The sequence below is a fragment of the Aeropyrum camini SY1 = JCM 12091 genome, from assembly GCF_000591035.1.
Classification (GTDB): domain Archaea; phylum Thermoproteota; class Thermoprotei_A; order Sulfolobales; family Acidilobaceae; genus Aeropyrum; species Aeropyrum camini.
The window spans coordinates 799,319-856,989 of the sequence record NC_022521.1 but is presented as its reverse complement, the minus strand read 5'-3'; the positions used below and the strand labels follow the sequence as shown (position 1 = coordinate 856,989).

At 56.3% G+C, this 57,671-nt stretch carries 48 protein-coding genes and 2 tRNA genes (2 of these 50 running past the window's edge); 23 read left to right on the top strand and 27 right to left on the bottom strand.

Features of this window, described 5'->3' with window-relative positions:
• The 7 genes from nuoH to nuoN form a co-directional block, all read left to right on the top strand.
• Window positions 1-646: the 3' portion of an NADH-quinone oxidoreductase subunit NuoH gene (nuoH, locus tag ACAM_RS04515; protein WP_022541636.1), read on the top strand. It extends 389 nt beyond the left edge of the window; the window shows 646 of its 1,035 coding nt (coding positions 390-1,035); the start codon falls outside the window, past its left edge; the stop codon is at window positions 644-646.
• 127 nt (window positions 647-773) lie between these two features.
• Window positions 774-1,334 carry an NADH-quinone oxidoreductase subunit NuoI gene (gene nuoI / locus ACAM_RS04510; RefSeq protein ID WP_062661834.1) on the top strand — a complete coding sequence of 187 codons (561 nt, stop codon included), beginning with the start codon at window positions 774-776 and terminating at the stop codon, window positions 1,332-1,334.
• Window positions 1,324-1,806: an NADH-quinone oxidoreductase subunit J family protein gene (locus ACAM_RS04505; protein ID WP_022541634.1), complete on the top strand. Its 483-nt coding sequence runs from the start codon at window positions 1,324-1,326 to the stop codon at window positions 1,804-1,806. Before nuoI ends, ACAM_RS04505 begins: the two co-directional genes overlap by 11 nt.
• A gap of 7 nt (window positions 1,807-1,813) precedes the next feature.
• Entirely contained in the window at window positions 1,814-2,122 is a 309-nt protein-coding gene (locus ACAM_RS04500) for an NADH-quinone oxidoreductase subunit NuoK (RefSeq protein ID WP_022541633.1), read from the top strand.
• Window positions 2,123-2,127: 5 nt separating this feature from the next.
• Window positions 2,128-3,669, top strand: a complete 1,542-nt coding sequence (locus ACAM_RS04495) for a complex I subunit 4 family protein (protein ID WP_022541632.1) — start codon at window positions 2,128-2,130, stop codon at window positions 3,667-3,669.
• Between the two features lie 18 nt (window positions 3,670-3,687).
• Complete coding sequence (locus ACAM_RS04490; RefSeq protein ID WP_198407775.1) at window positions 3,688-5,793, top strand: NADH-quinone oxidoreductase subunit 5 family protein; 2,106 nt, start codon at window positions 3,688-3,690, stop codon at window positions 5,791-5,793.
• Window positions 5,794-5,806: 13 nt separating this feature from the next.
• A complete protein-coding gene (nuoN, locus tag ACAM_RS04485; protein ID WP_022541630.1) occupies window positions 5,807-7,192 on the top strand; it encodes an NADH-quinone oxidoreductase subunit NuoN in 1,386 nt (461 codons plus the stop codon).
• Window positions 7,193-7,367: 175 nt separating this feature from the next.
• Here nuoN and ACAM_RS04480 read toward each other — a convergent pair whose 3' ends face one another.
• From ACAM_RS04480 to ACAM_RS04465, 4 genes are all read right to left on the bottom strand, one after another.
• Window positions 7,368-8,156, bottom strand: a complete 789-nt coding sequence (locus ACAM_RS04480; RefSeq protein WP_148706423.1) for a hypothetical protein — start codon at window positions 8,154-8,156, stop codon at window positions 7,368-7,370.
• 81 nt (window positions 8,157-8,237) lie between these two features.
• Entirely contained in the window at window positions 8,238-8,492 is a 255-nt protein-coding gene (locus ACAM_RS04475; RefSeq protein ID WP_022541628.1) for a hypothetical protein, read from the bottom strand.
• 177 nt (window positions 8,493-8,669) lie between these two features.
• Entirely contained in the window at window positions 8,670-9,710 is a 1,041-nt protein-coding gene (locus ACAM_RS04470; protein WP_022541627.1) for a hypothetical protein, read from the bottom strand.
• 5 nt (window positions 9,711-9,715) lie between these two features.
• Window positions 9,716-10,042 carry a hypothetical protein gene (locus ACAM_RS04465; RefSeq protein ID WP_062661840.1) on the bottom strand — a complete coding sequence of 109 codons (327 nt, stop codon included), beginning with the start codon at window positions 10,040-10,042 and terminating at the stop codon, window positions 9,716-9,718.
• Window positions 10,043-10,268: 226 nt separating this feature from the next.
• Between ACAM_RS04465 and ACAM_RS04460 the strand changes: the two genes are divergently transcribed.
• Window positions 10,269-11,531, top strand: a complete 1,263-nt coding sequence (locus tag ACAM_RS04460; RefSeq protein WP_022541625.1) for a 3-phosphoshikimate 1-carboxyvinyltransferase — start codon at window positions 10,269-10,271, stop codon at window positions 11,529-11,531.
• 12 nt (window positions 11,532-11,543) lie between these two features.
• Here ACAM_RS04460 and ACAM_RS04455 read toward each other — a convergent pair whose 3' ends face one another.
• The 5 genes from ACAM_RS04455 to ACAM_RS04435 all read right to left on the bottom strand — a co-directional run bounded on the left by ACAM_RS04455 (window position 11,544) and on the right by ACAM_RS04435 (window position 18,171).
• Window positions 11,544-12,521: an ABC transporter ATP-binding protein gene (locus ACAM_RS04455; RefSeq protein ID WP_148706523.1), complete on the bottom strand. Its 978-nt coding sequence runs from the start codon at window positions 12,519-12,521 to the stop codon at window positions 11,544-11,546.
• 74 nt (window positions 12,522-12,595) lie between these two features.
• Window positions 12,596-13,597, bottom strand: a complete 1,002-nt coding sequence (locus ACAM_RS04450; protein WP_022541623.1) for an ABC transporter ATP-binding protein — start codon at window positions 13,595-13,597, stop codon at window positions 12,596-12,598.
• Window positions 13,598-13,604: 7 nt separating this feature from the next.
• On the bottom strand, window positions 13,605-14,768 hold the full coding sequence (locus ACAM_RS04445) for an ABC transporter permease (protein ID WP_022541622.1): 1,164 nt from the start codon (window positions 14,766-14,768) through the stop codon (window positions 13,605-13,607).
• A 1-nt stretch (window position 14,769) separates the two neighbouring features.
• A complete protein-coding gene (locus ACAM_RS04440; protein ID WP_022541621.1) occupies window positions 14,770-15,768 on the bottom strand; it encodes an ABC transporter permease in 999 nt (332 codons plus the stop codon).
• 150 nt (window positions 15,769-15,918) lie between these two features.
• The gene (locus tag ACAM_RS04435; protein ID WP_022541620.1) at window positions 15,919-18,171 is read right to left on the bottom strand and encodes an ABC transporter substrate-binding protein; all 2,253 of its coding nucleotides are present in this window, start codon (window positions 18,169-18,171) and stop codon (window positions 15,919-15,921) included.
• 187 nt (window positions 18,172-18,358) lie between these two features.
• On the opposite strand from ACAM_RS04435, the gene ACAM_RS04430 reads away from it, so the two are divergent.
• Complete coding sequence (locus tag ACAM_RS04430) at window positions 18,359-19,246, top strand: DUF1028 domain-containing protein (protein WP_022541619.1); 888 nt, start codon at window positions 18,359-18,361, stop codon at window positions 19,244-19,246.
• On the top strand, window positions 19,224-19,793 hold the full coding sequence (locus ACAM_RS04425; protein ID WP_022541618.1) for a hypothetical protein: 570 nt from the start codon (window positions 19,224-19,226) through the stop codon (window positions 19,791-19,793). Before ACAM_RS04430 ends, ACAM_RS04425 begins: the two co-directional genes overlap by 23 nt.
• A 25-nt stretch (window positions 19,794-19,818) precedes the next feature.
• Here the strand turns inward: ACAM_RS04425 and ACAM_RS04420 are convergent, their stop codons facing one another.
• Entirely contained in the window at window positions 19,819-21,093 is a 1,275-nt protein-coding gene (locus ACAM_RS04420) for a Glu/Leu/Phe/Val family dehydrogenase (protein WP_062661842.1), read from the bottom strand.
• A 194-nt stretch (window positions 21,094-21,287) separates the two neighbouring features.
• On the opposite strand from ACAM_RS04420, the gene ACAM_RS04415 reads away from it, so the two are divergent.
• Window positions 21,288-21,947 carry an undecaprenyl diphosphate synthase family protein gene (locus tag ACAM_RS04415; protein ID WP_022541616.1) on the top strand — a complete coding sequence of 220 codons (660 nt, stop codon included), beginning with the start codon at window positions 21,288-21,290 and terminating at the stop codon, window positions 21,945-21,947.
• An 81-nt stretch (window positions 21,948-22,028) separates the two neighbouring features.
• Window positions 22,029-22,103 (top strand) — tRNA-Phe (locus ACAM_RS04410).
• Between the two features lie 119 nt (window positions 22,104-22,222).
• Here the strand turns inward: ACAM_RS04410 and ACAM_RS04405 are convergent.
• The 7 genes from ACAM_RS04405 to ACAM_RS04375 all read right to left on the bottom strand — a co-directional run bounded on the left by ACAM_RS04405 (window position 22,223) and on the right by ACAM_RS04375 (window position 31,639).
• Window positions 22,223-23,575, bottom strand: a complete 1,353-nt coding sequence (locus ACAM_RS04405) for a cytosine permease (protein ID WP_022541614.1) — start codon at window positions 23,573-23,575, stop codon at window positions 22,223-22,225.
• 101 nt (window positions 23,576-23,676) lie between these two features.
• Window positions 23,677-24,600 carry a hypothetical protein gene (locus ACAM_RS04400; protein WP_022541613.1) on the bottom strand — a complete coding sequence of 308 codons (924 nt, stop codon included), beginning with the start codon at window positions 24,598-24,600 and terminating at the stop codon, window positions 23,677-23,679.
• Window positions 24,581-25,519, bottom strand: coding sequence for an ABC transporter ATP-binding protein (locus ACAM_RS04395; protein WP_022541612.1), 939 nt, complete (start codon window positions 25,517-25,519; stop codon window positions 24,581-24,583). The genes ACAM_RS04400 and ACAM_RS04395 overlap by 20 nt, the downstream gene beginning before the upstream one ends.
• Before the next feature lie 41 nt (window positions 25,520-25,560).
• Window positions 25,561-29,202, bottom strand: coding sequence for a reverse gyrase (gene rgy / locus ACAM_RS04390; RefSeq protein ID WP_148706421.1), 3,642 nt, complete (start codon window positions 29,200-29,202; stop codon window positions 25,561-25,563).
• Between the two features lie 206 nt (window positions 29,203-29,408).
• Window positions 29,409-29,684 (bottom strand): hypothetical protein, encoded by a 276-nt coding sequence (locus ACAM_RS04385; RefSeq protein WP_022541610.1) that lies wholly within the window; start codon window positions 29,682-29,684, stop codon window positions 29,409-29,411.
• Window positions 29,656-31,122 carry a DUF4010 domain-containing protein gene (locus ACAM_RS04380; protein WP_022541609.1) on the bottom strand — a complete coding sequence of 489 codons (1,467 nt, stop codon included), beginning with the start codon at window positions 31,120-31,122 and terminating at the stop codon, window positions 29,656-29,658. Before ACAM_RS04380 ends, ACAM_RS04385 begins: the two co-directional genes overlap by 29 nt.
• Window positions 31,109-31,639: a hypothetical protein gene (locus ACAM_RS04375; RefSeq protein WP_022541608.1), complete on the bottom strand. Its 531-nt coding sequence runs from the start codon at window positions 31,637-31,639 to the stop codon at window positions 31,109-31,111. The genes ACAM_RS04380 and ACAM_RS04375 overlap by 14 nt, the downstream gene beginning before the upstream one ends.
• Before the next feature lie 280 nt (window positions 31,640-31,919).
• Between ACAM_RS04375 and ACAM_RS04370 the strand changes: the two genes are divergently transcribed.
• Window positions 31,920-32,008, top strand: a tRNA-Ser gene (locus ACAM_RS04370).
• Between the two features lie 155 nt (window positions 32,009-32,163).
• Here ACAM_RS04370 and ACAM_RS04365 read toward each other — a convergent pair.
• Window positions 32,164-34,365: a CDC48 family AAA ATPase gene (locus ACAM_RS04365; RefSeq protein WP_062662738.1), complete on the bottom strand. Its 2,202-nt coding sequence runs from the start codon at window positions 34,363-34,365 to the stop codon at window positions 32,164-32,166.
• A 289-nt stretch (window positions 34,366-34,654) separates the two neighbouring features.
• Here ACAM_RS04365 and ribH point away from each other — a divergent pair, with 289 nt between their 5' ends.
• The 3 genes from ribH to ACAM_RS04350 all read left to right on the top strand — a co-directional run bounded on the left by ribH (window position 34,655) and on the right by ACAM_RS04350 (window position 36,672).
• Window positions 34,655-35,098, top strand: coding sequence for a 6,7-dimethyl-8-ribityllumazine synthase (ribH, locus tag ACAM_RS04360; protein WP_022541606.1), 444 nt, complete (start codon window positions 34,655-34,657; stop codon window positions 35,096-35,098).
• A gap of 85 nt (window positions 35,099-35,183) precedes the next feature.
• Window positions 35,184-35,903, top strand: a complete 720-nt coding sequence (locus ACAM_RS04355; RefSeq protein WP_062662736.1) for a GTP cyclohydrolase IIa — start codon at window positions 35,184-35,186, stop codon at window positions 35,901-35,903.
• Window positions 35,904-35,943: 40 nt separating this feature from the next.
• Complete coding sequence (locus ACAM_RS04350; RefSeq protein WP_022541604.1) at window positions 35,944-36,672, top strand: hypothetical protein; 729 nt, start codon at window positions 35,944-35,946, stop codon at window positions 36,670-36,672.
• Between the two features lie 107 nt (window positions 36,673-36,779).
• Here the strand turns inward: ACAM_RS04350 and ACAM_RS04345 are convergent, their stop codons facing one another.
• On the bottom strand, window positions 36,780-37,460 hold the full coding sequence (locus ACAM_RS04345; protein WP_022541603.1) for a hypothetical protein: 681 nt from the start codon (window positions 37,458-37,460) through the stop codon (window positions 36,780-36,782).
• 223 nt (window positions 37,461-37,683) lie between these two features.
• On the opposite strand from ACAM_RS04345, the gene ACAM_RS04340 reads away from it, so the two are divergent.
• A complete protein-coding gene (locus tag ACAM_RS04340) occupies window positions 37,684-38,160 on the top strand; it encodes a hypothetical protein (protein ID WP_022541602.1) in 477 nt (158 codons plus the stop codon).
• Window positions 38,161-38,166: 6 nt separating this feature from the next.
• Here the strand turns inward: ACAM_RS04340 and ACAM_RS04335 are convergent, their stop codons facing one another.
• Window positions 38,167-38,946 (bottom strand): SDR family oxidoreductase, encoded by a 780-nt coding sequence (locus tag ACAM_RS04335; RefSeq protein WP_082398370.1) that lies wholly within the window; start codon window positions 38,944-38,946, stop codon window positions 38,167-38,169.
• 194 nt (window positions 38,947-39,140) lie between these two features.
• Here ACAM_RS04335 and ACAM_RS04330 point away from each other — a divergent pair, with 194 nt between their 5' ends.
• From ACAM_RS04330 to ACAM_RS04320, 3 genes are all read left to right on the top strand, one after another.
• Window positions 39,141-39,653, top strand: coding sequence for a PadR family transcriptional regulator (locus ACAM_RS04330; protein ID WP_022541599.1), 513 nt, complete (start codon window positions 39,141-39,143; stop codon window positions 39,651-39,653).
• Between the two features lie 88 nt (window positions 39,654-39,741).
• Complete coding sequence (locus tag ACAM_RS04325; protein ID WP_022541598.1) at window positions 39,742-40,449, top strand: Rossmann-fold NAD(P)-binding domain-containing protein; 708 nt, start codon at window positions 39,742-39,744, stop codon at window positions 40,447-40,449.
• A gap of 152 nt (window positions 40,450-40,601) precedes the next feature.
• Window positions 40,602-41,210: a hypothetical protein gene (locus tag ACAM_RS04320; RefSeq protein ID WP_022541597.1), complete on the top strand. Its 609-nt coding sequence runs from the start codon at window positions 40,602-40,604 to the stop codon at window positions 41,208-41,210.
• Between the two features lie 307 nt (window positions 41,211-41,517).
• On the opposite strand, the gene ACAM_RS04315 is transcribed toward ACAM_RS04320, so the two are convergent.
• Window positions 41,518-45,480, bottom strand: coding sequence for a DEAD/DEAH box helicase (locus ACAM_RS04315; protein ID WP_022541596.1), 3,963 nt, complete (start codon window positions 45,478-45,480; stop codon window positions 41,518-41,520).
• A gap of 411 nt (window positions 45,481-45,891) precedes the next feature.
• Between ACAM_RS04315 and moaC the strand changes: the two genes are divergently transcribed.
• Entirely contained in the window at window positions 45,892-46,332 is a 441-nt protein-coding gene (gene moaC, locus ACAM_RS04310) for a cyclic pyranopterin monophosphate synthase MoaC (RefSeq protein WP_022541595.1), read from the top strand.
• 47 nt (window positions 46,333-46,379) lie between these two features.
• On the opposite strand, the gene ACAM_RS04305 is transcribed toward moaC, so the two are convergent.
• Complete coding sequence (locus tag ACAM_RS04305; RefSeq protein WP_022541594.1) at window positions 46,380-46,652, bottom strand: hypothetical protein; 273 nt, start codon at window positions 46,650-46,652, stop codon at window positions 46,380-46,382.
• 221 nt (window positions 46,653-46,873) lie between these two features.
• On the opposite strand from ACAM_RS04305, the gene ACAM_RS04300 reads away from it, so the two are divergent.
• Window positions 46,874-48,847, top strand: coding sequence for an AMP-binding protein (locus ACAM_RS04300; RefSeq protein ID WP_022541593.1), 1,974 nt, complete (start codon window positions 46,874-46,876; stop codon window positions 48,845-48,847).
• Window positions 48,848-48,866: 19 nt separating this feature from the next.
• On the opposite strand, the gene ACAM_RS04295 is transcribed toward ACAM_RS04300, so the two are convergent.
• From ACAM_RS04295 to ACAM_RS04275, 5 genes are all read right to left on the bottom strand, one after another.
• Entirely contained in the window at window positions 48,867-49,751 is an 885-nt protein-coding gene (locus tag ACAM_RS04295) for a DMT family transporter (RefSeq protein ID WP_022541592.1), read from the bottom strand.
• A gap of 115 nt (window positions 49,752-49,866) precedes the next feature.
• Entirely contained in the window at window positions 49,867-50,790 is a 924-nt protein-coding gene (locus ACAM_RS04290; protein WP_022541591.1) for a carbon-nitrogen hydrolase family protein, read from the bottom strand.
• A 3-nt stretch (window positions 50,791-50,793) separates the two neighbouring features.
• Complete coding sequence (rgy, locus tag ACAM_RS04285; RefSeq protein ID WP_022541590.1) at window positions 50,794-54,906, bottom strand: reverse gyrase; 4,113 nt, start codon at window positions 54,904-54,906, stop codon at window positions 50,794-50,796.
• A 39-nt stretch (window positions 54,907-54,945) separates the two neighbouring features.
• On the bottom strand, window positions 54,946-55,617 hold the full coding sequence (locus ACAM_RS04280) for a hypothetical protein (RefSeq protein WP_022541589.1): 672 nt from the start codon (window positions 55,615-55,617) through the stop codon (window positions 54,946-54,948).
• Between the two features lie 11 nt (window positions 55,618-55,628).
• Entirely contained in the window at window positions 55,629-56,321 is a 693-nt protein-coding gene (locus ACAM_RS04275; protein ID WP_022541588.1) for a hypothetical protein, read from the bottom strand.
• 166 nt (window positions 56,322-56,487) lie between these two features.
• Here ACAM_RS04275 and ACAM_RS04270 point away from each other — a divergent pair, with 166 nt between their 5' ends.
• Window positions 56,488-57,671, top strand: partial view of a phytoene desaturase family protein gene (locus ACAM_RS04270; protein WP_022541587.1) — the 5' portion only. The gene runs 466 nt beyond the window's last position; the window shows 1,184 of its 1,650 coding nt (coding positions 1-1,184); it begins with the start codon at window positions 56,488-56,490; the stop codon falls past the right edge of the window.

Here is a 57,671-nt window from a genome sequence, read left to right as displayed (position 1 = left end):
AATATCAACACTGCCACCAATCTTCCTCATCGTAGCAGGCTGGGCGGCCAACAACCCCTTCACTATAGTGGGCGGCGTCAGAGAGGCCTTCATAATCCTGGCTTATGAGCTGATAGCCATACTCTCGCTCCTAGCATCCGCCGTAACTGTGGGCAGCTTCAACATAGTGGATATAGTGGAGGCTCAGGGCTTCGTCAAGTGGTTCATAATACTCAACCCCCTGGCGTTCATAGCAGCCCTCATAGCCATAGCCATGTCCACCTCGGCCTTCCCCTTCGAAATACCGGAGTCCGAGCCAGAGGTGGTTGCAGGCCCCTTCACAGAGTACTCGGGCATCCTCTATGCACTGAATATGGGAGGGGCGTACATGAGAAGGTTCGCCTTCAGCCTTATTGTATCCCTAGTACTCCTGGGAGGCTGGTATCCCATAGTTCCCGGCGAAGGGGTTGTGACCGGCTACCTACTGCCAAGCCTGGTTGTGGTGGCGAAGGCCACTCTCGTCACTCTAGCTATAAGCTTCCTCAGGGCTGTCTACGGGAGGTACAGGCTCGATCAAGCGCTAGACCTGGCGTGGAGGCTTGTCCTTCCGCTGTCTCTCGCGGCTATACTGCTGGCGTTAATAGAGGCTTACCTGGGCATAGTCTAGCTTGTAAAGCCTGGCACGGCATCACGTAAATACCTCCTTTTAATATACTCTCCTCGTGAACTCCTAGTTCATGGATTATATATTTGGATCTGTGGCAGCGCGAGATGGATGTTGTGGGGTGTCGATAATGCCTCCGAAGGCGGTGGCTAAGACTCTTCCCAGAAGGGGTGGGCTGTTCGCTGGAGTGGCGGATAATCTAGCGGCCCTAATGATAGGCCTAAAATATTTCGTTAATCCCAGGAGGTTCTCAATATACTATCCTAGGGAATATCCTGAGCTCCGGCAGGGTTACAGAGGTTTTATAATCCTTAACAAGGCTAAGTGTATAAGCTGCGCCGCCTGCGCAAGGATATGCCCCAGCGCCGCCATGAAGATGATAAGAGTACCGGTTCCACACCCTAAGGAGCCTGAAAAGACGGTTACAAAACAATTCCCTGTCATAAACTACCAGCGGTGTATCTTCTGCGGTTACTGTGTAGACATCTGCCCGACCGAGGCGCTCTACCATGTTAACTACCACGACATAGTGTACGACAACCTGGCCGAGATGTTCTGGGATCTAGAGACGTTCCAGAAAGAGCCGGAGTACAGGACGGCGCTTGAGGGGACGCCGATAAGGCTTGTGATACACGAGGAGTATGGGCTAGTTAAAATACCTGTGAGGGGTGCCGAAGAGAATGGCGGGTAGCCTCGAGGCAGCGGTACTCATTGGAGTAGCAGGTCTCGCAACCCTCTTCAGCATGTTTGTAGTTAGGTATAGGGACATGGTATACGCCAGCGCCTCACTAGCGCTCGTGGGGCTGGCCTCAGCCGCAATACTGGGCCTTCTAGGCTTCCCGCTGGTGGCAGTCTTCCTCGTTATAGTGTACGTTGGCGCCGCGGTAATGTTCATCATAGTTAGTGTGAGCATGCTCGGCGGTGGAGGAAGGGAGGAGTGGGATGACTGGAGAGGATTGGCTGCAGCGGCCGCAGCCTTCTCCACAGTCATACTCTTAGGATTCGTAGGCGGCCTCTGGCAGCTCTATACGGCCCCGCAGCCTGTGAGGCTAGACAGCATAGCTCTAATACTAACCAGAGATCTCTACCCGGTGATAATAGTGCTGGCCGCCGGCCTGGCAGCCACTATCCTCGAGGGTATAGCTATAGCCAGGAGGAGGTGAGGGGAAAGTGGCAGACGCAGCCCTGTCGCAGGTAGTGGTATTGCTGTCCGCCGTTCTAGCGGCTATAGGCGCCTACGGTCTAGCCGGCTCCAAGAATCTAGTGAGGCAGCTGATATCCGCCGAAGTCATATTCAACGCCATACTGCTCCTGATTATAGTCGTCCTCAGCGGGAGCAGCCTTGCAGCAAACATCCTTGGTATAATGCTTGTTATAGTCGTCTCTGGCGAGATAATAGTTGTCGTCGCCCTTGTAGCCGCCCTCTACAGGAGGCTAGGCACCCTCGAAACCATGCCCCTTGAGGAGGAGGGGGTGTAGGCAGTATGGAGCTAGGATTCCCACTACTCTGGCTAAGCCTGATCCTGCCTATACTCGCATCTCTAACCGTAGTGGCTCTCCCACCGAGGACTGTATACTGGCTTCTCGCGGCGGCCCTGGCAATCCCCGGTGTTGTATCAACCTATTACGCCTTCCAGGGCGTACTTTCTGAAGGCGTTGTAGACCCTCTGAGCATAGACCTATCCAGGGTAGGAATCGGGGTTGTGGCGCTCGCCGTCGACGGGTTCTCCTATCCTTTCGTCCTAGGCGTGTCCATTGTAACAGCCCTTGTCGCCGTCTATAGCTACAAGTACATGGCAGTGAGGATAGGGGAGATGGAGCGTGAGGGAGGGAGAGCCCCTGGCCATGCAGCCTACCTAACCCTATACAGCATATTCTCCTCGGCGATGCTCGGCATAGCCTACTCGCTGAACTTCCTACTGTTCATAATCTTCCTGGAGCTTAGCCTCCTATCCTCCTTCCTTCTCATAGCCTTCTACGGCTATGGAGATAGGAGGAGGATAGCGCTCCTATACTTCGTTTGGACCCACATAGCCGGGGCTCTAGCGCTGCTAGGCGGCCTCTACTACGTTATAAAGACTGGCACTTTCGACGTCGCCACGGTCGAGGGCGGTAGGATAGTCTACTTTGCGAGCCCCGTGGACAGGAGCGTATACGCAGCGATTGCCGGCGTGAGCCTCCTCCTCGGGATGCTCGTGAAAATGGCGGTCTTCGGCGTCCACATGTGGCTGCCATACGCCCACGCAGAGGCGCCTACACCCATCTCAGCACTCCTATCACCAAACCTGATAGGCCTCGGAGGCTACGGGATAGCCAGGTTTGCAGCTGCATTCTACCCGTGGCTGCTTGAGGACCTCAGACCGCTGCTGCTCGGGCTTGCCTTCGTCACCATAGTCTACGGTGGTCTAGTGGCTCTTTCACAGCTAGACTTCAAGAGGTTCCTGGCCTACTCGAGCATAAGCCAGATGGGCTACATGCTTCTAGCCCTGGCGACGCTGCACCCCCTAGGCTTCGCGGCCGCAAGCCTAATCTTCCTCGGCCACGCCGTTGGCAAGGCTGTCCTCTTCATGACAGCCGGCGTTTTCATAGCCGAGGTACACGGGCTGAGGAATATTGCCAGGATGGGAGGGCTGGCCAGACTCTATCCACTCACGGCGGCGGCAGCCCTGATAGGCTTCCTGCACCTAGCCGGCATCCCCCCCGCCTTCGGCTTCTGGGGTGAACTCTACCTCACACTCTCCGTGATAAACTATCCAGGCTACAGCGATGCTCTGAGCCTCGGCCTCCTGACAATCATTCTTATAACCGCCTTCACTGTAACAGCCGCCTACTCGTTCATAACTATGAGAAGGATATTCTTTGGCAAACCCCGCTCCGAGATATCAGCGAGGGAGGAGGTAGATGGGTTCAAATCGACGGTAGCCCTCCTTGCGGTCCTCGGAGTAGCCCTATTCCTAGTAGCAGGCCCTATGGTCACCGACCTAGCCGCATCTAGCCTCGCAATGGTTGAGGCCTTCCTCTCGTAGACCCCGGGGGTGGTTATGGTGGCTGTGGAGAGCAGCGTGATAAATCTCCCCCTAATGCCCTGGAGCCTCGTATGGATGGCTCCCTATCTCGCAGCGGTAGTGATAGCGGTTGGATGGCTTCTAGGAGTTAGGAGGGAGTCTTTCTATGGCTGGGTGAGCGTCGCTGGAATACTTGTGTCAGCCCTGTTCTCAACGTATCTCGCGAAGCTTGTTCTAGTCGACGGGAAAACGGTGCACGTGGGGGCAGATAGTGTTTGGATACCCCACCTTGGAGTAGGCTGGGGCAGCTACTTCGACGGCCTCTCTGCAATCATGAGCCTCGTAGTCTCATGGATAAGCCTCCTGATCGCCGTCTACTCTATAAAATACATGGAGGGTGACTGGGGTTATGGCCGCTACTTCTTCATGATATCGTTCTTCGTAGGAAGTATGATGCTCCTAGTTGTCGCCGACAACCTCGTCCTAATGTTCGTAGGCTGGGAGGGGACGGGCATAGCGAGCTACGCCCTGATAGGCCACTGGTACACCGACGAGGAGGATTACTGGGTCGGCAGGCCGGGTAGGAGGGTGCTAGGTACGCCTATGTTCTTCGAGCCGAGCCATAGCGCGGTGAGAGCTATACTATTCACGAGAGTAGGGGACATAGGTTTTCTGATAGGGATTGCAGCCCTCTACATTACCGCGGGAACATTGAGCATACCGGAGCTAGCCTCCACGGCACACGTATGGCTGGCTGAGTTCGCAGGCCAGGGAGTGCTGCCCCTGCTCCTACTAGTATTCACCCTAGGTGCCCTAGCCAAGAGCGCCCAGATCCCCTTCCACGAGTGGCTTGTAACAGCGATGACAGGCCCGACCCCTGTCTCAGCACTTATACACGCTGCCACTATGGTTAAGGCGGGAGTGTATTTCGTGCTGAGATTCACCCCAATAATCGTGACTGGCGCTCTCGCGGTGGGGGCGCCCGAGGTCCTCGGCGGAGTGAACTCTTATTTCACCCTTCTAGCCTGGATAGCCGTTCTAACAGCGCTGCTCCTATCCCTCATGGCTTTAGTGAGCGACGAGCTGAAACTCATACTAGCCTTCTCAACAGCAAGCCAGCTCGGCTATATGATACTAGCGGCGGCGGCCGGAGGCATAGTAGCCTCAGCCCTCGCAGGCGGGAGCGCCGCCGAGCTGGCTGGCGAGGGAGTAGCAGCCGGCCTAGGCCACCTGGTCAGCCACGCAGTCTTCAAAGCCGCCCTCTTCCTCGCAGCAGGATGGGTTATACACGCTGCCCACAGCAGGTTCATAGACCACATGGGAGGGTTCGCCAGGTATATGAGGCTGACAGCCCTGGCGTTCTGGCTCTCCGGCTTAAGCCTAGCCGGGGTGCCGCCGTTGAGCGGGTTCTTCACAAAGGAGGAGGTAGTAGCGGTCGCATATAAGGCCGAGCCGTTTATCGGAGGGCTAGCTGCGCTAACCGCCCTGCTCACAGCCGCATACACAGCCCGTATGATAATCAGGGTCTTCCACCTTCCACCCTACGAGAAGGGGGTGGAGGAGCACCTCCACGAGGCGCCGCCGCTAATGCTTGTACCATACACTATACTAGCCTTTGCAAGCCTGGTGCTCGGGCTATGGTTCACAGGGTTCTTCGACACACTATCGAAGGCGGTGACCCTGAGCCTGGCCGTGGAGGAGGCGCTCGTGAAATTCAAGGTAACAAGCCTCACCTACAGTGTCGTAGCTGGAGTTCTAGCCTCCATAGCTCTCGTGGCCGGGCTCTACATGGTGCTGAGGGTCGACTTCAGGAGAATTATAAGAGAATACTCCATCGCCTCAGCGATACATGGGTTCCTGTATGATAGGATGTACTTCAACGCTATAGTGTATATAGTCGTCCTGGGGGGTGGCGGGGCCCTAGTCGCCGCTCTACAGGAGCTAGACCTCGGTATAGACCTGCTCTACCATTCCATACTCGTGGCCGCGGGAGGCGGCCTAGCGTTTCTGGCCCGGAAGATATACAGGGGCAGGACAGATTACATTATCGCACTTTACATAGTTTCCCTTGCCTTTGCCGCTCTGGCGGCTTACGCCGCGTTTGAGGACAAGATCGGCCCCCTGCTCAGGATTCTTGGAGGATAGGGAGGTGGGTTCTATGGTTAGTGCAGAGCTTGTCGGGAATGCTGTCGCAGGCCTCATATACGTCGAGCTAGCCCTGGCTGTTATCATACCAGCTATATACGTGGCGGCGCCGGGCCTTGCCAGGTATGTGCAGGCGCTGACGGGCGTTGCCGTTCTAGCGTTTTTGATAGCCTCGGCAGCTACAGTTTACTATGTCTTCTCGTACGGTAATCTCACTACAGCTAACAACATGATCGTGCATGACAAGCTGTCCTCTGTAATGCTGCTTGGAGCGGCTATTGCAGCTGCACTAGCATATATACAAGCTTACTACAAAGCAGAGGAGTGGCCAACACACCCAGGATACTACGGCCTCCTACCTCTAACCCTATTCGGAACCTTCTTCCTAATGGGAAGTCTAAGCCCCTTGTTAATACTGGCTTCATGGCTAGTGCTCTCAGTGGCCACGTACATCATAACAGGGTTGCCTGGCGATAGAAACAGCGTGGCAGCGGCCGTCAGATACATCTATGTAGGCACACTGGCCACACTTTTCATGGCCGCTTGGATAGCCGCATTCTACGCTGGCCTCCGGCCTCCGCTAGCTCTTGAGGCTCTGGCGATTGTCGCTATAATGGCTAGCATAGGGTTCAAGCTTGGCGCCTTCCCCTTCCACTGGTGGGTTCCAAACGTATATGGCAGGGCTGACGGCAGGGCCATTGCTATAGTTGCGGGCGTCGCTAAGCTCGCCTTCCTAGGCCTCCTGGTAAGGCTAGTATACACGCTTTCAGGAGGCCTAACACCCTTTGAAGCAGACGCCCTTGCCCTCCTACTCGCCGCATCGGCAGTAGTCACAATGACTCTTGGAAACCTCTCCGCACTGAACACAGGAGACCTGAGGGCGATGCTTGCATACAGCAGTATCGCACAGACCGGATACCTCCTCGTTGGCATGGTGGCGGTTGCCAACCTAGTGAGCGCCGGAGTTAACCCGACAATAGCGCTGGCGGGGATAGGCCTCCAGGCTGTAGCCTACGCCGTAGCCAAGGCCCCCCTCTTCAGCCTAGCCGCGGAGACAGAGGGCAGGGTTAAGGGGATACTCAAGGGAGACTGGGCCTCTGCTGTGAGCGTAGCCATACTGCTGGCAAGCCTGTTGGGCGTCCCCCCGCTCATAGGCTTCTGGGGCAAGCTCTACATGTTTCTACCAGCCACAAGCTACAGCTCAATACTAGTACTTATAGCCCTCGTCAACAGCGGAGTCAGCTCCGTCTACTATATCAGGTTCCTCAGGGACGCGTTTGACGAGGCCGACGAGGCCCCCAGCATAACAGAGGAGAGTAGGTATGTCTTAGTGCTCGCAGCCCTGGTCACACTCTTACTGGGCCTCGCAGCACCCCTAGTTGTAAACTCCTTCTTTTAACCTAATGTTCCAGCCCCAATCTAAGTTAAAGGTGTAGAAAGGGGCTTCACCTTCCCGGAAAACTTTCCCTAGGCTACCGATAGTTAACTCGCTAACAGAGTTACCAGCTCTGGCTATATACTTGGGGTGTGTCGATGGTATTACCCTAGGATTCCAGGGTCAGCTGGGAGCTGTGCTAACCAGCCTCCTCAAGCCCTTTCTCTAGAGCCTTCTCCATGGCTGGTCTGAACCTTTCAGCGCCTAAGGCTATGAGGGGTGCTGCGTGATCTGGGACACTCATAAATTGGTCTAAGAGTACCCTCCAGGTGTAGCCGCATCTGCTGCAGAATCCCAGTCCTATCCTTCTTGATTTGTCCGTGAATATGCCCACCTCAAGCGGTACCGTGGCGCCGCAGCGCGGGCACACGGGTATTCCTCTTGAGACAAGCCATGTGTAGAAGCACATGTGGCACACCATGTAGAATCCTTCGTCCCTTCTAACCATCGTCTCGCTCTCAACCCCACATACGGGGCACCTATGGCTTATGCCAGACCACATGTATCCCTTTCTCTTGAGCTCTTCGGAGAGCCCCCTTAAAATGCCTTGGACTACCAGGAGCACTCCACCACTCCTGTAAGGATCTACATCGCTGCCTTCAGCCACGCTGACCAGGTCCTCGGGCTTGCATCCGGAGGGGTCTAAGCCTAAGAGGATCTGTGCCCTCTTACAGTACTCGCTTATCCTATCGCTGCCAAGTAGATCCTCCGCCTTCTCTATTACACATCTCGCGTCACACTCTTCTACATCTATCTTACCCCTAAGGTCCTCGATAATTTCAGACTGAAGCCTCTCAACCTCTCTCACCTTCTCTAGATCGGGTAGTTCGAGCCTGTGCAGACTCTTATAGGCCATTAGAGATCTTACCAGCTCGGAGACTCTCCGTCTAATCCTCTGGGATCTAGCACCATCTGCCATTGCCTTCACAGTCCCCACGAGTATATTTACTTGTCCAAGGATTTATGGAGAAGACTATAGCCCGAAGCAGAGAGGTCGGGTTAGAACGATCTAGCCGACCTCCTCTCCGGCCAGTTTTGCCTCGAGGAAGCGGTGGAGTTTGGCTCTACCGCTCCAGGTAATCTTGACTCTCCCCTTACACAGCCTTATAAGACCTGCTGCGGCCAGCGTTTGCAGACATTTTTCCACGTCTTCTCTGTCTACTCCAAAACCGGGCGCAGCATCTACTATAGTACCCAGCCTCTCACCATCAAGGGCTGAAGCGATCCTTAAAACGTGTATGCAGCCCTCCAGATCGCCGGGCACGCTGAACACCCTAATGAGATTGGGTGGGCTGTAGGGTGTAAGGATCGAGACCGGGTATTACCCTGGAAAACCACGTTTTCCGCCTTGAGACGTTTTCCGTCATGCCGATTTATGCCTAATGAATGCTTGGCTGGGTTTAAACGTTACAAATACCATCGTTGGGTTTAGAAGGAGGGATTAGTAGGTCTGTGAGATCCTCGCTAGCACCCTCTCCTTGTGTAGCTTCATGTGTATGGATGCTAGCACGTATGCCATGTCCTCGAAGGCGAGCCTAGCTACTTCCAGCCCTCCAGCTATAAAGCCCGCTTGGAAGGGATAGCCAGCTAGTGCAGCCCTAGCAGACCTCAGGGTCTCGGCTCTAGTAGTTTGTCTAAGGGTTTCAAGCATTGAACCCACGTCACCGCCCTCAAGCCTAACCCCTGGGATGACTTGAGAGAGTGAGACGGCAAGCCCGGCGGCGCTGTCCTCGCTCTCGTAAATCTGCCTCACGCCCCCGTCCCAGTTGAAGCCGCAGGTGCTTACACCTTTGTAGACCGTGTCAAGGCTTCTGGCGTCAACTCCGGAGTATTTCGCCTGTAAAACACCGGATATTAGCATGAACTTTATCCTCGGGCAGTATACCCTCCAGACTAGGCTGGACTCCCTTGGAAGACTACTCGTGGCCGCCTCCAGCATGCTGACAGCCAGGGGGCCTGGGGCGTAAAGTATGAGCCTCTTATCCGGCTCGGATAGTAGGCTGGCCAGCTTAATGTAAAGCTTCCTCAGTAGGGGGGATGGAGCGCTATTGACAATAGCCTCTACACTCTCAGGCTCCTCCCCCGATGAAACTATCTTGTTGAGCGTAGTACCCTCTACCGCCGAGGTTGGTAGCTTGGAGATGTTTTCCAGGTTTAGGTTTCCGGCTCGGAGGGAGTACAGTGTAGATATGACGTCTTTGGCATCCTCTATCATGAGGTTAAAGCCGACTGCATACTTTGCCTTTGCGGGAGAAAGTTTTACGGCTTTAACCACGATAGAAGCGAAATCCCTCCATAGGAGAGGCTCTAGGGCTGACATGCTCTTAGCCTCCTTAACACCGGGGAATGCTGGTGCTGACGCGGTGGAAAGAGCCTCTGCAAGGCTCTCCGACTCCATAAGCTCTCTATACTGCGAGGGGTCCGGAAGCATCGATAGAACAGCCCTAATGTAGGGGACGGCTTTTGCATAGTCCGAGGCCAACAGCTCTACCCCCCTAGCAGGCTCTCAAGCTCACTAAGAAAGGCCTCTACACCTTTGCCCCAGTTTCTCTCGGCACTCTCCCTCAGCTCTCGTTTGGCAGACTCTACCCTCGACTTAGTCTCCCTCTCGAGCTCCTCCTCAGCGCTGGAAAGCATCTTTTCAAGCTCGGCCAAAGCGGCCTCCAGCAGTTTGCCAATCTCTCTCTCCAGCCTCTTAGCCTCGCTGTCCGCGGTAGATGCTATATTACCTGATAAGTCAATGGAGGCTTCGTCAAGCTTTCTTGCAGTCGAGTCTATAACGTCCAGCGCCCTGGCCAGCTTCTCCACCGACAACAAACCCACACCCAACAAGGTAGAGTTAATCCCGAGAAGTCTTATTATATAGCCCGCATACTTCCCTGCATAACCTCCTTATGGATACCACAAAACAACGACACCCAATGGCGGGGGAGAAAACCCTATAAGGAGCATAAAAACGATTAACACTAGCTTAGGGCCGCATAGCTTGGCAGTAACCGGACGGTGGATTGAACAGTAGTTAGGAGGTGGTGCAGCTGTAATGGACTTGATTGTAAAGCCAAGTCATATCAATGGCGAGGTTAAGGCGCCATCATCCAAGAGCCACACTATAGCGGCGATATTCGCATCCCTACTCGCAGGCGGCCGCTCAAAAATCCTGGAACCCCTTTACTCGAGGGATGTTGATGCCGCGGTAAATGCGGTTAAGAGGTTTGGAGTATCTGTTCAAAGCGACCCTGGAGAACTTGTCGTATCCTCCCCGCCAAGACCTTGGTGGCCGAAAGTGGTGAACTGTAGGAGGTCGGCCACCGTACTTAGAAGCTCGATCGTGGCGGCCTCCCTAGCTCCCGGAATCTCTCTTATCTACGGTGATTCCCATACCAACTCCACGCCTGTTGACGAGCTGGCGAAGGCCCTGAGAAAGTTAGGAGCGGAGGTCCTAACCACTAATGGCAAGCCCCCTGTAGCCGTCAAAGGCCCCCTACCTCGAGGCTGCTGCGAGGGTGAGACTGTTGGGGCTAGCGACGGCGAGTCGCTCGCAGCGCTGCTCCTAGCCTCGCCACTGCTGGGATTCTCTATTAAGAAAGCTGGGACACAGTTATGGCACCATGTTGCAGTCACACTACACGTGCTCCGCGGATTTGGAGCGAAAATAGGTTATGAAGGTGATGTATACCACCCCGAGAAGCCCTATAGGCCTGGAACCTATAAGGTTCCAGGGGATTATGTAAGCGCTGCTCCACTTCTCCTGGCCGGCGCTATAGCAGGTAGGGTTAGAGTGCGCAGGCTAGACCCCAATGACCCCCAGGGAGAGAAAGTTTTCCTAGATATACTGGGTCAGGCCGGAGCAAAGCTAAACATTATAGGTGATGCCGTTGAGGTCACCGCCGACAGTGTTCTCGAGCCGTTTGAGACGGACGTATCTGAGACGCCAAGCCTAGCTCCTGTTCTGGCCGTTCTAGCAGCATATGCTAAAGGGAGGACAATAATAAGAGGTATTTCCCGGCTAAGGCTCAAGGAGGGGGGCAATCTGAAACCTCTCGCCTCAAACCTCAAGAGACTGAAAGTGAAGGCTAGACCCCAGTGCGGTGGAGACTGTCTCGAGGTGTATGGCGAGGGTTTCGTGGAGGGCGGTACGGCGAAAGGCTACGGCGACCCAAGGATAACCATGGCATTTGCAGTGGCGGGGCTGGCCTCCCGAAGGGGAGTGAAGGTCACAGGTGCATCCCGCTTCAAGGATTATTACCCCGGCTTCGTGGAGGACCTGAGGAGTGTAGGGGCTGAGATAGAGGTTGTAAAGTAAAATGGCGGGCGCTTAAAGCTCCCCAGGCCTCCAGCAAGCTACCCAATGGCCCTTTTCAACCTCTTCTAGAGGCGGCTCTTCGAGACATTTATCAACGGCTAGTGGGCAGCGTGTCCTGAACCTGCAGCCTGAAGGCGGGTTTATAGGGCTCGGCGGCTCGCCTCTTATCCTTATGCGGGACCTCCTCCTTGCCAACTCGGGATCTGGGACTGGTATGGATTCTAACAGGACCCTAGTGTAGGGGTGCAGCGGTTTTTCGAACACCTCCTCCGCCTCGCCGAACTCAACTATCTTTCCAAGATACATTACAGCTATATAGTCGCTCATGTATCTAACTACCCCGAGGTCGTGGCTTATGAACAGGTATGTCAGGCTGTACCTCTTTTGAAGATCTTTCAGAAGGTTTAGTATCTGTGCCTGCACGCTAACGTCTAACGCGCTCGTAGGCTCGTCCAAAACTATGAACTCGGGCCTTAGGGCTAGTACCCTGGCTATGGCTATCCTCTGCCTCTGCCCTCCGCTGAACTCGTGGGGATACCTGTAGAGGTGCGTCTCGTTCAGGCCCACCTGGTATAGGAGGCTGACTATATACTCCTGGAGGTCGCCAACCTTTATACCGTGTACTTTTATAGGCTCGGCTATAAGGTTGAATATGGTTTTCCTGGGGTTTAGGCTGCCGTAGGGATCCTGGAATATAATCTGAGCCCTCCTCCTGAACTCTTTAAGCCTCCTGCCCCTCAGACTCATAACGTCGGTGCCATCGAAGAATATCTTTCCTCCGGTAGGCTCCTCCAGCCTCAGTATTACACGGCCGAGGGTCGTCTTGCCGCTACCGCTCTCACCAACGAGCCCGAGCGTCTTGCCCCGGGGTATCCCCATTGTCACGTTGTCAACCGCTTTGACAAAGGCTCTGGTGAAGAAGAGGCTCTTCACCGGGAAGTACTTCTTCAACCCCACCGTCTCTACGAGCAACTTCCTCCCGAGGAACATCCTCTGGAGAACCTTCCTAGCATCATCAACTCCCATCTGCTCGCCCCTCACAGTCAACACCGGCTCACCCCAAGCTAGCCTTTCTCAAGCGCCCAACACGACGCCTTATGCCCGGGGCTATATTCCTTGAGCAAAGGCCTCTCCCTGCTACACCTATCGAAGGCTAGGGGGCAGCGGGGGTGGAACCTGCAGCCGGGGGGCGGTTTTATTAGGTTTGGCACGGTGCCCGGTATATGCTCTAGATTGTCTATCCTGGCCAGAGGGTTAGGAACAGCTTTTATCAAGGCCCTCGTGTAAGGGTGTAGGGGGTTTTTGAATAGCTCCTCTACCGGAGCCTCCTCAACAATGTTTCCAGCGTACATAACAGCGACCCTGTCGCAATACTCCGCCACAAGGCCTAGGTTATGGGTTATGAGAAGGAGGGTCAGACCATGTCTTTTCTTCAGTTCTGTTAGGAGGTCCATTATCTGAGCCTGGATTGTGACGTCAAGGGCTGTTGTGGGCTCGTCGGCTATCAGGAGCTTAGGCCTGTTTGATAGTGATATCCCTATGACGCCCCTCTGCTTCATCCCCCCGCTGAGCTCGTGCGGATAGCTTTTGACCCGCTTCTCCGGGTCAGGCATTAGCACGGTTTTCAACACTCCTACAGCCCGCCTTACCCCCTCCTTGAGACTCGTCACTCTCTCGTGGGCCAGCATCGTCTCCCCAACCTGATAGCCTATGGTATAGAGGGGGTCCAGAGCTGCTGAAGGATCCTGGAATATGTAGGCAATCTCCTCACCCCTTAGCCGTCGCAGCTCTTTCACGCTCAGTGACATGATGTCGACCCTCTTGCCGGGCTCTGGGTAGTAGTATATCTTGCCCTCAACTATCCGGCCGGGCGGGTATATAAGCCTTGTCAAGGCCCTGCTTGTAACAGATTTCCCGCATCCTGTCTCGCCGACGAGACAATATGTTTCGCCTCTGCAAATCCTAAATGAGACATCCTCTATGGCTTTGACTACACCCGCGTATGTGTAGAAGTAAACCTTCAGGTTTTCAACCTCAATTATGGGGTCGCAGTCACCACTGGACATTATATCCTCACCTCCCCTTAACCTTAAACTCTATTCTCCTCCTGGTCCTCGGGTCCATTATATCTCTAAGGGCGTCACCCAAGAGGTTGAACCCGAGCACGGTGAATAGTATTGCCAGTCCTGGGAAGAAAACTAGCCACCAAGCGTTAGGGTAGTATTGGGCGCCATCGTAGATTATCCTGCCCCAGTCAGCTATAGGCGGAACTGCGCCTAGACCGAGGAAGCTGAGGCCAGCCTCGACGAGTATAACAGCGCCGAAATCGAGGGTAAGGTAGACGAGGACAGGGCCTAGGATGTTTGGCAGTATGTGGCCTACGAGGATAGAGTGGGTTGGTATGCCTAGAGCACGCGCCGCCTCGACATAAGTATTCTCCCTAGCCGACAGCACCATCCCCCTAACCAGCCTCGCATAGACCGGCCACCACACTATCCACAGTGCTATAACAACAACCACAAGCCTCACCATCGGAAGCGCGTCCTCCGGGTTAAGTGCGAAGAGTCTCAAGAGCGTTCCAAGCAATAGCTCATTATTCATTATTATAGGGTCTAGCCTGCTTGGGAGTACTGCAGAGAGGGCTATCGCCAGTATCAGTCCCGGGAAGGCTAGGAACACGTCGACAACCCTCATAATGATCTCGTCGACAACCCCTCCCTTATAGCCTGAGAAGAGCCCGAGGAGAATCCCTATCCATGGGCCGATCGCCATGACAAGGATTACTACTATGAAGCTAGTCCTTGCTCCGTACAATATCCTGCTGAGGAGATCTCTCCCATACTCGTCGGCTCCAAGCCAGAGCTTATACGTACCCGGCTCTATGCCGAGCTGGGTGCATATAGAGTCTTCAGGCACCTCCACTACAGTCCCTGGCGGGGCTAGCCTTACGGCGTCGAAATCTGTTACACAGTATACTAGCTGGTCGTTGTATCCCAGTGGAGCGATAAATGGGCCTATAATGGCTATCATAATGAAGATAACAACTAGTGCAACCCCAAGCAGGCCTATCGGGCTCCTGTTGAGGGCATAGAGGGTGAGCTTAAGCTCGTCTAGCCTCGCCCTATTCCTCTCCCTCCACCCAGGCCTCAGCACGTTCATGAGGGCAGCTAGACTATCCACAATTGCATCTGCAACCCTGTCTAGAAGCTTTTTCTCGTATACCTCGTCCCCCGACATCCTAGTATCTCACCCGAGGGTCAATTATAGCGTAGGTAATGTCCACGAGTAGGTTTACTGTAAGGTAGATGATGCCTACGAATAGAACACCTCCCATTAGCGATAGGTAGTCGTAGTTGTTTATACTGTCGAGCAGGAACTTTCCAAGGCCCGGCAGCCCGAATATCGTCTCTGTTATAGGGGCTCCTGTCAGGAGGCCGCCGAAGATGAGTCCCAGAACCGTCACTATAGGGATCGAAGAGTTCCTCAGAATATGCCTGTACTTCCATGTGGATGGGAGCCCTCTCGCGTCCATGAACTCTACATAATCACCGCTCATCGCGTCGAGGAAGCTGTTCCTAACTAGCCTGGCTACGAACCCTATACTGGGGTATGCTAGTGTGAAGGCTGGTATCGTGTAGCGTCTGAGTACGTCTTCGAAGGTGGCCATGTCGAGCATTATGATAGAGTCTATAAGGGGTATCCCGGTTATGGAGTATGGCGGCTCGGGAGTCCCTGCCAGTGTTATAAGCCTGTACTTAGTGTAGAACACAAATATGAGCAGGTAGGCTAGCCAGAAGATGGGGACTGAGATGCCGACCAGCGCCATGATTCTAATTACAGCGTCTACTATAGTGTCTCTGGTCAATGCAGATATTATGCCGAGGGGTATTCCCAGGATAATTATGAAGACGAAGGCTAACAGTGTTAGCTGGATTGTAACCGGCAAACGATCCACTATCATATCCCACACGTAGTTGCTGGTGACCGGGCTTATCATGGTGTTCGTCAGTAGCTTGTACATGAAGAAGAAGTACTGCTCCCAGAACGGCCTGTCTAGCCTATACTCCTTTACAATCTGCTCTACAACCTCTGGGCTAGCCTTCTCCCCGCCAGCCCATAGCTTAGCAGGATTGCCCGGTACAACAGTGGCTATTAGAAACGTGACGAAAGTTACGCCTACTAGCGTGGGTATAAACGTTAGGATACGCCTCACAAGGAAGCGGGTAAGGTTAGACACTCCCACTCTCACCCTTCCTGGCTTGCGCCTTCTACTAACCACTCGATATATCCAGGAGCAAAAAGCATATACGCGATCCCGGGCTGGAAAGAGCGTCTATGCTGGTAAAAAACCTTTGTAGTCGCAGGGGCCCCGCCTCTTCTACCATATTCAGCCTGAGAAGAAGGTTCTCAGCTCGCTCAGGCTCTGGAACTGGTCAACCTGTAGTACTGTGAATTTAGTGCCACCGTAGAACAGGGGGCCTGCATAGTTATCAGGGTCTATATAGTCTGGAGCCCAGCCTACTATCCACACGTCGAAATCGCCCTTCTCGGTTCTGGAAAGTAGCGTGGGCCATTCTAGAGGCTCGACGACCACGTTGAAGCCTAGGTTGCCCCATATCGTCTTGAGCATGTTAGCCACTTTCTCCCTCTGCGAGTTGCCCTTATTATACCAGATCTTAATGGTGTAGTCTGAGGGGTTGATGCCGCTCTCCTTGATCAACTCCCTAGCCTTAACTATGTTGAACTCGTACTGTGTGACTATATCGTCGTTGTGGCCGAGGAAACCTGCGGGCAGCACTCCGTTGAGCCTCTCTATGTATCCGGCGTAAACGGAGGTCTTAATTTGGTCGAATGGTATGGCGTACATTAGGGCCTGCCTAACCTTGGTGTTGTTGAACGGTTCCTTCATGGCGTTGAGCACTATGAAGACTATAGTAGGGGATAGCCCCTTCTCCTCAACAATTATCTGGAAGTTCGTTCCCTCCATTGTGTAGCCTTTTATATCCTCGAGCCTGTCGAGGGGTATAGCGCCTGTGTCGGCCTGACCGCTCTTCATGGTCTCTATCCTGGACACCGCGTCATCGTTTATCAGGAAGATGACGACCTCATGCTGGGGCTTGTCCTGGCCGTAGAGGTCTTGCCATAGCTGCTTGTTCCAGTAGTACGGGTTATACTCGAGTATTATGTAGCTACCCTCCTTGTAGTCCTTCACATAGTATGGCCCGGTGGCTATAGGCTTCTGGTGGAGAAGTATGTGGCTCGGCTCGTTCTCACCGGAGCCTATGTATGCCTCCCAGGCCGCGGGGTTCTTGCCGAAGTCGGACGCCTGGAGGGCTTCCTCATACTTGCCCTGGAGCTCCTCGACATTGTCAAAAATGTACTTCATTGGTATTACGCTGGTGAATGGATCCGCGAAGATGCTCAGAATCGGGGCATATGGGTAGTAGAGCTTGATCTTTACGACGCCTGCAGTGTCTCCGCTGTAACCGAAAGCCTGGAGTAGCTCGTCCAGGCTCTTAACCTCGCCGTTGAAGCTTCCGTAGGATGCGTATATGCCTCCCTGGCTTAGGAGCTGGTTGAACTCGTTCTCGCTGAGGACCTGACTGTTGTTAACGTCGACAAACTCTGTTATCATCCAGCTGGGGTCTAGGCCGAGCCTCGCTATCCTCCATATAGTGAAGAGCACGTCCACAGCTGTTATATCATAAGTCTTGTTGTTCCAGTTGTCGAAAGCCTTTACCCCACCCCTTATCACGAAATACCACTCCGTAGAGTCTTCGTTGTGAGCCCACGCCACGGCCAGCTCCGGCATGAGCTCAGTGGTCTCGTCCTTCCAGAACGTCACGAGTGTCTGGCCTATGTTGTGCCATATATGCCAGCCGAAGGTCTCGTAGTCGGCAGCAGGGTCGAAGGTGTCTGGCCAGCCGAAGGTCACGTCTACCCAGGTGTTAGGCCCGTTGGAGTAGCCACCGAAGCCTAGGTCCACCACCGGGGCGTTCGGGTCCTCGCTGATGAGGTCGAATCTAATGTCTAGTGTGGGATGGTAGTACAGCCCCTGTACCCAGCTCCAGTAGACGAACACGACTTTATACTGGCCGAGCCATAGTATAGGGACCTCCTCGTTACTCAGCTTATACACCGCCTCGTATACAGCCTCTCTGATGAAGGGGTCCGCCGACTTCCTACCAACGATGATTAGGGCGTCAGCATACTCGTTCCTGTAGAAGGCTGGGTTTATGTCGACGAAGGAGACCGACTCCTCAACAGGCTTGGTATTCGCCTCGTCCACCTCAAACTTAACCGCTATAATAGGCTTCCCCTTAGGGTCGAAGTCGGGTACATACGCACCAACGGGCCCTACAACCACGAAGGCCTTGCTAGTCTCGATAACCATTGCTTGCGGGCCTGTAGGTGTTGTTTCAGATGGAGTTGTCTGGGCTGGCTGTGTTTGGGTAGCAGTCTGAGTGCCAGTCTCCGTGGGAGTGGTTGTGGCTGCTGGTGTCGTCGTTTCAACTGGGGTTTGGGTTGTCGTCGTTTCCTGAGCCCCTCCACCGCCGCCCATCAGGTATATCGCCGCTAGGATGACTATGACGACGACCACAGCCCCCGCTATCAGTAGCCTCCTATCCTCCAAAGCCAAGCGTGGAGCCACCCCACTCCGTTCTAGTAGAGGATAGATTGACCAGGAACTGTATTTAAAGATTATAATTTCCACAGGCCGTTGCCCAGTGGAGAGCATAAATACCTGTTAAGAGGCCTCCGTCTCCCCAATATAGGGCTTAAATCCCGGCCAGATACTTTTTGAACTGTGGAGGCGGTATTTCGGTATGACCTTTTCGATAGTAGCGGCTAACCCAGGCTCGGGTGAGATTGGAGTTGCAGTTGCTTCAAAGTTCATAGCCGCTGGCTCGCTGGTACCGTGGGTCCAGCTTGGGGTCGGGGCTGTGGCAACTCAGTCGTGGGCCAACGTTAAATTCGGCCCTGCTCTGCTCAGGCTGCTCGAACTCGGGTACACTCCCCGGAGGGCTGTCGAGATGGTTCTGACGGGCGACCCGAGGAGGGAGATGAGGCAGATAGGTATAGTGTCTGCTGGTGGCGAGGCCTATGCGTTCACAGGGAAGGAGTGCATAGAGTATGCGGGCCATATTATTGGTGATGGTTTCGCGGTCCAGGGCAACATACTAGCTGGGCCGGAGGTCCTGGAGTCGATGGCAAGGGCCTACGAGACCACCAGCGGAGAGCTTGTGGACAAGCTGTTGGCCGCTCTCGCAGCTGGTGACAGGGCTGGCGGAGATAGGAGAGGCCGGGAGAGCGCCGCCATCGTAGTCTACAAGCCCTGCGGAGGATATGGGGGGTGCGAGGAGGGCGTGGGCAAGTATGTTGACCTTAGGGTCGACCACCATCCAGACGCTGTCAATGAGCTTTTACGGCTGTTTAAGATATGGGAGATAACGATACTCGAGAGGGAGGATCCGAGCGACATTGTCAGCATAGAGGATGTCGCGGGTGAGCTTGAAAGAGCTCTCGCGGCCCTCGGGTTCTATAGAGGGCCCTTCAGGGGTAAACCATCACGTGAGCTTCTCGAGGCTCTCGAATCCTGGATGGCTATAAACAATTTCGAGAACAAGATAAGGAAGGACGGGTACATATGGGGAACGGTGTATAGATTCCTGCTCGAGGAGGCTAGGAGGGTTGGAGGGGATAAGGAGAGTTAGGCTAGCCATACCTTACCATGTTTTCGAAACCGAGAAGGGAGAGGGGGGAATAGGCTTTGACGCAAGTCTCTGGAGAGCTGTTGATATGAGCTTCAGAAGGAGCCTCTTAGCCGTCCCCATCTCCAAGCTGGGGTTGAAAGCAGAGGGCAACTGTGTACTCAAGCCAAAGATGTCTCCTGAGGAGGTCCTACAAGGGCTTAGGGAGATAGCTAGACAGAAGCCTAGCCCCTATAAGGTTTTCAAGGCTAGGCTAGCAGCCCTTATCACCCCCTTCTCCCGGGGCGAGCTAGATAGGGTGGGAAGGGAGTATGTTGAGGCTATTCAAGCAGCAAACCTTGCCTCAGCAATACTCGAAATGGGTGTCGGGCGCTACCGTGGAGTGTATTGGGGCAGTGTGGATCTGGAGCTTGAGGATAGGGAAAGGGGGGGAGGCTTGAGGCTTGTAGACGCTCCCTCACCCGGCTATAGAGGACTTGTGGAGAACGACATGGGCGTGAGGAGGTTTTTAATAGTGGCGGCTAGAGCCTGTGTCGGCACAATAGAGTAGTTGTTGATCCTCCCCCGGGTCCCGGCTAGATCCAGCCCCTGAGCTTCATCGCTTTTACAACCCTCTCCACGGCTATCATGTATGCGGCGTCCCTGAGGCTGTTCTCGTCTGGCTTCAGTTTCTTCTCCCAGTACGTTATAACGCTCTTAGTGTTATTCACCATTTTCTGCTCGAGCTTATTCAGAGCCTCCTCATCGGTGATCCACCCGCCCATCCTATTGTTTACCCACTCTATGTGACTCATTATGACGCCGCCGGCGTTTGCCAGAATGTCGGGGAGAACTATGATACCCTTCTTAACCAGTATTTTCTCGGCGGCTGTTGTTGTTGGGCCGTTTGCACCCTCGGATATTATCTTTGCCTTAATCCTGTCTGCATTCTCCTCCGTGATAACCTCCTCTATCGCGGCGGGGACTAGAATGTCCACGGGTAGCTCGAGTATCTCCATTGTTGAGATCTTCTTGCCACCTTGGTAGTTAGCCACGGTGCCTGTACTCCGTTTCACCTTCAACGCCTCCTCAGGGTCTATACCCTCGGGATCGTACACACCACCTCTGCTGTCGCTGACGGCAACTATCTTAGCCCCCATTTCTGCGAGAAACTTGGCTGCATAGTATCCGACATTTCCGTAGCCCTGGACAGCGACGGTTCTCCCCTCAAGACCGCCCAGGAACTTTTCCGCTGCAACACGGGTTGAGACGGCTACACCATAGCCTGTCGACACTATCCTGGCGTTGAGGCCTCCAAGCTCAACAGGCTTCCCGGTCACAACGCCGAAGAACTGGCCCCTCTTCACCTTGTTATACTCATCGAGAAACCAGGACATGACCTGGGGGTCTGTGTAGACGTCGGGTGCTGGTATATCCTGGTCCACGCCTACTATGTCGCTGATACTCTCGAAGTACTTTCTCGATAGAAGTTCAAGCTCGCGGGGAGACAGTATCTTCGGGTTAACCCTAACACCACCCTTACCGCCGCCGTATGGCAGTCCTGCCAGGCTGTTCTTCCACGTCATCCACATGCTGAGGGCTATTACCTCATTCATTGTAACGTTGGGGTGATACCTTACCCCTCCCTTGTAGGGGCCGAGAGCGCTGTTGTGCTGGCTCCTCCAGCCTAGAAACGTCTTTACAGTGCCGTCGTCCATTTTAATCGTGATCCTTACCTGAAGTACTCTGTCGGGGCTGGCCAGGACCTCGTAGACATGGTCATCATATCCCAGAAGGTCGATAGCCCTCCTAAGCTGTGCACGGGCCTCATCTAGAGGGTCTGTAGGGTGCAAGGCCAAGACCTCCACCATTTTATTTTAAAGTGTGGGAAGGATTTTAGCAGAATATTAGGCGAAGATACTAACAGGTCCCACAAAGATCCCTCCAACGCGTGGGTTTAGACCTATTTAAGCATATTTTGCAACCCTAAACGTTTTTACAGCAGCTTATCACAAAACAACCACAGGCCTCAACCCCACAGGCAGAAGGCAGAGGTTGCTGCATAATGAAGCTGCCCAAGGCTATAGGCATCATACCGGACGGCAACCGAAGGTGGGCACGGCTCCGCGGGGAAAACCTCTACATAGCATATTATACAGGATATAGAAATGTCAAAAGGATACTCGGCTACATAAGGGACTTCTACCCCAGCGTAAGGTCAGTCTACCTTTACGTGCTCAGCAGGGATAACTGTAGCAAGAGGAGCAGGGGAGAGCTCTCAATACTATACAGGATCATGAGGAGGTCGATAGAGAAGGATATAGAGGAAATCAAGATGAGTGGGGCGTCGCTCGTCATAGTAGGCGATCTCAACCATCCAAACCTGCCCGAAAACATAAGGGAAGGCCTAGCCCCCTACCACTTCGACTTCTACATGAAAAACGGTGGCCTGCCCGAGGGGCGTAGAGTTGTGGCCGGCCTATGCTACGACCCCTTCTGGGAGATAGAACATTACAGCCCCAAGCTCCTCCCCAGCAGGCTTCTCGACGAAATAGACCTAGTTATAAGAACGGGTGGTGAAAAAAGGCTGAGCAGCTTCTTCCCCCTCCTAACAAGATACGCCGAGCTATACTTCACTGACAAGCTCTGGCCAGACTTCACCAGGGAGGACCTCGACGAGGCTGTTAAGTGGTTCTCAACCCGGAGAAGACCTATGGGCCGGTGAGAAGGGAGGGGTCAAACGTGCTACAGGCCCGTTTAAGGTTAAAGCCTCCCACCCGGAATTTTAGAGCGGTGGGGCTAGGCAGCCGCCGTAGCTCAGCGGGAGAGCGCCCGGCTGAAGACCGGGTGGTCCGGGGTTCGAATCCCCGCGGCGGCACCACATGAAAAACCTGCCTCTCCAAAACAATCCTCCGCCTAACGATGGCTGTTGGGAAAAGTTGTTGTTTAAAAGCTAGGTTGATGTTGCTAGGGGGCATGCTAGCCATTGCTGGGCTAGCATCAAGCTTCGCTCCTGAACTTGATGTTGACTGGTATGAGCTTGAGGAGTATTGCCGCCACCACCATACTGATAGCCACCCCTACATACCATATTGGACCCTGGGGGAATGGCACGCCTAGGACGCTGTTCACCATCCCTAGTGGATACGCTATTATATAGGATAATATGAGGCCAGCCAAGAGGCCTACTGTGGTCGGAAGTATGACGGGCTTGTAGCTCGGGTTTGGAGGTCTGTTCAGGCCTCCTATCCAGTGTGCTGCTAGTAGGGCTCCTAGTATCGGTCCTAGTATCACGCCGTAGCTTGCTGCGAATGAGGTAACGTATCCTACTATCTCAGGGGCGTTGTCGAGGAGCCACCAGGGAGCGAGTATGAAGCCTGCTGCGGCTGAGATGAGGCTTGCCTTTCTCCAGCTCATGCCGGCTATGCTTTTGAGTATGTCTATCATGGGAGGCAGGTTGGCCGTTAGATCCGTTGTCCATGGCGCTAGGAAGGCGAAGGATAGCCCCAGCAGAACCGCTATTGCGCCTGGGGCATACTCGGTGATTATCTCCTGGGGCAGAGTCTTTCCTGTGAGCAGGACGAGCTCGTAGCTTAGGTAAGTGCCTAGAAGCTGGCCCCCTACCATGCCCAGCATGACACCTATCCAGAGTGCCCCCCAGCTCTTGGCCTCCCGCGAGAGGTCGCTAATGTTAACCGCTACAGTGGCCCACCAGTTGGTCTGTATAGCGAGGTAGATTAGGAAGCCGGAGCTTAGCAGGCCCACGCCCTGCGGTACTGAGGCGGGCTGGAATCCGGCGCTTTTCATCCAGAGCCAGAGCCAGGCGAAGTAGAGGAGCAGCAGGGGGCCTGCGAGGGTCGCCGCCTTACCTATACCCCTGACTCCTAGCCTGAGCACTAGGTACATGGAGCCCAGGTAGACTACTAGGGCTGCTGGTATGAGTACAGTCGCCTTATCAAGTAGTACGGCCCCTGAGAGGCCGAGGGCGAAGAGCAGTATCAGGTTTAGGGCTAGAGCTCCGTTGTAGGCTTCCACGCCGAACCACATAGCCCCCACAAGCCCTCTCATAACTACTGCAGCCTTGCCAGTGAGGTTTCCAAGGCTTCTGACGGCCTGTTCTGGGAAGTCTATCTTGTGCTTTATCCCCGCATGGCCGTTAAGCGCCATCGCCACCGCTACTATTAGGTTGCCTGCGAGGGCTGCTAGAAGGGCTTCCTGGAGTGAGAGGCCGAGGTTGAAGGCTATGGGGCCTAGGAAGAACAGTGGAAGGCAGGACGCCATGCTGAACATTATAAAAACGTACTCAAGGGCTCCTAGGCCCCCTTTTCTCGCGGGGGTATTGCCCAGACCCATAAACCCTGCCTACATGCTTCCGGTCTGTTAGAGTTTATAAGCTATACGGCCGTTGAACAGCCGGAAACAGCGCGGTCCCCCCGTTCCATGAGTCTTAGGGGTCATACCTCGATGCGCCTGATCATAGCCAGGTTAGCCGCTGCCAAGGCTAAAGTGCCCACTGCTAGCGAGGCGAGATATAGGGGGAGGACCTCGAGGGGTTTTAGCTCCAGAGTCACTGTTACTTGGCCGCTTGCGCCGACGGCGGGTAGTGGTATGGGGGTGAAGCTGTTGCCGAGGGTGATAGCGTAGTACACTATTGACGGGAGGTTGGTGCCTGCTAGGTAGGGTATGGTGCCTGACACGATTATCTCCTTCTCCAGGAAGTCGATCCACGCCTCGATATTGGTGAACCCTTCTATCAGGAGGATTATGGATAGGCCAAAGCTCACGGCCATACCTGTGACGAGATAGACTGCAGCGCCCAGTATCATGCCGGCTATAGAGCTTCTTGTGATAATACCCAGTATACTGGAGGTTAGTATGACCGGATAGAGGCCTATTCCCAGTATGACCCCTGTCAAGGGGGCGAGCCACCAGTCCCTTTGCCAGCCGCCCAGTATAACCGAGGATATCAGGACTGTCAAAGAGGCAACAGTGTAGAAGACCGTAGAGAAGAGGCCGGCGGCCGCCAACTTCGCTAACGGGTAGATCCTCCTAGACGGTCTTAGCATAAATAGCTGGAAAGAGCCGTCCCTAATGTCGGAGGCGAATAGGTCGCCCCCTATGACAACACCCAGGAGCCACGCCCAGCCTGCAACACCCACTGACGCTAGGAGACCTGTTAAGGCGCCTGTGCCTATGTCGAAGCCCATGAGAACCGCCCAAAGCCTCTCCCCGCCTATGTCTCTGGAAGCAACGAGTTTTGCCACCAGCGCTCCCAGCACTGGTAGGACGGCCATGGCGGCCATGAAGATCACAGCCCGGCGTTTCACTAGCCTCAGGACCTCATAGTATATGATGGCCTTAGCCTCCTCCCACGCCATCGCCTGCACCCACGAGCTTCAGATAAGCCTCCTCCAGGCTCGCTCTCTCCACCCTGTACTCCCTAATTTCAATTTTCTCGGAGAGGAGGAGGCTCAGTATTCTAGACGAATCTTCGACCCCCTCCACCGCAACCAGAACCTCGCCCCCCCGGTCGATAGTGTAGGCGTTAAAGCCCTCCCTCTTTAGAACTTCCACGGCCCTCCTAGGCTCACCAGCCGAGAGTATGACCCGTGGAGGACCTGAGAGCCATGCTCTAAACTCCTCGACAGTCCCGTAGAAAAGCGGGGCCGTTCGGAGGACGAGGATGTGAGTTGCGAGGTCCTCAAGCTCCCTGAGTATATGGCTTGACACTATCACCGTCGCACCCTCCCTAGCAGCCGCCCGCACAAGCTCCCTAACTCTAAACACCCATTCTGGGTCTAGACCGGTGTAGGGCTCGTCGAGAACCAGTAGCTCCCTCTCCCCTAGGAAGGCCTGGGCCACTAGCACCCTCTTCCTGGCTCCCTTGCTCAGCCTACCTATGGGAGTGCCGCACTCGGCTCCAAGGCCCACAAGCTCCAGAGCCTCTCCCGCTCTCACCCTGGCGTCGACACCGCTATAACCTTCAAGCCTAGCCAGGGTCTCCAGGAGCATACACGGTGTAGTCCAGAGCGGGGCTTCCGGGAGCTCAGGGACGTACCCTATCTTGGGCATTAGCCTCTCAAACTCTGGACTCCGCGGGTCAACCCCCTCTACCAGAATCTTACCGTCGGTCGGTTTCACCAGGCCCAGGATAGTTTTGAGTAGAGTCGTCTTCCCGGCCCCGTTAGGGCCTAGGACGCCTAGGACGCCTGAGGCGAACGAGAACTCTACATCCCTATAGGCATGGCGCCTGCCGAACCTTTTAGAAAGAGAGGCTGCGGATACTTCGAAGCCCAAGTGGAGGGGCACCAGGGATTCCGTGTGTCCCGGCTGTACTATTAAGCCTCACTCTGGCCCAACACCGTCTCGACCGGGGTGTGAAGGCTAACAGCTTCATCGACAATCCTCCACACGGTGGCGAGGACGGCCTCCGGCTTTTCAACACCCTTCTCCACCCTCTCCAAAGCCTCCTCAAGCGTTCTAGTCGTCTCAACAGAGACTAGATTCTTGAAGCCGTTAGCAAGGTAGCCGTATACTGTCACGCCAGTTTTAGTCGGTATCAGGTATCTCATCCTCTTGCTCTCTATTACATATCCGTGTCTCCTGTTCTGTTCTATAGCCTTAGCGTAGGTGCTAGGCCTCCCTATACCGCTTTCCCTCATCATCCTAACTATGTCGCCAGCCCTGTAGAGCCTCTTCAGGCTAGACCTAACTACTGACACCTCCTCGACCCTCAGCAACTCCCCCCTCGCTATGCTAGCCAGCCACTCCTCTACTAGGGGCGGGTTCACAATGGAATAGCCGCCTCTCGCCCTGGATACTCCAGCATGGCTAAACACTGTCTCCCCCGCCTGTAGCGTAGCCTCAACGATCTCAAGCCTCGCCGGCTTCATCTGGCTCGCTATAAACCTCCTAAATATCATATCGTACACCCTAAGGTGGAGGCGGGTGAGCCGGGTTGGCATCCTTATCGACCCTGATAGCACCGCCCTTTCGAGGTCCTGAGCGTCCAGAGGCCTCGTGGGCCTTATTGCCTCATGGGCGCCCCCCTCCCCCCAGCCACGGGGCTGGGCCTCCGACCCGAGCCCCTTTGATTCTAGATACTCGAGAGCCAGCCTAACCCCTGTAGGGCTAACACGCGTCGAGTCTGTCCTGTGGTATGTTATGAGCCCAGACTCGAACAGGTCCTGGGCTATCCTCATAGCTAGCCCTGCGCTTAGACCGAGCCTCCTGCTCGCATCATACAGGTACTCATCGGTAGTATATGGGGGCTGTGGGCTCCTCTCCTCTACTTTCCTAGCGACGTCAACCACCTTGAGCCACTCGGTCTTCCTTAGCATCTCAACCTCCCCCCGATCCCTGGTGAAATATTTGGTCTTACCATTGGGGGAGAGCTTGAAAACTACCAGGTAACCCCTCGTCTCCCGCCACTCGCTATACCTCTCTACTATCCACCCGAGAACCGGTGTCTGGACTCTGCCTGCGCCTAGCCACGGTTTAGAGAACTTTAGCTTGAGATGGGTGGATAGGTGGAAGCCTATCCACCGGTCCACTATTCTCCTAACCTTCTGGGCCTCTATCAGACTCTTATCAACGGTTTCGCCGCTCCTGAGTGCCTCTAGAACTGCTTTCGGCGTGACCTCGTGGAACCTACCTCTCCTGACGTTGGAGTTGTACGGCCTTACCGTGAGATATACGTCCCAAGCAATCTTCTCACCCTCCCTATCAGGGTCGGTCGCTATTACAACCTCGTCAACCTCGCTTGCAAGCTTCCTAAGTATCTCTAGAACCCCCTTAGAATCCACCTGCCTTGGGCTGCCGCAGCGCGGGCATACTGTCGACGATGATGTGTGCTGGGCTCCACAGTCTAGGCAACGCTTTATAGTGGAGTAGTAGGCCCTATAGCCCCCTCCATTCTCGTCCACCCCGTACTTGCTGCCCACAGGGTCGGTGGTGAGGTCTGTTAAGTGTCCCCTAGTGCTTGTTACCTGCAGGATATAGACTACTCCGCTCTCCGGGTCGCTTACACTAGCCTCATATATTACGCTACGGCCCATCCTCCTTTTACCCGGCCTACCCCAGAACCACGCTATTGTTCTCGCCTTGGTGGGGGACTCAACAACCAGAAGCGTAGTCTTCACCCTAACCTTCCTCCCACGCCCCCTCCTCGACTCCTCTATCTCCCTCTCAAGCTTCTCCATGTCAACCTGGTCTAGAGGCTGGAGTCGGGAGCTAGTGGTCCATTTGAGCCTTTCACCCAAGGCCTCAACATACTCCGGCGACTCCTCAACGACTATGCTCAGCCCCCTAGTCATAACTCCCTTGTATAGCCTGCTGACCCTTCCAGAGGCCTGGATGTAGGTGGGGGCGTCAGGTATCACGAGATAAGGCCCACTGGGATCCACAACAAGCCCTCCCACCCGGAGTAGCCCACCCCGGAGTCGAGCTTCTTCGGCCAGCCATTCCGCAAGTCTGGGTGCCGCCTCCCTGATTATCTCGGCGGCCTCTCCAGCAGGACCATGTGCCTCTAGCTTCCCCCTGGCTGCCAGGGAGACTATGCTCGTGTCTACTACTCTCTCAAGCAGCCGTGAGAGCCTCCTGAAAGCCTCCCCCGCCCATTCAACACCACTATCTTGTGCTAGGGACAGGAAAACTAGCATCCTCCTCGGCGAGTATAGGGCCTCCAGTAGCGGTGTTTTTGTCGAGGGCGCGCCGAGGAAGACAGCGTACCTCGACCTCTCTGGAATGTCGAGGCCCCTGACTATAACCCCGTACCTACTGGCCATGCCAACCAGGACCTGGGCCTCGCCTCTAGCAAAAGCCTCTACAGGCCGCCTCGCCCCTGTCAGAGCGAGAGCCACTGAAACACCCCTCTCACGTAGCCTCTCGGCTATCAGCTTGGCTGCGTCTTTCCCTAGCCTCTGGCTTACGAATACAATGACGCCGTCACCGAGATCCGATGCTATATCCACGGCTCTACCCACAATGTCTGCGTCGATAACATAGGCGTCAACAATGTTCCTGAGGTAATCGCTCCCTCCCCCTACCTCGAAGCCTAGGAGCTCCTTGAAGATAAGGTGCTTCAACCCTCTGGGCCTTCCCGTTGCACTCGCTATAACCAGCTGGCCGGGAGAGGTTTCTGAGAGGCTCAGCCTCAGCCGGGCCTCGAGACTGGCAATCTCCTGCTCCAGCTTCGACACTATGGAGTCTCCTGCTCCGCTACTCAGGGCCCGGTAAAGCTTCACTCTGGCCTTGACGAGACTGTAGGCAGCCTCCACAGCCTCCTCCGTAAAGCCAGTTAGGAGGAGTACACGCTCGACGTTCCTACTGTTCCTGAGGAGGCTATCCACATCATCAACTATTGCTAGATTGAACCTGTATTTTGGGTAGAGAAGGTCGAACCTGCGGGATAGGAAGCCGGTAGTTGCAACTAAGAGTCTGGCCTCACCCCTGCTAATCTCGTCTATGCTAGCCTGTTTGGCCTTAGCCGGCATTCTAGAGTAGTATGCAGTGGCTAGCCCTGGCTCTATCTCCTCGAGCCTAGCGTGAACCTGCCGTACAAGGTTTTCCGTCGGGACAAGGTATAGCACCCGCCCACCTTTCACGGCTGCAATATAGGCTGCATAGACTGTTAGGAGAGTGCTTTTACCTACCCCAGTAGGGGCGATTATAGCGAAACTGTCCCCTTTAACAAGCCTCTTAGCCCAGCTCCGCTGCGCCGACCAGAGTCGGCTCCCGCTCTTAGCCGCAAAATATGACTCAAACTCCCTAACCTCCCTGAGGCTCAAGTACTCCCACGAGTAAGCCCCCAGGCTACCGGCCCTCTTTAGGGCTCTATAGACGTTGGAGGGAGTGATTCTACGTGGAGGCCGGGGCAAGCACTTTGAGCACGGCAACCCCCTCTCCAACCTGTCCTCTTCAATAATACCGCCGCAATTGTAGCATAAGCCCATGTAAACAGCGTTCACTCCGCCCGGCATACCGACTACCCCACCCTCTTGCGGGGGTGCCACAGCTACAGCTAGCCTAACCCCCGGCCTAGACACCGATGAGACTAAAGGGGCGCTGGGATTGAGTGGTAGAAGGGTATGTAATACCGAGCCGAGAAGAATGGAGTTAACCTAGCCTAGATGAGTGAGGAGTGAATATTAGGAGCTTGTCTAGGGCCCTTCCACTACCACCTCTTCTAGGAGCGGTGGCTATCCTCTAGAGACACCTCAACGAGAATTTCTGTCTCACGGGCTGGCCCGGAGAAGTTTGGCCTTAAGTCTAAAACCTTAATCGTGAGAGCCCTCCCCATTTTCTCCTGAGCTATCCTCAGGGTCTCGAAGAGCGTGCAGACCTCATCCCCCACAGCCCTAAGCCTGACTCTCCCCCTTTCCTGACACTCCACTATCAGGGTTATAGCCAGGTCCTCGGGCCTGACTCCATCCCTAACCCTTATAACCCCTCTCTGAGGCACCTCCCGAACACCTCCACCATAGTTTGCGGGATGTAGGATTTTTGAGAGTATCAGATGCTACCCTCTCCAGTATAGCACCGGGGGTTAAGACGAGGGGTAGTAGCGTGTATATAGCCAGGAAGAATGCTGGTAGCAGGCTCATCAAGCCAGTCGCCTTCGCTATCTCTCTCACGGTCTCTGGAGGCGCTCCTACAGCCCGAGTGTATAATATCTTGTTGAACGTTGCTCCAAGCGTTATCCCCAGTATCCCCAGCGTGAAAGTGTCCACCCCTAACCTCGTCAACAGTCCTGCGAGGGATAGTAGAGTAGCGTTAGCGCTTATGAAGCCTCCTACTATGGATAGCACAAGCAGTGCTATGCTACCTGTGTAGCCCGACAGTAGCCTGGAAGCAGCGTCAAATAGCATAGTTAGGAGGAAGAACGCCACCGCACCTCTCACAGCCACACTCCACTGGAGAGGCGTGCTTGGGGTTACCCCCTTGTTCTCGACCTTCTCCAGAGCTATGGTTGAAGCCCAGGCTATTAGCGTGGCTATAGTCATAAGGGCTAGCAGGATAACCGCGGGCACGGCGGCCTCCTGCAGGTTGAGAACTATCTCCCCCCGGGGTATGCTCCCCCCCAGTAGGAGTGCTAAAAGGCCAAGAGCAGCTATTCTAAGCTGCATCACGCTTAAGGCTGTTATGACGGCCTGGAAGATAACCTCCGCCTCTATGTCGCGTCTCGAGGCTATGCTAGCAACTACAGCCTCACTGTTTACTATGCTACCAAGAATTATGCTGGTCACAAACCCCCTAACCCCCCATATTCTCGAGGCTATGTAGCTACCGAAGCTAACTGCCACTATAGCCGTGAAGAATACGTAGACCTGGAACACGTTGATGAAGGGTATGTAATCGCTCGCATAATAGGCTGCAGGACCCAGCACGAGAACGAGAGCGGCAACCTCCATTAAAGCTATTAGCTCAGAGTAGCTGACGGACCTGGTTATCCTGACTACCGGGTACTTCGAAGCGAGGAGCAGGCCTCCAATAACGCCGACAGCCACCCCCTCCAGTATGAGGCCAAAACCACTCATTAGGCCGGCCAAGAAGGTTATGAGTATGACTATGTAAGTCGTGAATCCTAGCGCTCTGAGCCTGATCATCCTTGTATAGGCGAAGAGGAGTGTGAGGAGGGTCACAGTTACAGTGCCCAGGCCTGCCTCGAAGGCTGCAAACAGCACACCATACTGGGAGGCTGTATATGAGGTTATGTAGCCGGTAGCGCTGCCGTAGAGTCCTATAAAGCCCATGCTTCTGAAGCCGGGAATACTGCCCGACTTCTCGCTCCTCCCAACAAGCTGGGCTCTCTCCCTCTCGATACCTATTAGAGCTCCTACTAGCAGGCCGGTTCCAATCCTGAGTATAAAATCCTCGTAGCCGATGCTAGTTTCCACCATACCCCATCAGCTCAAAAACCTCCTCCAGAGACAGCCTGAATAGGCCCTGTGGCGGCACAGAGCCCAGGGAGCCTCTATATGGCCTCCCTATCTTTAGATGGACACGGCTCCCCTTAACCTCGGCCTCGACTATTCTCCCCATGGCAATGCCGTAAACCACCAGAACACCGGATTCTCTATCCTTCCTGAAAATCCTGTAACTATCCATGATATCGGCTAAGGCGTCCTTCCAGCTCTCCGCCCTGCAGGAGGCCTTCAGCTCTAGTGAGACCGCCCTGGATGACATAGCTATCAGCCGTGCAAGCCTAGTTAGGCCCTTAAACCCTATTTTAAACACAACCCTCCTCTCAACCTCGTCGACATAATGCAGCAAAGCTCCCTCATCATCCAGAGCCTTTACGAGCCTCGAAAAAACGCTATCCGGCCTTACATAAATTGAGCCGACTACATACCAGGAGCACCCCTCTATGCCCCTCGCCCTGGAAACCCTGTAGGCTATGCTAGAATAGCCTCCCAATCCCGTTACACCCGAGAGCCCTGTTTGCGGTCAGCCGGGGATAACCTCAACACTCCCAACCTTTCAGACTACCTCGTTAACATCATCCCCCAAAGCACTATAGATAGGTTAGCGGGACACCGGGCAAGGGCCCTCGGCAACACAGGCCCTCCTCATAACTAATGCTCAGAGTGCGAGCTCCACTCACCGGGCCCAACATACTGTATAAACCTAGGAGAGATATAGAGGATTACACGCCACCCTATTAACCTTCGGGGAAATATGATTAAGGTTGGAGAGCGCCGGGGTGGCCGAGCGGCCCAAGGCGGCGGGCTTGAGACCCGTTGCCCCGCGAGGGGCGCGCGGGTTCGAATCCCGCCCCCGGCGCCATCAGAACAGCCCTCGTTCCCCCTTCCTTCCGCCCTGACGCAGCGAGAGCCCTAGGGGGGTGGTGTGTATTTTGGGAAAGACGCGTGGGCTCCAAGTAGGGTAGAGGGGTGGCTAGAACCCATAGTGGGGATGGCTACATGGATATGTTGGGTGAGTCACCCTAGGGTGAGTTTCTTTAGCTCTTTGGCGAGCCTCTCGTACCTCAGTATATCCTCCTTGGTTAGGCTCGGCGGCACTTTCTTTAGCGCCTCTAGGAAGTGCCTCATCTCCACCTTGCCTACTTCGAGCTTCTCCCTGAGCTTTGCCATAACCGCCTCTCTAACCACAGCCTCTATGTCGGCCCCCGTGTAGCCTTCGGTCATTTCTGCGAGTCTGTCTAGGTCAACGTCGTCCGCAAGTGGAACCTTCTTGGTATGTATCCTAAATATCTCCTTACGGGCCTCCTTGTCCGGGGGAGGCACGTATATTAGTCTGTCGAACCTTCCGGGCCTCAGCAGCGCAGGGTCTATGATGTCGGGCCTGTTGGTGGCGCCTATGACGACAACGTTGGTCAGCGGCTGTATCCCGTCCATCTCCGCCAGCATCTGGTTAACTATCCTGTCGGTGACCCCGCTCGTATCAAATCTAGCCCCCCTAGCGGGGGCTATGGCGTCTATCTCGTCGAAGAATACTACGGCGGGGGCTGCCTGCCTCGCCCTCTCGAATATCTTCCTGATGGCTCTCTCGCTCTCTCCCACCCACTTGCTCAGTATCTCCGGCCCCCTGACGGCTATGAAGTTCGCCCCGCTCTCAGTGGCAACAGCCTTAGCAAGCAAAGTCTTACCAGTACCCGGAGGGCCAAACAACAACACACCCCTAGGAGGCCTAATACCCATCTTCTCAAATATCTCGGGGTGTTTCAAGGGCCACTCCACAGCTTCTCTTAGAGCCTGCTTAGCGTCCTCAAGGCCACCTATATCGCTCCACCTAACCTCGGGAACCTCTACGTAGATCTCTCTTATGAGCGTCGGCCGTATCATCTTCATAGCTTCTATAAAGTCTTTCATAGTAACCTTCAGCTCCTTGAGGACACTAGCCGGTATCTCCTTAGCCTCGAAGTTAATCTTACCCTCCCGTATGAACCTCCTCAACGCAGCCATGGCAGCCTCCTTAGCAAGGGCTGCGAGGTCCGCGCCAGTGTAGCCGTGCGTCATCTCCGCCAGCTTATCCAAGTCCACATCCTCCGCCAGGGGCATGTTTCTAGTGTGCACCTTCAGTATCTCGGCCCTGGCCCTCTTGTCTGGAGGCCTGATCTCTATCTCCCTGTCGAACCTTCCGGGCCTCCTCAGCGCAGGGTCTATGGCGTCGGGCCTGTTGGTGGCGCCTATTACTATAACCCTGCCCCTCTCCTTCAGGCCGTCCATGAGGGTGAGGAGCTGGGCCACAACCCTCTTCTCCACCTCCCCAGTAACCTCCTCCCTCTTGGGGGCGATGGCGTCTATCTCGTCTATGAATATAATGCTGGGCGCGTTCTCCTCAGCCTCCTTGAAGATCTCCCTAAGCCTCTGCTCGCTCTCCCCATAATACTTGCTCATAATCTCCGGGCCGTTAATAGAGATGAAGTACGCTCCGATCTCGTTAGCCAAAGCCTTGGCGAGCAGAGTCTTACCAGTACCCGGAGGCCCATAAAGGAGAATACCCTTCGGAGGCTCGATGCCCAGGTGCTTGAATATCTCGGGGTGCTTCATAGGCAGCTCGACTATCTCCCTTATCCTTTCCTTAGCCTCTTCAAGGTCACCTATATCCTCCCAGGTGACCTTTGGAACGCCCCTTAGCCGCTCGATCTCCTCCCTAACGGGCTTCTCCCTAATCTCAACCTCAGTAGCCTCGGTAACATACACGAAGTGAGCGGGCTGTGTTGAAACCACTACCAGCGGGAGCCCCTCGAGAACCGGTACTATGATAGTCTCTCCCCTGCTAATCGGCTTCCTAAGTAGAAACTCCTTAACGTACTCCACGAAGTCCCTGCCAAACCTGATAGGCTCCGTGGGCGCTAGAACCACCTTCGAGGCCGGCTCCACCTTTTCAGCCTTCTCTACGGTAACAGTATCCCCGACGGTAACACCTAGAGCAGCCCTTAGGTAGCCGTCCATCCTTATAATGCCCCTGCCCTCGTCGTCGGGCCTGAGGGGCCATACCACCGCTACTACGCTTCTGTCACCCTTCGAAACCTTAACGAAATCGCCTACCTCGACCCCAAGCCTCGCCGCTGTTTGACGGTCTATACGGACAATCTTCCTCCCAACATCCCGAGGGTAAGCCTCGCTCACCCTCAGCTCAACACTAGATTTGACCAATTCATCCTCACCTCCAAACATCCACTATCTAAACCTAAAAGACCTGGAGGTTATATCGGTCAGGTCTAGACTAGGCCGGCCTGGATAACGTGATCGACCAGTGACATCAAGGTTAGTCTGAGGGATGCTGCCGAGTCTTAAAGGGCCGGAGTTTAAGGGGCCTCAGCCCCGCGCGGCGGCCGCACAAGCCCTCTAGGATAGAGCCTAGGGCTTCGGTCCTGCTACGCATCCTCACCGGCCCCGATATACCACGTATAGACGCTAAGCTATTTCCGGTTTAGTGTGCCAACGGGTTCTTGGGTTCAAAGCAGTGTCTTGCGGGGATAAGCTGCGGATCGCTATCGTGGTCTCGGAGTTTAACTATGACGTAACCCGTATTATGGAGGAGAAGGCGGTAGACCACGCACGGTTCCTAGGGGCTGAGGTGGCTGTTGTAGCCAGAGCGCCGGGAACGTTTGACACCCCCTTTATTGTTTCGAGGCTCCTAACCTCCCGTGAGGATATAGATGCAGTTGCGGTGCTCGGCGCCGTTATTAAGGGCGACACAAAACATGACGAGGTGGTAGCGCACCAGGCCGCTAGGAAGATTCTAGATCTAAGTATAGAGCACGGCAAACCGGTAACCCTGGGAATTATAGGCCCTGGTGCTAGTCGGCTAGAGGCTCTTGAGAGAGCGGAGGAATACGCTAGAAGAGCCGTCGAGTCCGCCGTAAAGCTCGCCAGAAGGTCTAAGGAACTGATGGGCGAATGCTAAACAGCGGCACAACCTGCTGATGCATGACACCTTCTGAGGATGGGGCAGCCACAGTATGGTCAGGCCGGAGGGGTGTAGGGGGGTTTTGGCGAGAGCTGTTAGGGTTGCGGTCGTCGAGCAGGTTGGATATAGAGAGTGGACTGAGGAGTTGGGCAGTGACCGGGAGTGGATAATACAGACCCTCCAGAGCGACATATATGCTGCAGCCCAGAAAGAGGCCGCTAAATACGGGGGCTTCGTCCTCCCGATCCGATACGATATAATGCTCCTAATCTCCTCGAACATGAGCGTGGGAGAGCACGCTAGGGTTCTAGATACAGTAGCCAGCCTATCTAAGGTGAGAGTTAGAATGGCAAGCTACTGCAGTGTCAGGCCGCTGGACGCAGTGGAGAAAGCTTGGTCAGCTCTCCACGATAAGGGGGATAGACTCATCTATGAACCATGTGAGGCCGAGGAATACGCCTCAATCGCCCATATAGACCTCAACAATGTGACAGCCATAACAAGGGCCGAGGGCCCGGTGAGGACTTACTATGAGGTTATGGATCTCATGGCGAAGATCTCTAAGGTAGCCGAGGAGATCGGGGCTGTAACACAGTATCTAGGAGGCGATAACATACTCGCCGTCATACCGCTCACAGGCTCAGTAGAGAGAACCGTGGAAAAACTCCTTGTGAGGAACGACTTGAAAGCAGGTATAGGCATAGCACCGACAGCCCGAGCCAGCCTAGCTCTGGCAGCAGAGGCTCTGCACGAGATTAGGGCAAAGGTAAACCCTGGCCCTATCGTGGTCAAAACGCAATAAAAACCTCTGGGAGAGCATCTATTAACCAGTGGGGCTAACGGTGGAGGAGTACTACATAAAGGTTAGGCTCACGAGGGAGGAGTACGAGAGGCTCCGCGACCAAGCACGGAGAAACGGCTTCACCAGCGTAGCAGAATACGTTAGATGGCTTCTCTCCAGGCACGTGGAGGGCGGTGAGGAGCCGGCCACAGGAGTCTCTCCCGAAGTACTTAGAAGCCTTATGGCCAGCCTAGAGAGGCGTATAATGGATCTTCTAAACCCTTACACAGGCAAAATTGACGAGATCAACCTCAAGCTGTCAAGGATAATCGAGATGATCGAGGCTATGGAGTCTGTGAAGCGCGAAGAGTTTGAGCGCGCCCTCCCAGAGTATAAGGAGGGGAGGCTGGCAGGGAGGGAACAGAGGCGGTACGAGAGGGGCGAGTACAGAGGCGGGGACGCTATTGATAGGCTCAGGAAGGAGGGGATACTGTTTCAGGATGAAGCCGGCTGGATAAGGTCGCCCCAGAGGTTCTTTGCCTCCCTCGAGAAGAGGGGAGCCGTCGTTCTCAACATAGAGGGTAGGTACGTTGCTGTTGACAAGGACTATTGGGAGAGGTTTAGAACCGTCCTGGAAGAACTCGACGTTTCGGACAGCATAGCGGCGGAAAAGATAGTTGAGGAGAAGCTCGGCGAGAGGGCTGCAAAGCTCTTTAGAGAGATGGTCAGGGCGGGTATAGCGGTCTTCGACGAGGATAAGGGCGCGTGGATACTCTATCTACCCCCCTAGCACCGGGAGCCTCCCAGCCAAAGCTATCAGAGTCTTAGCCAGCTTGAAGGCATCACTATAAAACTAGCCTCGCCCAGCATCTGCAGACCTCTTCACCCGAGTTCCTCCTAGGCTAGGTATTCCTCCTCATACACTATCCCCCTCGACAGTAGGTGTAGGAGCCTCTGAGACACCAGCACCCTCCCCCCAATCTTGGGATAGGCATAGGGGAGACTTACACTAGCTGTAACACCCTTTATCGGGCTTTCCAGCTCGATTTCAAGGCCTCTCGCAAACTCAATCTCCCCCAGACTGTAGCCTTCAGCCACAAGTATGGCCGTCTTAACGGCTCCATCAATGCTCAGCTGCTCAGGCCCGAGGTTCCTCCTCGCACAGGCCGTGTACACCTGGGATGAGAGGAGGTAGGTCCTCCCTCTGGGGGGATGATCCCCCATTATGCCGCCCACTATCATATAGGTAGCGTGGGCCGCCTCTTCGGGCTCCAGATTCCTACGAGACCATAGGTCGAGGAGAATACAACCTGGCTTGTTAAACCTAAACCCACGCTCCATAGAAACAGGCACACCCATGGCCCGAACAGCCGCGTATAGAACCGGGTTTGAGGCTCCTGCTACAACAAGCCTAAACCCCCTCTCGCCCGCGAAGAGGTATGATTCCCAGAGCTCCTCCAGAAGCCATCTAGAGGGTGCTTCCTCCAGAAGCTCTACCACAATAGTCGGACGGCCTATAGTTAGGGTTTCATGATTGGGGTTTTGGTAGAGCGGTCTACTAGAGGCCCTGCTCTTCATCCCCCCACCCGGTCTGGTCCGGTCCACTTGCTTCATCCCATACATTAGTAGAATTAAAGCCGTCTGAGGTGAAAGATCTTAAACCACTCTAACCGGGGCTGGAGGCCAGGGGAGAATCCATGTTAGAGTTTTCAAGTTTTGAATACTATATATTAAGGCGGGGTGTGCTTCTTATGTATATCCCTTCTCCATAGTGGGATTACAGTGGGATAGGTGAGGTGGTTTGCCGACTTCTGTGGAGAAGCAGATTTGGTATGAGGTTTTCGATGAAGCATCGAAAATATTCCGTAGCATCAGAATGGGGAGCGGCGAGGAGTGGGGCCGGATAAAGGTGAGTCTGGCGGCGAAAATAGCGCGTATCCTCGCAAAATACTTCCACACTATAGACTACATAGCCCTCTCTGACCTCTCCGGGGGAGAGTGTGATACGAGCGTTAACGGCAGCTTCGACATAGACCTGGTTATAAAGGTGCGCAGCCCCGCGGAGGCGTACGCCCTTTCAACGCTAGAAGAGATAATTGATAATGCCGTTAAGGAGGCCTTCTTCACCACTGTGAGCTACGAGGGTTACAGGAGGCTTCTCGAGCACTACCAGAGGGGGCTCAAGCATAACGTGGTGGAAATGCATATAAACGATGTATATGCCCTGAGACTGTCAAAAGGCATCGAGTGCCCGCCTATCGAGCTGTACAAGAGCTAGGCCTTGCTAGGGCCACGCAACCCTTCCCGAGGCTCCGTCAAACACGACTATAGCCCCATGCATATACTCGGGGCTCTTCACCAGTAGCCTTATAACCTCCTCGAACTCCTCCAGCCTCCCAGATCTGGCTAGAGGGCTAAGCATTTCAACCTCCCTTCTCCAGACGCTCTCCAGCTCCTCCCCCCTCACCTCAGCTATCCTCCCCACAGTCTTCAGCGCTCCAGGCGTCCTGAAGCTGCCGAGCAAGAGGAGTATAGGCCTTATCTTTTCAGGATAGAGTCTTGCCGCAGATTTCACGAGCCTCGAGAGACCTGCTCTAACAGAGTCCGATACTATCAGGGGGTCCATAGGCTCGGCTACTGTGAAGCTTGAAAGTAGGATTACAGTAGACTTAACAGGGTTGTAAGACGCTAACGCTTTGAATAGGCTGGATGTGGAGGCCAGGTAGAGTGCCGCCGCCTCTATCCAGTCCTCCCACTCTGCTTCCCGTAGAGTCAGGGGTTCCCGCGATATGTTGCCGTATGCCGTGACGGCAGCGTTCACACCCCCTAGTACCTCCACTGCGTGTTTGACAGCGGCCTCAACATGTCCCTTGACCCTCAGATCTCCCACCAGCGGCTCTACAACAACCCCGAAGCTGTCTTCCAAGACCCTGGCGCTAGCCTCAAGCGCTTCCCTCCCCCTAGCGACAATCACCAGGTTGCAGCCGAGGCTTGCGAGAGCCCGGGCTGCATGGAAACCAAGACCCCGGCTCCCACCTAGAACAAGCCCTCCACACCGCGCCAACGATCCTGCCCACTAAAACCCTTTCAGGTGTAAAGTGGAAATATTCTTAGGAGGCGGCTGTGATGATGGCTGGTATTGCCGAAGGCGGGTAGCCGTTGAGGATGGACACCAGTCTTTGAGCCGCCGCCTTCAAAGCCCTCGACTTTATAACCCCGGGCGATTGTATACTAAATTATATTTACGGGTTTGAAAATTTGGTTGGAGCTAGTGAGAGCAGCGGGAGCTCTAGGAGCAACATTATAAGAGAGAGTCTGAGGCAGCTCGTCCTCAGGGTCCTCGCTGAAAGGCCCTATCACGGCTACGAGATTATGAATAGGATAGAGGAGATAACCTACGGAGCCTGGAGGCCAGCACCGGGCACACTGTACCCGCTGCTGGACCAGCTAAAGAGGGAGGGTCTCATACGCGTGGAAAGGATGGATAAGGAGGGCGTTAAGGGGGGGAGAAGGATAGTCTATGCCCTCACCGAACAAGGTTGGAGAAGGCTGGCAAGTATAATGATAGAGAAGACTAGAAAGGTGGACTATCTAATCTACTATCTTATGGAGGGCTGCAAGATACTCAGGGAGCATGGTTTTGCAGAGGAGGCTAATAGTGTCTGTGGAGAGGCTAGGAGGGCTGTGGCGAAGTTTGAGAAGGCGCTGGAAGAGTCGTGCGGCATCCAAGAGCCCCTACTGGAGGTAGAGAGCAGGAGGACCTCTGGCTAACTAGAGGCCATGAATGGGGGTGTCTTCAACACTAAACCACCTTTTATACCTAACAGCATAGAACCCGCTAAGGGCGGGTGTCCAAGCCTTGGCCATAGAGTATGTGGAGGCGGCCGGGTTCCCACTTGCTACTGCAGCAGCCACCCTGGCTGCATCGTTTTACGCATACACCGCTTATAGGAACTCTGGCTCGACGGCCGCGCTAGCCCTATCCGCGGGCCTGTTCGCGGTGTTCATACAGGCTGTTCTAGAATCTGTGATTAACGTTATGGTGTTGAGGAGCCCGGCTTTCTACGGATCATCAACACACTATGCCCTCGACGCGGTTAGGGGTATTGCAATAGTTTTCTGGAGCGCGGCCATGGCGTCAGTGTTAATTGAGACTATAGGTGTTGAGAGTAGGTGGATAAGGCTAGGCCTCCCGGGAATAGTATTCGTGTCTGGGACCGTGTACACCCTGGCTGTCAACCTGTTGAGCGGTATTGAGCCGCCCAGCCATAGGCTACTTGTCAGCAGCATAGGCAGGGTGCTAGGCCAGCTAGTCCCCCTAGCACTTCTGGCGGGAGCATACTTCACCAGAGAGCTGGCACTGCCTACAGGGAGCCGGGCGGCCATGCTTATAGGCCTAGCGTTCATAATGCACGGATTCACACTCCCGCTGTACTCCGTCGCGAAGAGCCTGGGTATGGTTACCTTAGGCCTGTGGTACGCTGTGGGTGGGATAATGCCCGCCCTCCTGGCGGCATACGGCTTCAGGCTGCTGACAGAAGAGCAGAGGGAGGCGGTTGCAGGGTGAACGGGTTTTCAAGGCTAGAACGTGCCTACCGCGCACTTTGTTCAGGCCGTGGAGGCATCCTCACTATTAATAATGTTCTCCCTCTATCATTCATATTTTGAAATGTATCCAGCGCCTTGTAAATAATATTGGGGGAGCAAGGGTAAGGAGGTATGGCGCCGCGCGTAGTGTGCCCCTTGGGCGAGAGTAGGGGGCCGGTGGTGTATTGCAGGGTTGTGAAGCGTCCTGTAAATCCACTAGCATTTCCCTGCACTACAGCAAGGTATGTTAGCTGCAGGTTCTACAGGCAGGCGCAGGCCGAGGAGGCTGCGGCTAGTGCCGAGACCTCTCTCACCAGGACCCCCTCCGCTGGAACACCGCCGATACCAGCTAGTGGGAGGCCCGCCACGGAGGAGCGGAGAGAGCAGGCTGTGGAGGCCGAGACTCATGAATACGACATTGAGGAGGCCGAGAAGCTGCTGGACCCCCTTTTCCAGGCTGGCCTGGTACTGGACTATACGCCTCTAACATTCACAGCCTCAGGGGCAACACTAGAGGAGGTTGCAAAGGATCTCTACTCCGAGGTGGAGAAGGCCGTGGGAGAAGGCTGCTTCGTGGCAAAAACGATAGATACACCCTCCATATTCCTGAAGATTTGCAGAGGGAAATTAGTCGCGGCCGCCCAGGAGGATAGAGGGCCGCTCGAGGAAAGACACCTCTCAGAGCCTCTGCCCCGGAGGCGCTTGAGACTCATAGTCTACGGCCCCCTAAAGGGCGAGTAACGGTATGGAGCACGGTAGCCCCGGAGAAGCATCGAGCCCCCGCCGCCCACCCTACCCCAACACAGGAGTATTTCCCTACGGGAGTCGAGGTACGTAGCCTCTATTATGGGAACAAGCGTCTCAACCCTCAAAGCCTAAACACCGCTGGACTATGGCCTGAGGAGATTGGAGTGCAGCGGCCTCACCTCACCGTCATGTTTGGAGGCGCCCCGGAAAACTGCCGGAGCTATACATCCAGCCCTTGCCCAGGCCCGGTTTGCTACATAAGAGCTGGATCGTCTGGTTGTCTTCCTAATTAATAAAGTGTTTAGACAGGCATTTTCACGTGAGCTACGGTTACGTAGGGGTAGTCGGAACTCTCCACTGTAGAGGCGAACCTGTGGTAGTGGCTCTCCCGGTGTAGGACTGCGACTATGAATCCCAGGTCTGCAGCCTCGACCCCGCCCGCCTTCATCCTGTTGAGCGCCCTTCTCAACCCCACTATCCTGGGCTCTACTGGGAATAGTCTACTGTAGGCTCTGATGAAGGCTGCCCTAGCCTCTTCGCCAGCTACAGCCACCGTTATACCCATGGGGCCCAGAACATCCACAAGCCTCTCGAGCGTAGAGGCTAGTGGGCGGCATTTGGAGATGCTTGGGCATTTCATAGTTTTAGGGGCTTTCAACAGCCTCTCTGGGCTGTCGGGAAGCGGTTTGAGTAGGGGTGTGTTGAAGTACTCCCTAACACCCTCCCTGAAAGCCCGGCTGGCCCTCTCACCCCTCAGGCCTGAGATGCTCTCGAGAAGCCTTCTCAATCTCTCTACCTTAAGAGCTTCCAGCGAGGCGAGCCGGGCGTGGTAGATAAGAAGGTCAGTAGTCGGGATTGTTATACTCCTATGCCTCACCTCAGGGTTCATGTCAACTATCACAGCGGGCCCGGAGCGCTGGATTATAGCCCTCTTACACTCACCCCCTCCCCCGGGCCTGTTATAGTGTATCGCCAGCCCTCCCCCGGGCCCGCTACAAAGGGTTATGGAGAGGCTTGCAGGCTCGAGCAGCTCACCACGAGGCAGCTCCTCCTCGAACCCAACTATGCCCAACCTGGGTAGCACAATCCTTGGAGCGAGGCCGGAGTCCTCGAGGTCTCTCCATGAAACTCCCTTCCTCAACCTGTATATGTGAAGCCGCCTAGCTACACTATAGTCTAGGAGGCCTGAGGTCCTCAATATGTCCAGGAGCCTCACTGCTCTGGGGGGTGTAGCGGGCGGGGAGAGGAGCAGGGTGAAGCTCTCCTCCCGAGCGTGTAGCTCGACTAGGGCGTTGTAGAGTGCGAGCACAGTTGACAAACGGGGCAGCTGCTTCAGGCCCATAGCACGTCTAACCCGGAAGTCCTCAGGGGCGAACAGTATAACCGACCTCGCAGGCAGCCCATCCCTTCCCGCCCTACCTATCTCCTGCACCAGGTCCTCGACCGAGTCGCTGGGGAAAAGGTGTAGGGTCCACCTAAGGTTGCTTATGTCCACGCCCATCCCAAACGCCTTGGTAGCCACTATTACCTTCCTCCCGCGGCCCTCGGATGCCATCTCCTCAACGAGCTTCCTCCTCCTCTCGCCCATCTGCCCATGGTATAGGAGGACCTCGCAAACACCCCCCAAGGCCGGCTCCAGCCTGGAGGCGATTGTCTCCGCGTTAGCCCAATCCATCACCCTGCTTTTGACAAAGCCTGTGAAGACTGCTCCCACCCAGTTCTCCGACACCCCTGTAGCCCAGGCTGCGAGCTCTCTGACATGCTCTGCGGCTGCATCAAGCCTAGCCCTGCCCGGGGGGGAAACCCTGGCTTCCACCATTATGTTCGGCCTGATGGGGGCTATCCTATAGACCACTGTGGATTCGGGGCCCGGCTCCGTTTCAGCCGCACCATCCTCCTCAAGGTCTACAATCAAATATCCTTCCGCGCCCAGCATAGACGCGACGGACTCTATGATATCCAGGGTGGCTGTGGCAGTGAGAGCCAGTATCGGAGGCCAGCCCTGCTCCAGCCTAAGGTCAGCCAGGGTTTTAGCCATGTAGAGGTAGCTGTTCCTGAACGTCTCCCCCCATCTAGAGGCCGTGTGAGCCTCGTCAAGCACAGCCAGGGTGAGACCGCCGCCGCCTACAACCTCCCTTATCCCGGCGTCCTCAAACCTTTCCGGCGCTATGTAGAGGAGGTCTATGAGGCCGAGAGCAGCAGCCCTCACCACCTCACTCCTAGCCCTGGAGCTTAGGCTAGAGTCGATGTAGCAGGCGGCCAGCCCCCTCCTTAGAGCCCCCCTAGTCTGGTCTCTCATAAGAGCCTTAAGAGGCGTGACAACCAGTGTCAAAGCACCATAGCCCAGGTACGCCAGCCCCCTGGCGGGAGCCTGGAAGAGGAGGGACTTCCCGTAGCCGGTGGGAAGGACGGCTATCGTCACGGATGGGCTGAGCGAGGAGTACACCCTGGATATCCTCTCCAGTACAGCCTCCTGGCCAGGCCTCATGCTGGAGGCCCCGAGGAGTGTCACGGCAACACGGGTAAGAACCCTCTTCACAACACCGCTGTCAACAGGCTCACCACGGGCGGTGAGTGGCCTGTGGCCAGCGGCCCAGGAGATGCCGACGGCGCCGAGCCTGTGCAAGAGCTCAACTATCCTCCCCCACTGCCAGGATACCAGGCTCGCCTTCCCGGAGTAGAAGCGGCGTATGATGCGTGGGAGGACCTCGTCCCTCAGCAACACCTCTGGCAGAATAACCACAGTCCTCTCGGCAACAACGGCGAGCTCTGGACGGGCCTGGAGAAAACTCCAAGGCACAACCAGGAGACCCCCCTCGACGAACCAGCGGTGCAGCACTCCTCCCCGTAGGCCTGCAAGGAAGCCGCCCAGACTCTCTGCAACGAGGGATGCAAGGGTTTCCTCGGGAGTTACGACAAGCACCCTCCCCTCCTCACCCTCGAGGAGCCTCTCAAGGGTTGTGATCAGCCCCCTCGGCCCCCTACCTTGTGGGGGCTCGAGCCGTACTTCAGGAGCCTCAGCCCCTGAGGGGGCCTCCACGCCGAGCATAGCAGCAGACTCCTGGGGAGCCCAGCCCTTGACTCTAAGCCTGACCCGCACCCCCCTCCCCTGGCTGGCGGGCCTCTGGGATGCCTTCTCTATCCTCGCTCTAAGGTCCTCCGGCAGGTGGGAGTGTGCTTCAGCGGGTCTAGAGAGACAGCGGTCCAGCGGCTTTACACAGTCCAGCAGAACCTCGCCCCCCAGCCTGGCGAGGCGCAGCTCCCCCGCCTCCACCTGCTCACCCCTAGCGGGGTGGCGAGGGTTCGGCACAACCTCCGAGGATCTTAGGAGCTTAAGCATGCTCTCGGAGAGGCTCGGTGGGGCTGCCTCTAGAGCCCGCCAGACGCTTCCCCCCCGGGCCGCTATGCTCTTAACAGCCATGTACGCGGCGTACTCGAACCCCCTATAGCCTGGATCGTCGGGAGGATCAAGAAGGTAGGGCCTCCATGTCTTGTAGAGGAGGCGGGGGGCGTCTGTGGCCACCACATCGCCTGAGGGATGGGCTTGGCCAGCTCCTTCTGGGGAGGGTGTTAGGGATGACGCCGCCTCGGGGGCCAGCCTCACCTCGGGCGGCATTCTAGACCAGTCCACCCCCAGGCTTTCCAGGAGGGACACCGACTTCGATACTATATCCGCCACTGCATCGACGATGCTCCCGGCTGTAGAGGAGAAGTGGTAGATGCTAAGCCCGAGATCGCCTCCCGCCTCAGGCACGGCTATCGCGGAGAGTAGAGAAGCGTCCACAGCCCTGGGATACCGGGTGGAGCAGCCCCAGTGGACGAGTATAGAGGCTCCTAAACCCCATGCAGCCAGCCCGGCGGCATCGCTGTTCGACAAAACCCTAGCCCTACCCCCAGGCCCCATGGCCGCGGTGTCCACCATAAGCCCGCCATACCCGAATACCACCCTGCCCTCGCTGCATACAGCTACCGCAACACCCCCAGGCTCAACACCTTCTAGACTCCAAGGCTTTCTACCCGAGAAGAGGAGGACGGCTGCCGCCTCAAGCTCAAGATCACTTGGAACGCTGCACCCAGCCGCCTTCACCCTGGCGACAAGCTCATGGAGACCCCTATCAACAGCCTCGCGGAGCCACTCATCCCCCGGACACCCCTTCTCACTAATATACCTCCCCAGGAGCAGGGGGTTGTCGAGGACCTCCCCGAAGGAAAGCTCCTTCCTCAGCCCAAGACTATCAGCTATCCTCTCCCAAAACTTCTTCAACAAGCAACACCCGCCGGAGCGTCCAGCCCCACCCTAGATCCAGGTAGTGCAGACCCTCTAATTAGGGCTAAACCGCTTCTCTCCCAACCGCCCCAATTTGTTTAAACCGTAGTGTCTTCTATCGACGGCGAAAACATCCACACGCCCGCACAAGTTAGGTCCGGATATCCCGTGTGGACTCGTAGGCGGCGCTGGAGGCCAAAGGGCGCGGGCCTCCCATACTGCTCAGACCCCCTGGCTCTCGAAGCACGACCTACAACGCCCCCGAGGACGCTGCACCGAGGAGCGGTATAGCCTGCTACGTTCAACGCCACCCTCCCCAACGGCCATACCCGGGAGGCCCGGGGGCTTTGACGTTATACCCGCGCCCTGTTAGGTAGTGGTATGGATAGTTTCCGTGGGTGGCCTGCCTTGGGTAGTGCTGGAATGGTTGATATAACGGGTAAGGAGCCTGTGAGGAGGGAGGCAGTGGCCTCTGGCTTCATAAAGCTGAGGAGGGAAACGGTCGAGGCTATAAGGAGGGGTGTGGTGGCTAAGGGTGATGTTGTCTCCGTCGCATCTGTAGCTGCTGTGCTCGCGGCGAAGGAGACACCCCGCCTGATACCCCTAACCCACCCTATCCCTATTGAGAAGGTTGAGCCCGAGGTTAGGGTGAGGGATGATGGGGTGGAGGTTAGGGTGAGGGTGGCGACGACCGCTAAGACGGGGGTCGAGATGGAGGCTCTTGCCGGGGTTACAGCGGCCCTGCTGACTGTGTGGGATATGGTTAAATCGCTGGAGAAGGATGAGACGGGCAACTACCCTGATACAGTTATAACGGGCGTGAGGGTCGAGGTCAAAAGGAAGGGATAAAGAGAACTAATGTATAGTATGCCGAGGAGATCCGTTTTTGGACACCCTCAGTAGACCTCGAAGGCGGCGTCAAGAGGCTCGTCGGCTTCATCGCCCTCAACATGGATCAGGCCCTTCCTGTTGAATATGCGGAGGAGCTTCATAGCCTCTCCTCTGCTCCTCAGTTTAACTAGGATCACGTCAACACCATCCACTATCTTAGCGTCCCGCGGAAGGCGCATGCGGGAGAGGGTTTCCCTCGCTTCCGGTTTGAGGGGTATTACATAGTAGCCGTGGGGATCCCTGCGGGACAGGATGTCGCGGAGGAACCGCTCTGCCAAGGTGAATACCACCTCAGGAGGAGCCTCAGTCAGGCCCTGGTCCACGGATATTATTATAGCTGTCCACTGTTTTATAAACGTTTCTCGGAAACCCGTCTAGCACAAAACCCGGAGCAAGGCGGAAGCCGCCACGGCCTAGAGCCCACTGTCTTTTATACCAACAGCGCGCTCACCTTCTAATACTTTAAACCGTAAAGTTTTTACATGGAGGTGGCGAGGTTTTGCAGCAGAAGAAGATATGGCATCCCCCCCGGGAGATCGTGGAGCAGAGTAACGTGCATCTTTTCATGGAGAAGCTTGGAATCAAGAGCTATGGAGAGCTGGTTAGGAGGAGCACCGAGGACCTCAAGTGGTTCTGGGGAGGCCTTCCCGAGTGGCTCGGCGTAGAGTGGTTCCGAGAGCCTAAATCTGTTCTCGACCTGAGCAGGGGTGTCGAGTGGGCTCAATGGTATCGCGGAGGCCTGCTCAACGCTGCTTACAACGTGGTCGACAGGATTGTCAAGATGGGCTATGGCCATAGAGAGGCCTTCACATGGGTAGGCGAGGACGGTGAGGTCAGGAGGTACACCTACCTCCAGCTGAAGGACGAGGTAGACAGGATGGCCCGCCTCCTCTCCCAGGACTATGGGGTAAGTGTTGGAAGCGTAGTTGCAATCTACGCTCCCATGATGCCGGAGAGCATAGTGGCAATGCTCGCTGCAATGAAGATCGGGGCTGTGGCATCACCCATATTCTCCGGATTCGCCCCCCCAGCTGTCGCTGAGAGGCTTAAGCTTGGAGAGGCCAGAGTGCTCGTCACAGTCGACGGATACCTTAGGAGGGGGAGGAGGATAGCCCTGAAGGAGCAGGCTGACCAGGCTGTGAAGCTCGCGGGGGGCGGGGTAGAGCATGTTGTTGTGATCAGGAGGCTCGGCATAGACATCCCCTGGGTTGAGGGTAGGGATGAGTGGTACGATAGGGCTATAGCGGGCAAGGCGGGGCCTGTGGAGCCGGAGGAGCTGGACCCGGAGCATCCCGCACTCCTCCTGTTCACCAGCGGCACCACCGGAAAGCCCAAAGGGGCTGTGATAAGCCACGCAGGCTCCATACTCCAGCCGGGTAAGGAGCACTACTTCAACCTAGACATCCACCCAGCCTGGAGAGAAGGGGGGGATAGGCTGTGGTGGATAACCGATATAGGCTGGATGATGGGGCCGTGGCAGGTCCTAGGCTCCCAGCTGCTCGGGGCTAGCCACCTGATGGTTGAGGGTGCCATAGACTATCCTGACAAGTCCAGGGTTTGGAGGCTTATCCAGGAGCACGGGGTAACCCACTTCGGCTTCGCAGCAACAGTGGCCAGAATGCTCAGGGCTATAGCCAGCGACACTGTCGAGGAGTACGACCTATCCAGCGTCAGAGCCTTCGGCAACACCGGGGAGCCCATAGACCACGCCACATGGATGTGGGTTATGGAGAAGCTGGGCGGGTGGAGGAGGCCGCTGATAAACCTTAGCGGCGGCACCGAGGTGTTCGGCTGCATACTGCTACCAAGCACCGTAGTCCCCCTGAAGCCGACCACCCTCTGGGGCCCGGCTCTCGGTGTCGACGCCGATGTTTTCGACGACGAGGGGAGGCCCGTTAGAGGGGAGCCAGGGTATCTCGTTGTTAAGAAGCCCTTCCCCAGCATGACTAGAGGCCTCTGGAAGGACCCGGAGAGGTATATAAAAACCTACTGGTCCCGCTTCCCGGGAGTCTGGTACCACGGCGACTACGCCCTAGTCGACGAGGACGGGTTCTGGTACATACTCGGGAGGGCGGATGACGTGATAAAGGTGGCTGGTAAGAGGATAGGTAGCGCGGAGCTTGAGAGCGTTCTCACGCAGCTACCTGAGGTGGCTGAGGCGGCGTGCATAGGAGTACCCCACCCTATCAAGGGCGAGGTCATAGCGTGCTTCCTAGTCCCTAAGGGAGGGTTCGATGCTAAAGAGCTAGCCGCAAAGGCTAGAAAGGCCATTGTGGAGAGGTTCGGCAAGCCGTTCGCCCCGGAGCATGTTGTGATAGTAAGCGAGCTCCCGAAGACGAGGAGCGGGAAGATAACCAGGAGGGTGCTGAGGGACCTGGCCCGGGGTGTAGAGCCGAGGGAGTTGAGTGTGCTGGAGAACCCTGAGTCGGTTGAGAAGCTTAAGGAAGTAATACGCAGGATAGCGGGAGGCTAGCGAGGCCTGGCGAGGGGGGCTACCGCCTCCACACCACGGCGATAATCCCGGCTATTATCAGTGCGGCGCCAACGAGCTGGCGTATGGTGAGCGTCTCCCCCAGCAACAGCCAGCCGAGTATGGCGGCTGTCAACGGGACGAGTGGTATGAAGACGGCGCTCTTAGAAGCCCCGACCTTCTCAACACCCAGGTTCCATAGCGTGTAGCCTAGAGCCCCGGGGACCGCTGCAACATATAGTATCAGCGCAGCCTCCACAGGGCCCAATCTTAGGCCTCCCCCGGGGGCTAGTGCAGCATAGGCTGGTATCGTGAATATCGTGCCGAAGAGGGATGTCCAGAACATCACAACGTTCTGGTCATAACCCGCCAGCTTGACCCTGAGGATGATAGTGTATACCACCCAGGAGAGGGCCGCCCCGAACGCCAGCAGGAAGCCTAGGAGGCTGACGTTGGAGCCGGGGGATGGAGATAGCACGAGGTAGGTCCCGGCCACCGAGACTAGTGCCCCGGCCGTGGCGAGGAGGGTCGCCTTCTCCAGCCCCAGGACGACAGCAGCCATGTATGTAAGGGGTGTTGCGAGGGCGGTGACCAGGGCTGTGATGCTCGCGTCCATATGGCCTAGAGCGCTGTAGAAGAATATGTTAAACCCTGTTATCCCTAGGAGGCCTAGAACAGCGCTCCAACCCATCAGACTCCTATCGGGGTTAAACATCTTGTCGCGGGCAATGTAGAAGGCGGAGACGCCGATTAGCGGTGTTGCGAGGGCGAACCTGACTAGAGTGAGGGTTACACCGTCGATGTGCCCCCCGCCCACAAGATACCTCCCGGCGACAGCGTTGGTGCCCCACGAGATCGCCGCGAGGGCTGGTAGCAGCAGGCCGGCTACACCGCTGAATCTCGGCAACGAGGAGCCCTAGTAGGCATTGGGCCGCTCCGGAAATCTTATACCGTGGACGTATCCCAGTCTATAGTCTATCCCACCATCGTAGTACCGGAAAATATTGTTGTCAAGAGGGGGGTTAGAAGGCCTTGTTTCCCCCACGCCTGGAGTTGTTCCTGCAGAGGCTCTTCACCAGTATGTTCAGGTGTTCCGGCGGCTTCCTCGGGTTAGTGGCTTTCTCGTTCAAGTCGATGAATATGGGGGACTCGTCATCGGGGCCGAACATCTTGTCCTCTATGACGCCTTCATCTGGCTCCACCGGTATGGTGCTCATGTATGCCAGCGTCTCTACACCGCTGTCTATTATGCTGCCGACCAGTATTATGGGGACGCCCGTCTCCCGGCTCCTCACCTCGAGGAATGTCTTTACAACGTTGTGGTCCATGGTGACTAGACCGTCATCGTCTATAATGCCGCCCAGGAAGCCGCTGTTGTAGGGGAATATCGTTCCGATAATCATCTTCGAGCCGCCCAGCTGGAGGTGCCTGAATATCTCGGGGGTGGCGAGGTCCTCGTCGCTGAACACGCCCAGGCTAATCTCCGAGCCGTTAACCTTCAGCTTAAATATACCCGGCTCCTTCCCAGGGCTTATCCCCATGTCCCTCTCCTCCTCGGTGAGCGACACCTTCCTATACTTCCCAGCTATGGAGCCGTCGGGGGCTGTGAGGACGGTTGTCACGTAGACCCTTGGGCCGGCCCTCTCGATTATAGGGCCTCCGAGGATGTACACCCCGTATTCCTGGCTCCACCTCGCCATGAAGCTCACACTCGGCCCAGCTGGTATGTTCTTCTCGGAGATCTTCTCCGCCAGCTCCCTTAGCTTGAGCCTGGCCTTGCTCGGGGGGTAGTAGCCTATGAGGGGGCCCGTGAAGGGGTATGAAGGTAGGACTATGAGGTCGACAGTCCTTGTGGAAACAACCTTCTCAATAAGTATTGAGTGTCTCCTGGCGTTACTCCTCTTCGCGGCTAGTTTAACCCTAGAGTGTAGGATAGCTAACCTCACCCCTCAACCCACCTCTGCACCCCACACTCTCGCTGCCTCGGGAGTCTTTACGGCGCACGTTACGAAGCGCGAGACCCAGGTATTACCCTGTGTATTACCCCGCGCCGGGCTCCTATGCTTAGTGGGGTGTTCGATGTTTAAAAGGAGTGCGAGGTCCGATATCTCGTTGAAGACCCTGTCTAGAACATCATCCCTGGAAGCCTCCCCCCTCTCCACCATATCCATCTCCCTCTCGAGCTCCCTAGTCCTAGTCTCGGAGACGAGGGAGGGCACCCTCCTGAGTATCTCAGCTATCCTGGCGCCGTACTCCTCCTCAACGGCCTCGGCGAGCTCTTTGGTCAGGTAGTTGTGGACACTTATGCCCCGGCTTGTCGCCACCACGAAGCCAGCGCCCCTGCCCTCCTCCCTGGATATCTCTATAACATACCTCCTTCTGAATAGGGTCTCAACTATCTTTGCATAGGTGCTAGGCCTCCCAATGCCCCTCGTCTTCATCTCCTCCACAATCTCCCCCTCGGTGTACGGGTAGGCCCGGGGTACCTGCCTGCCCTCAACCACCGCCCTTATCCAAGCCTCTCTACCCTCAATTAGCCTCGGCTGTGGCCTGACATAGGGCCACACGAGGGTGAAGCCCCGTGTAACTCCCTCGGCGTCGCCTGGCCGGCCCACCTCAACCACCCTCTCCAGGGTGAGGATGTAGCCGTCGAGCTCCGGCACGTGGAGCCTGTAAACGACTCTAAGTGCGTCGGCCTCCCTCATCTGGCTGGCCATGAACCTCCTAAATATCATGTCGTACAGCCTCAGGTGCCTCCTCGTGAGGCTACCCGGAAGCTCTATAACACCCTCCTCCACGAGGAGCTGGAGCCTCTCCACGTCGATAGGCCTCACAGGCCTTATGGCCTCGTGGGCACCCCCCTCACCCCAGCGCCGCGGCCTGTAGAGCTTGCTGGCTAAGCCTCCAAACCTCGTTTCCAGCCACTCCCTAGCAACCTGCATACCCCTGTCGCTAACCCTCGTCGAGTCCGTCCTGTGGTATGTTATGAGTCCCCACTCGAAGAGGTCCTGGGCTAGCCTCATCGCCTCCGCAGAGCCGAGGCCGAGAAGCCTGTTAGCGTCCCTGAGCATAGTGTCGGTTGTATAGGGTGGAGGGGGGGCTATCGTCGTCCACTCCTCCTTCTCCACAACCACCTTTACATCGAGCCACGGCTCTATACCCGTCTTCCTGTGGTGCTTAATCCAGTTATCCAGCACGCTCTTGACACTCTCAGGCACCTCAGGGTCGTCGCTCCTCACGGCAAAGAGGACCTGGGAGTCGTGCACCACCCTGTAGAGCCACACCTTCCTCCTGTAAGCCAGGGTCCTGTCGACAACCCACCCTAGCGTGGGTGTCTGCACCCTCCCGGCGCTCAGGTTGTAGTAGGCCTTGTACCTGGCGCACCTCTCCCTATCCATGTGGGGCCTCTTCTCCCCGTACTCCTCCAGGACCCGCCTACAGTACCTGGGCCAGAAGTCGCACCAGAGTAGGGGGCTGAGGGTGAAGCCTATCCACCTGTCCTCAACCCTCCTAACCACCTGAGCGTCCACCAGGTTCTTGTCGAAGCTCCTGGGGCTGGAGAGTGCCTCAAGAATGGCCTTCTTAGTCACCTCGTGGAACTCGAGCCTCCTGATGTTGGGGGCGTAGGGCCTTAGGGCTAGGGCCACGTCCCACCCTATCTTCTCCCCCTCGGTATCTGGGTCGGTGCCTATATAGACCTCGTCGGCCTCCCACGCGACGCGGCGGAGGTCCTCGATGGTGCTTAGACTGTTCCTCACCAGCTCGCTGCCGCAGCGGGGGCACCTTGAAGATTCCTCCACAAACTGGTAGCCGCACTCGAGGCACCTCTTTATGCTGGTGTAAACCGGAGTGTAGGCTGTGGCGCCGTTGCCCCCGGTCCTGTACCTAAGGACGCCGAAGATAGCGTTCTCAGGCTCGCCTCCAGCAACCTCAACATCCCTACCGTCAACCCTGACGACGAGGTCGAAGACGTGGCCGCCGCTCGCCATTATCATGAGAATCCTGTCCCCGGTGGCCACCTCATAAACCCTCCCTCCCCCGGGGAGGAGCCTCACGCTGGGCTGTCCAAAGAACCTGGCTATCGTCCTAGCCTTGTTGGGGGACTCGACGACCAGCAGCGCAGTCCTAACAAGCTCCACCCCCTTGTAGAGGCCTTTAACAACCTTCCTAACCTTCTCCCTGTCCTCGTCTATCTCCCTGATAACGGCGTGGAGGTCGAGGTCCTCGAGCCTCCTCCACTCGACCTCGGCCATCCACGAGACCCTCTTCATAAGCCCTCTCAAGACAGCCTCGTTATCGACGACCACGACGCTAAGGCCCAGGGTTATACCGCCCGCATAGAGCCTGCTCGTCCTCCCGCTCGCCTGGAGGTAGGTCGCAGGGTCGGGGACGAGTATGTAGGTCCTCCCGCCCTCCCTCACCACGCCCACATCAAGCTCCCGTAGGCTCTCCCACACGTCATCCCTCCTTAGAGCCTCCCTCAGGAAGTTGTAGGCGTCGAGAACCTGCTTGTCGTACCCCCCCTCGACCTCCCCCCGGGCCACCCTCTCCGCTATCATCTGGAGGGCTGCCGGGCTGAGGAGCCTGAGTATTCTCCTGAGCCTGCCCATGTGGCTTCGGGCCGCGCTGGCAACCTCCTCAATCCTGCTCTCCGCAAGTATGGAGAGGAGCCTGAGGAGCCTGGATGGGTGGGGGTCTCCGATGTCGCTCCCGAACTTGTGCCGAGGGACTCCAGCGAACACGGCATACCTAACCCTGGCCGGTAAGTCTATCCCCCTCACCAGCGTGCCGTAGTAGTTTGCAACGCCCACCAGTACATCAATTTCACCCTCCGCAAACCTGTCTAGCAGCTCCAGAGGCTTCTTAGCGTGGTAGGCCTCAGCCTTAACCCCGGCCCGCCGGAGGTCCTCGGCCAGCTTCTCGGCGTATTCTACACCCATGTCTATCGGCACGTAGACAAGCCCCCCTGTGCCGAGGGTTTTCACTAGCTCTACAACCCTCTCCGTAACACCGTCCTGTGGGTACGTGTAGCTGTCCACCACCCTCCTGAGCCCTATATCCCCCCTGCCCCCCGCCTCGAAGTTGAGGAGCACCCTGAAGAGCCTCACCCGCGCTCCCCGCGGCCTTCCTGTGGCGCTGCTGACGATGAGGCTGGCTGTACCCTTCCTCTTCGCCTCTATCTCCGCCTCAAGGCTCTCCAGCCTCCTCTTAACCTCGAGCAGCTTCTTCCTAGCCTCCTCCCTCACCTCCTCCCTAGGGCTCTGGAGGAGCGACACCAGCCTCGCCTGCTCCCTCTGGAGCCTGAGGACCTCGAGGCCGGTTTCTATGGCCTCCTCGTCGAAACCCACTATCCTGAGTATCGCGTCCACGCTCCTAGCACTCCTTAGAACAGCGTCGACATCGTCGACAAACACCAGCCTAAACCTGTAGCCAGATAGCTTGTCAACGTATTTCCTGGCGAACGCGGCCGTAGTCACGAGTATATCGAAGTCCCCGTTCTCAAACCTCTCCAACGCCTCCCTCCTCTCAGCCGCCTTAAGCTTGCTGTGTATCACCAGTATCCTGGCCTTCCTGCAGCCGGTTGACTCCACCATAGACTCCAGCTTCTTCGCCACATTGGCAGCCAGCGTAGTCGTCGGCAGTATAATATAGCTCCTCATACCCTTCCTACAGGCGTAGAAGAGGGCGGCCGCCGCGCCGAAGGTAGTCTTACCCACCCCTGTTGGCGCTATTATGCTGAAGCTATCCCCCCGGGCGAGCCTCTTAGCCCAGGTCCTCTGAGCCCCCCATGGGGGGGAGCCGACTGCCTTCTCGAAGAAGCGCCAGAGGCTCCTAGCCTCATCCTCAAGACTGGCTATAGCCTTCACGCCAGCCCCTAGGGTGCCCTCCCTCTTCAGGAGCCTCGCCAGCCCAGACCAGCTGGAAACCCGCCTCCCCGGGATGCTGGGGAGGCATCTGGGGCATGGGAGGCCCTGCGAAAGCCTCTCCTCAGTATTAGGCCCCCCGCAGTTCGGGCACAGATACCTGTAAACCCCCCTGGAAACGGCCCAGCCGCTAGCCACAAACACCAACCCATTCACGGATAAGCCGGGGCCGTGGAATCATAAAGTTTCGCCCTCCACACCATCCGGCCCGCGATGCAAGCCCATTAGTGTGTAGAATGCTGCTGCCTCCATAGCCAATCCCGCGAGCAGGGCTGAGCCAGCACCAGCCACCGCCCCTATCAGAGCCACGGCGGCGCCCCCTAGGAGAAGGGTTAAGGCTGTCTCCATTCCCCTGCTAAGGCCGCGCATCCTGTAGCCTATGATTGCTAGGCCGCTCTGGAAAAGTATGAAACCCGCCGTCAACACAGCCTCACCCACACCCGCCAGCAGGAGAATGGATCCGGCGGCGGCAATTGCAGAACCTGTTTTCAGCAGGAGGACGGCTAGCCGAACGTCCCCGGCCCTCCCACTCCCCACAGCCTCTGGAGCGGCTTCGAGGATCCCGGAGGCACGGTAGGCTATGAGAGAGGCTGCTAGGCCTCCGACTGCTATTAGCGTGTTGGAAGTATACTTTCCCACAGAGTCTATAGTGCTCCCGGAGATCTCGGGGAGCCCTAGCAGGCTGGATCCATAGCTGAGCAGCACCCCGACAAATCTGATGCTGACGAGAGACGCACCAGCCAGCACTATAGAGGCTAGCGCGAGAGCTATGGATAAAAGCATGCGGGCCGAGAACTCTCCAAGCGCGGCTAGCAGTGTATCCCCTCCCCCACCCTCCTCGGGCTCCAACACTCCACACCCTATGCGGGGGTGGTCGAGCCTTCGCCTACAGGCCTCCCCTCCTCCTGGACCTCCTGGAGGAGGTTTTTTGACGTGGTGTACACCATGCGGAAGCCTATTATCTCGAGTATAATGGCTGGCAGCAGCATTATTGACAGGGCTGGTATGTAGCTTAGGAGGTGTAACGCCGCCCCCAGGAGGGTTATGTTTAGGGGCGTCTCCAGCTCAGTGTGTAGGCCGCGGAGCTTGTAGGCTAGGAAGCCTATTCCGATCAGCGATATGATATCGCCGACGGCGAGGAGCAGAATACCCACCAAGATGATTGTTAGGGCGGCGCCGACGAGAGTTATAACCCCGCCTATATAGAGGAGCTCAGCACCCAGAGTGAGGTCCGACTTTGCCTGCTGGGATCCCAACCTTTTCACAGCCTCCTTCACGTAAACGGCGCCACGATAGAATACATAGGCGGCTATGATCAGGAGCAGGACAGTCGCTAGCAGGGAGGCGGCCACACCCAGGATGGCGAAGGCCTCGAGCCCAGAGCCGAACACGGCTTCAAGGGTCACACCGACGAGGAGGAAAGCACCCAGCACAGCTAGCCAGGCCACTAGAACAAGCAGGAACAGCATGTAGCTCAGGAATATCTTCCTAAACCCCCCGGCAAGAGCGTCCAGGAGAGTCCTATAGTCATCCTGGGGAAGATCCTTTAGCATCGCGTATCACCATCCCGCAGCTACCAGGCCACGGGTGTTCTGCGGCGGGAAGCTACTCCAACCACGCCCCTCCAACACAATTAACAGCTAGGGGCATTAAGAAGCCGCTGCCTCCACCTCAGGTTATCTACAGGGCTGGACCACGGTATTAACGTGGGCGGTAAGTTTGGGGGGCGAGAGAGTTTTCGACGTGGTTATAGTAGGTGGTGGCCACAACGGGCTGACGGCCGCCTCTATCCTAGCTAGGCGGGGCCTGAGTGTGGCCCTCCTCGAAGCCTCTGAACGGCTAGGAGGCCTCTCAGCCTCATACACCCCCTGGCCCGGCTTTACAGCGCCCCTCGGGGCCTACGTCCTCGGCCTCTACCCGAGGTGGCTCATGAGAGAGGCGGGTATCGAGGGGAGGATTCGGCTTCTGCCCAAGGAGCCCGGTATGACCGTGGTGCTGGGCGGTGGTAGGGCTCTGAGGGTTTACGGCGACGCGGGGAGGACCTCTAGGGAGTTCTCCCGGGTGTCCCCTGCGGACGGGCGGGCCTACCTAGGGTGGGCTAGGCTGTGGAGCGCCCTTGGGGTGCTGCTCGAGGAGATATACAGCCACCCTCCCCTCCATCCGCGCGAGGCTATCGAGCACGTTTACAGGGCCGCCAGGACGCCTTTGGTGGGCAGGATTGTGGAGGAGGCTCTCGAGGCTGCCCAGTGGATGCTGACGGCACCTGCATCCAGGATCCTGGGGGAGTGGTTTGAGAGCTGGGAGGCGCGTGCCGCGCTTGTCGAGGACGCCCTGGTAGGGGAGATGGCCGGGCCCTCGACGCCGGGCACGGGTATTGTGCTGGCCCACCACTACCTGGGAGTATCTACCGGCAGGAGGGGTGAGTGGGCGTACGTGCAGGGTGGCATGGGAAGGCTGGCCCTAGCTCTGGCCGAGGCCGCCGCCGGGGCTGGTGCCTCGGTTGAGGCGGGGTCCAGGGTTGAGGAGGTCATGGTTAGTGGTGGGAGGGCGGTTGGCGTGAGGACCTCGGACGGGAGGGTGTATAGGGCCAGGAGGGCGGTGGTCTGGGCGGCCAGCGTGAAAGCCCTCCCCGCCGTCGCAGAGCTTGAGAAGGGGCTGGCGAGGAGGATAAGGAGTCTGGAGTCGTCGGGGGCTTCCTCCAAGATAATACTGGCCGTGAAGGGCCCCCTAAGGCCCCGGAGGGAGTATAGCTGGCTAGGCGAGGACCTCTACAGGAGCAGCGTCGTAACCATGCCCGGCATGGAGTATGCCGAGAAGGCGTACGGCGACGCCCTGTCGCGTGGGGTCAGCAGGGAGCCCTGGCTCTCCATAAACGTGTTAAACCTGGTTGACCCCAGCCTCGC

Bases quoted from the DNA above. Each gene is read 5' to 3' on its own strand.
- nuoI (WP_062661834.1), top strand. From the start codon at position 774: ATGCCTCCGAAGGCGGTGGCTAAGACTCTTCCCAGAAGGGGTGGGCTG.
- ACAM_RS04505 (WP_022541634.1), top strand. From the start codon at position 1,324: ATGGCGGGTAGCCTCGAGGCAGCGGTACTCATTGGAGTAGCAGGTCTC.
- ACAM_RS04495 (WP_022541632.1), top strand. From the start codon at position 2,128: ATGGAGCTAGGATTCCCACTACTCTGGCTAAGCCTGATCCTGCCTATA.
- nuoN (WP_022541630.1), top strand. From the start codon at position 5,807: ATGGTTAGTGCAGAGCTTGTCGGGAATGCTGTCGCAGGCCTCATATAC.
- ACAM_RS04460 (WP_022541625.1), top strand. From the start codon at position 10,269: ATGGACTTGATTGTAAAGCCAAGTCATATCAATGGCGAGGTTAAGGCG.
- ACAM_RS04455 (WP_148706523.1), bottom strand. From the start codon at position 12,521: ATGTTCCTCGGGAGGAAGTTGCTCGTAGAGACGGTGGGGTTGAAGAAG.
- ACAM_RS04450 (WP_022541623.1), bottom strand. From the start codon at position 13,597: ATGTCCAGTGGTGACTGCGACCCCATAATTGAGGTTGAAAACCTGAAG.
- ACAM_RS04445 (WP_022541622.1), bottom strand. From the start codon at position 14,768: ATGTCGGGGGACGAGGTATACGAGAAAAAGCTTCTAGACAGGGTTGCA.
- ACAM_RS04430 (WP_022541619.1), top strand. From the start codon at position 18,359: ATGACCTTTTCGATAGTAGCGGCTAACCCAGGCTCGGGTGAGATTGGA.
- ACAM_RS04420 (WP_062661842.1), bottom strand. From the start codon at position 21,093: ATGGTGGAGGTCTTGGCCTTGCACCCTACAGACCCTCTAGATGAGGCC.
- ACAM_RS04415 (WP_022541616.1), top strand. From the start codon at position 21,288: ATGAAGCTGCCCAAGGCTATAGGCATCATACCGGACGGCAACCGAAGG.
- ACAM_RS04405 (WP_022541614.1), bottom strand. From the start codon at position 23,575: ATGGGTCTGGGCAATACCCCCGCGAGAAAAGGGGGCCTAGGAGCCCTT.
- ACAM_RS04400 (WP_022541613.1), bottom strand. From the start codon at position 24,600: ATGGCGTGGGAGGAGGCTAAGGCCATCATATACTATGAGGTCCTGAGG.
- rgy (WP_148706421.1), bottom strand. From the start codon at position 29,202: ATGCCGGGCGGAGTGAACGCTGTTTACATGGGCTTATGCTACAATTGC.
- ACAM_RS04380 (WP_022541609.1), bottom strand. From the start codon at position 31,122: ATGGTGGAAACTAGCATCGGCTACGAGGATTTTATACTCAGGATTGGA.
- ACAM_RS04365 (WP_062662738.1), bottom strand. From the start codon at position 34,365: ATGTTTGGAGGTGAGGATGAATTGGTCAAATCTAGTGTTGAGCTGAGG.
- ACAM_RS04345 (WP_022541603.1), bottom strand. From the start codon at position 37,460: ATGAAGAGCAGGGCCTCTAGTAGACCGCTCTACCAAAACCCCAATCAT.
- ACAM_RS04320 (WP_022541597.1), top strand. From the start codon at position 40,602: ATGGCGCCGCGCGTAGTGTGCCCCTTGGGCGAGAGTAGGGGGCCGGTG.
- ACAM_RS04275 (WP_022541588.1), bottom strand. From the start codon at position 56,321: ATGCTAAAGGATCTTCCCCAGGATGACTATAGGACTCTCCTGGACGCT.